We start from the raw sequence: 57,671 nt of genomic DNA on the forward strand, positions 1-57,671 counted from the left end.
CCGACGCCAACCGCACCCGCAACGCCGTCGCACCCACCGCATCCAACGCAAACCCACGCCACGAGAACGGCAGCAGACTCCCCGAACCACCCGCCAGCCCCTCACTCACACCCAACGCATGCAACGCGGCGTCAAACAACGCCGGATGCAGACCAAACTGCCCCGCCCGCTCCCGCTCCTCCTCCGGAAGCACCACCTCAGCGAAAACCTCACCCCCACGCCGCCACGCACGCTGCAACCCCTGGAAAACAGGCCCATACTCCAACCCATTCTCCGCAGCCCGCACATACTCACCCGACACATCAACAACCTCAGCCCCCACCGGAGGCCACACACCAAAGTCGAACTGAACCTCGGAGACGGACGTGGCCGAACCGAGCACACCATGGGCGTGCCGCACCCATGCCGCACCCTCACCGTCCGCTTCCTCCCGCGAGAACACACTCACCTCGCGGAAGCCGGAGCCATCCGCCTCCCCCACCTCGACCTGAAGGTGCACCCCACCCTGCTCGGGCAGGATCAGCGGCGCCTCCAGGATCAGTTCCTCCACCCGGCCACAGCCGACCTGGTCCCCCGCCCGTACCACCAACTCGACGAACGCCGTCCCCGGCAGCAGCATCACACCGTGTACGGCGTGATCCGCCAGCCAGCCATGCGTGGCCAACGACAGCCGTCCGCTCAGCAGCACCCCGCCACCGCTGGCCAACGACACCACCGCGCCCAGCAACGGGTGCCCCAGCGAGCCCAGCCCGACCGAACCCACATCGCCCACACCGGCGGGCGCGTCCAGCCAGAAGCGCTCGTGCTGGAAGGCATACGTCGGCAACTCGACGCGGCGGGCGCCATGGCCGGCGAACACCTTCCGCCAGTCGACGCTGGCCCCGCTGACATGAAGCTCGGCGGCGGAGGTCAGGAACCGCTCCGGACCGCCCTCGTCACGCCGCAGCGTCCCCACGATCACGGCTCGCTGCTCGGCCGCCTCAACCGTCTGCTGCACCGGCAGGGTGAGCACCGGATGCGGGCTCACCTCGATAAACACGGTGTGGCCCTCGTCGAGCAGGGTGCGCGTGGTGGACTCCAGCTCAACCGTCTGCCGAAGGTTCCGGTACCAGTACTCCGCGTCCAGCCCAGCGGTGTCCACCAGCTCACCGGACACCGTCGAGTAGAACGGCACCTCCGACGAACGCGGCGCGATATCCGCCAGAACCCTCAGCAGTTCCTCACGGATCCCCTCCACATGCGAAGAGTGCGAGGCGTAGTCCACCGGCACTCGACGAACCCGCACCTCCTCGCCCTCAAGCTCCGCCACCATCTCGTCCAACGCACCCGGATCGCCCGCCACCACAACAGAACCCGGACCATTCACCGCCGCCACCGAAATCGCCCCACCCCACCGGGCGATACGCTCCTCCACCCGCCCCACCGGCAGCCCCACCGACACCATGCCACCACGACCAGCCAACCCGACCGCGATCGCCTGCGACCGCAAGGTGACCACCTTCGCGGCGTCCTGGAGCGAGAGCGCACCCGCCACACACGCCGCCGCGATCTCACCCTGACTGTGGCCCATCACCGCATCCGGCTCCACACCCACCGAACGCCACAACTTCGCCAGCGACACCATCACCGCGAACAACACCGGCTGAACAACATCCACCCGGTCAAACCCGGGAGCACCCTCAACCCCACGCAACACATCCGTCAACGACCAGTCCACATACGCCGACAGAGCCGACTCACACTCACCAATCGCCTCGGCGAACACCGGCGAGGACTCCAACAACCCCACCGCCATACCCACCCACTGCGCCCCCTGCCCCGGGAACACAAACACCGAACGACCAGGTGTTTCGGCGTCCTTCCCCCACACCACACCGGGGAGCTTGTCGCCCTCGGCCACCGCCGCCAGGCGCTCCAGGAGTTCCTCACGGCTCGCCCCGGTGACCACGGCTCGCTGCTCGAACGCGTACCTGGTCGTGGCCAGCGAGAGCGCCACATCGGCCGCGCCCAGCTCGGCGCGCTCGGCCACGAACTCCCGCAGCCGCCCGGCCTGCTCCCGCAGCGCCGCGTCGGTCTTGCCCGACACCACCCACGCCACCGGGCCCGCGATACCCGCGACACCACCGTCAGCGGGCTCCTCGGCCTCAGCCTCGGCCGCCTCGGCCTCCGGGGCCTGCTCCAGGATCACATGCGCGTTCGTCCCGCTCACACCGAACGACGACACACCGGCCCTGCGCGGCTCACCCGTCTCCGGCCACGGGGTCGACTCGGTCAGCAGCTCGATCTCGCCCTCGGACCAGTCCACGTGGCTCGACGGGGCGTCGACATGCAGGGTCTTCGGCAGCACGCCGTGACGCATCGCCATGACCATCTTGATGACGCCGGCGACACCGGCGGCGGCCTGTGTGTGGCCGAGGTTCGACTTCAGCGAGCCCAGCCACAGCGGCCGCCCCTCGGGCCGGTCCTGCCCGTACGTGGCCAGCAGCGCCTGCGCCTCGATCGGGTCGCCCAGCGTGGTGCCCGTACCGTGCGCCTCGACCGCGTCGATCTGGCTCGGGGTCAGCTCGCAGTTCTCCAGGGCCTGCCGGATGACGCGGCGCTGTGACGGGCCGTTGGGGGCCGTCAGACCGTTGGACGCGCCGTCCTGGTTCACGGCGGAGCCGCGTACCACCGCCAGGATCTGGTGACCGTTGCGCCGGGCGTCGGACAGCCGCTCCACCAGCAGCACACCGACGCCCTCGGACCAGGTGGTGCCGTCGGCCCCGTCGGCGAACGCCTTGCAGCGGCCGTCGCCGGCCAGTCCGCGCTGGCGGCTGAAGGTGACGAAGCCCTTGGGGCTCACCATGACCGTCGCACCGCCGACCAGCGCCATGGAGCACTCGCCCTGGCGCAGCGCCTGCGCGGCCAGGTGCAGGGCGACCAGCGCCGAGGAGCAGGCGGTGTCCACGGTCAGCGCGGGGCCTTCGAAGCCGAAGGTGTACGAGACCCGGCCCGAGGCGATGCTGGTGGTGGCGCCGTTGTGGAGGTACGGCTCGATCTCGTCCGGGATCTGCGCGGCCTCGGACGCGTAGGTGGTGTGCATGGCGCCGGTGAAGACGCCCGTCTGGCTGCCGCGCAGCGACGCGGGGTCGATGCCCGCCCGCTCCATGACCTCCCATGACGTCTCCAGCAGCAGCCGCTGCTGCGGGTCCATGGCCAGGGCCTCGCGGGGCGAGATGCCGAAGAACGCGGAGTCGAATTGGTCCGCGTCGTGGAGGAAGCCGCCTTCGCGAACGTAACTGGTACCCGGATGCTCCGGATCCGGATTGTAGATGCCCTCCACGTCCCAGCCGCGGTTTGTCGGGAAGGGCGAGATGGCGTCCGCTCCATCGGCGACCAGGCGCCACAGGTCCTCCGGGGAATTCACTCCACCCGGAAATCGGCAGGCCATACCGATGATGGCAATGGGTTCGGTCGCCGAGCTGATCAGCTGGCGGTTCTGACGCCGGAGCCGCTCGATTTCCTTGAACGACTTGCGCAGCGCTTCAACGGCCTTGTTCTGGTTGGATGCATCAGGCATCAGAAACTCCACACTTAACGCGTCGTTCGCTGGAAGAGCGCAACGGCCCTGAAAGTTATGAAAACACGCATTGCCAGACGGACACCGGCCACACTAGCCCCGGTCCCATAAGGGAAACCCTAGAAGCCCATCCATGCAGACAACCCCGGACGGTGTTCCGGGGGATTTGGTTTCAGTAGCGTTTCACCAGCCGTGTGATCCTTGCCACGGTTGCGTTCTCCGCCGCTATTCGCGCCCCCGAAATTTCACGCGCTGTTTTCACGCGCCAGGTTCTTCTTCGAGGCGGATCGCACCGGTCGGGCAGCGGGATACGACCTCACGCAGAACGTCCAGCCGTCCGGTGTCGGGCTGTGCGTCGAGCAGCACGACGGAGCCGTCCTCGTCGCTCTGGTCGAACAGGTCAGGTGCGATCAGCGCGCACTGGCCCGCCGCACAGCACACCTCACGGTCGGCGGTGATCCTCATCGGGTCTCAGTCCTACCTCGTTGTTCGGGATGGCCGGCAGGCAAATGCCTTGTGGGCCCTGTTGCGTGACGGTGACGGACGGTGGGGGAGATCCCCACCGCCCGTCGTATTCACCGCTTGTACATCTCGATCAGTCGTCCCAGGTGACGGGGAGCGACCTGGGGCCGTAGTGCACGAAGTCGTCGCGCATCTGGATCTCATCGCTCGGCACGGCAAGCCGCAGCGTGGGGAACCTGTCGAACAGGGCCTCGTAGCCGACGCGCAGGATCGTGCGGGCGAGGTGCTGGCCGAGACACTGGTGGACGCCGTGGCCGAGCCCCAGGTGCCCGTGGTCCGTACGGCCGATGTCCAGCTGGTCGGGGTTCTCGTAGCGCTCGGGGTCGCGGTTGACGGCGGGCAGGGCGACGGTGACCACCTCGCCCTTCTTGATGGTCTGACCGGCGAACTCGACATCTTCGAGCGCCCACCGGCTGGCCCCGAGGTGGGAGATGGTGAGGAAGCGCAGGAGCTCCTCGACGGCGGCCCCCATGAGCTCCGGGTCCTCCTGGAGCCTGGCCAGCTGATCGGGGTGTTCGAGCAGGGTGTAGACGCCCATGGCGAGCATGTTGCCCGTGGTGTCGAAGGCCCCGGTGATCAACGTGGCGGTGATGCCCATGAGCTCTTGCTCGGTGAGCTGCCCGCCGCGGATCAGGTCCCCGAGGATGTCGTCCCGGGGGTCGTCCATCCGGGTGGGGACGAAGCGGGCCAGGAACCCGCTCATCCCGGACACGGCGGCGAGCGCCTCGGGAACGGTGGAGGAGAGCCGGCCGAGGGTCTCCACATGACGCTGGAGGCTCTTCCGCTCCGATTCGGGGACGCCGATCATCTCGCACATCACCCGGGAGGGCACGGATTCGGTGAAGACCTCCACCAGATCGGCGCCCGGACCGGCCTTTTCCAGATCGTCGAGTTGCTCGTGCACGATTCGCTCGATCATGGGGGCGAGCTGCCGCGTGCGCCGGACCGTGAAAAAGCCGGTGACCAGCTTGCGATACTTGCTGTGGACCGGGTCGTCCGTCTTCGCAAAGGCGCCCGGATCGGCCGGACCGTCGTACGCCAGCTCCGTGGGGACGGGAGAGATTATCCCTTCCTGGCGCGCGCTGAAGCTCTTATGGGTGAGCAGTTCCTTCGCTTCGGCATGGCGGGTGATGAGCCACCCGGGCGTGCCGCCCGGATAACTCATGCGCGTTATCCGCTCCTGCTCGCGCAGGGGGGTGTAGCCATCCGGAGGATCGAAGGGGCAGCTCCGCTTGGTAGGCAGTGACACAGGGGGGTGCGGGGCGTCGACCAAGACTCCTCCATCGATTCATAATCCATGCATCGAGGTCGTCGGCGGCTACACCGGCTGGCTCGATCTCGATGCTAGCTTCGCCGTCGTCCCGATAGCGCACCAAAAGGCCCCCGCAGGCAAGTTCTGCAAATTTCCTTAGACAAAGGCGGGAGCGGTTGACCTCAAGCGCGCGGGTACACTCACCGCGCCGGCCGCGACGTCTGAACGCGTGACGGCCTCACCGCTCCTCCTACCCCGGGTACGCCGTCTCCAACCACATCTGTTGTCACCGGGTCTGACCCGGCGTCGGCTTCTGCCACCCCGCCCCGTGGAGACGCTGGGAGAACACGGGGGTGACGGGCCCGTCACGCCCGTGCTGCCACCCTTCGTCGGGGAGTGCCGGCGGGACGCCACGTTCCTGTCGGCACCGACATGCGTGGGAGGGGTTCGGTCCGATGCCACCGCCGAAGGCTCTCGCCCTGCGGCCCAGGGTGTCGAAGACGCTACCGGCCCCCGCACAGGATCGGCCAGAGGTGCGCGACCCCGGGCGACCCCAGGTGCCGCTGTCCAACGCGGCGGTGACGGCCGCCCTGTCCGGCGGACACGGACCGGCGGCGCCCCCGCCCTCCGCCACCCGGTTGCGGCCCGCCGGGCAGGACACGGTCGGCAATGGCGCGGTCGCGGCGGCCCGCCGTACCGAGACCGCCCCCCGACAGCAGCCGCCCACGGCCGAGGCGGCGAGGGCGGACACGGCGGAGCCGGCGCGGGGCGACACGGCCGAGGCGGCGCGGGGGGACACGGCGGAGTCGGCGCCCGCCGCCGCGGCCTCCCCCACCGCCCCCGAGGTCAAGGCGCGTCCCGGCCCGGGAGCGGACCCGAAGTTCGCGACGCTCAAAAACGACGTACGGAGTAAGAAGCGCTCGGTGGCGGCCTCGCACCCGCCCCCGAAGGCGGAGGCCGGCGCCGCGCAGGACGCCGCCCGGCCGCCCAAGGACGACGAAGAGGCGCAGGGCAAGACCGCCAACGCCGAGAAGATGAACGAGGCCAAGCCGAAGGACTTCGACAAGGACGCGTTCATCAGGGCGGTCGAGAAGGCGATCGCCGAGAAGGCGCCGAAGAACCTCGACGAGGCGGACAAGTTCGCCGACTCCGGCAAGGCCGATGAGGTGCGCGCGGAGGTGCACGGCAAGGTCGGCGAAGGAAAGGCGGACTCGGCCGAGCAGATCGCCACGACGACCGCCGCCCCGCCGGACACCTCGGCGGCCGTCCCCAAGAAGGTCGTACCGCTGACCCCGGACCGGCCCCCGGGGACCCCGGGCACGCCGAATCCGGCCAACGCCGTACCGGACAAGCTGCCGCCGTCGGCCACCGACCTTTCCGCCGGCCCCGCGCAGGTCGACCGGCAGATGGCGGACGCGCAGGTCACCGAGGTACAGCTGAAGAAGTCCAACGAGCCGGCGTTCAAGAGCGCCCTGGGCGAGAAGAAGGCCGCCGAACGGCACTCCGAGGTGGCCCCCGGCCGGATGCGCGGGCATGAGAAGAAGGAGCTGAACGCGGCCACCGCGCAGGCGAGGCGGCTCGGCGCCGCTGCCATGGGCGCGATGGGCGCCCAGCGGGTGCGCACCGGTCAGCAGGTCGGGACGGGCAAGTCCGGCGCCAAGGGGCGGGACGAGGAGAAGCGGGCCCAGGTCACGGCCGTCCTGCAAGGGGTCTTCGACACGATGAAGAAGGATGTCGAGGCCATTCTCAACGGCCTCGACAAGCTGGTCGACGACCAGTTCGGCCGGGGTGAGAAGGCGGCGCGGGACGCGTTCACCGCCGAGCACCAGCGGAAGATGGACGAGTACAAGGACCGCCGGTACTCGGGTGTGACGGGCAAACTCCGCTGGGTGCGGGACAAGTTCGCCGGGCTGCCCGCCGAAGCGGACAAGATCTTCGAGGAGGCCCGCGACAACTACGTCCGCCGGATGCGGCAGGTGATCTCGGATGTCGCCGACACCATCGGCACGGAGCTGAACCGGGCCAAGCGCCGTATCGCGCAGGGCCGGGGCGAGTTGCAGGACGCGGTGCGCAAGCTCCCGCCCGAGCTGCGGTCCATCGGCCAGCAGGCGGCCGCCGAGTTCGCCGACAAGTTCGATGAACTCACCCAGTCCGTGGACGACAAGGGCACGCAACTCGTCGACACGCTGGCCACCAAGTACACCGACGCGCTCAAGTCCGTGGACGACGAGATCGCGGCGGAGAAGGAGAAGAACAAGGGGCTGGTGGCCAAGGCCGTGGACGCGGTCAAGTCCGTGATCAACACCATCCTGGAGCTGAAGCGGCTGCTGCTGTCGGTCCTCGCCAAGGCCGCGTCGGCGGTCATGCTGATCCTCAAGGACCCGATCGGCTTCCTGCGCAACCTGGTCTCGGCCGTCGGCGCGGGCTTGCGGCAGTTCCTGCGGAACATCGGCCACCATCTTCAGCAGGGCATCCTGTCCTGGCTGCTCGGCAAGACGGCCGAGGCGGGCATCGAACTGCCGTCGAAGTTCGACGTCCAGGGCGTGCTGAAGATGCTCGCCTCCCTGCTCGGGCTGACCTGGCAGTCGATCCGCGCCCGCATCGTCCGCAAGGTACCGAAGATGGAACCGGCCATCGCGGCGGCCGAGACCGCGGTGCCGCTGGTCGCGGAGGTCCGCAAGCGGGGCGTCGCCGGGATGTGGGAGGACCTCAAGACCCGCGTGGGCGACCTGAAGAAGGATCTGCTGGACAAGGTCATCGCCTACGTCACCCCGACGATCGTCGTCGCCGGGATCATGTGGGTGATCTCGCTGCTCAACCCCGCGTCGGCGTTCGTCCGGGCGGTGAAGCTGATCATCGACATCGTGCGCTTCATCGTCACCCAGGCGCGCCAGATCATCGAGTTCGTGAACACCGTGCTCGACGCGGTCATCGCGATCGCGAGGGGCGGCAGCGGAGGTGTGCCGGGGCTGATCGAGCAGGCCCTGGCCCGCTCCATCCCCGTGCTGCTGGGCGTCCTGGCCGCGATCCTGGGCGTGGGCGGGATCGCCTCCCGGGTCAAGCAGATCGTCCAGGCGATGTCCAAGCCGGTGGGCCGGGCGGTGGACTGGGTGATCGACAAGATCGTGGGGCTGGTGAAGAAGCTCTGGTCCAAGCTCAGGCTGACGTTCGAGAAGAAGAAGCCCAAGCCGAAGCCGAAGCGCCGCCCGGACCGGAAGCGCCCGGGCAGGCCGCGCCGCCGCAGGCGCCCCGACCAGAGGCGACGTCCGGACCGGCGCAGGCCCAAGCGCAGACGCGACCCGAAGAAGAAGCGGCCCGAGAAGCGGCCGGACAAGCGGACCGAGGCGGACAAGAAGCGCGCGCTCGACGCCGCCGTGCGCGATGCGACGCAGTTGCTCAACGAGGAGTCGGCGACGGTCAAGTCCGTGCGGCGCGGACTGCCGGCCATCAAGCGGCGGCACCGCCTCACCAGGATCCGGCTCAAGAAGGTGGCCAAGGAGAACTACCGCATCGAGGTCGCCATCAATCCGGAGGCAGAGACCCAGCCGGAGAATCTCGGCTTCCGCTACAAGATCGCCGGGGCGACCTCAGCAGCGGCCATCGAAATCATCCCCGTGGGCAACCCGGTCGACCGGCTGCTCCCCATCCCTCACCCCATGAAGGAACCGCACCCCGCGGGCTTCGTCATCACCATGGCCGCGATCCCGAGCGAGGTGGCCGGCAACCCGCAGATCGCCGCCCGGTATCTCACCGACGCGTGGGCGGGATCGACGGAGCAGCGGGTGGCCGCAGCGAGGACGGCCGTCATCATCGGCGTCAACGCCGCTGAACCACTCGACCCGGCGGCCACCCCCAAGCGCGGCGCCGAGCCGGTCCGGAAAGCGGTGGGCGGCATCACGGCCCCGGACGAGCTGCGCTGGCTCGCATTCGGCTTCCTGTGGACCCCTACCTGGGTCGACACCGAGACCGGCAAGAAGGTCGCCTTCAGCAAGGTACGCAAGGCCTACTTGGAACTCGCTGCTTCCCCCGACCAGCAGAAGGCCGCGCGGACCGCCGAGGACGAGGGCCTGCGGGACAGGGCGACCAAGGCCATTCCCTACGGGCTCGTCCGTGGACATATCTTCGTCTCCCACGTCAATCGGGCGAAGAGCCTCCTCGCGCAGGTGAACCGGCAGGTCTACGGTCTGAGCCAGGACGCCGACGGCGGTCTGCGGACCCTCGGGGGGAAGGGTTTGCTCGCCGAGTACGACGTGATCCTCCGGGACATCGCGGGCGATGTGACGATGATCACTGGCGGCTATCACTTCGAGGGTTTCGACTGGGGCTCGAACGCCAGTCCCCGTACGGTCCAGTTGACCCAACTGGCCAACGAGATCGACCGGGCGATCCGGGCCGCCTTCGGCCTGCACGTACCACAGGCGCTGTACCCCGCCGAGCCGAACACGCTCATCAAGCTCTGGGACGCGCGTGACGAGAAGCGCGTGTACGACATCTTCCAGCGGCTCCAGCAGGCCAAAGCCAGAGACCGCCGACCGTATGGAGTCGGCGGAGGTGAGGGCCGCCGATTCAGGAACTGGGCGCGGCGGCTTCTCGGCGGCGCCTTCTCGATGGTGTATGCACCGAGCGCGGCGATCCCGTCGGATCCGCGGCTGGGCACCGACCGCGGGTTCGAGGTGTCCGAGAAGAGCATCGAGGACAGTCAGCACCCGGCGAACCCGGTCATCAAGCAGGCCCAGTCGATGGCGAACGCCTACACCATCACGCTGGAACTCACCGGTGGAATGGTCCCCGGGCTGGGCCGACCCGAGCAGACGACGGTCTCCCGAGTCTTCCGGCACGTCGAGGCCGTCATCAGATTGCTGACCGACGCGCCGGAACTGACCATGGAGGATCCAGGCATCCAAGAGCACGTGGACGCGGTGAAGACCCTGCTCAAGGACGCACGGGAAAGGCTTCCCCAGGCGGGAGGTCGCACCCCTGGCGAGCAGCGTACCCACGACGCCATGGGTCTGGTGGAAAGCGTCGCGCATGAGATCATCGGCGCGCTGACGGCGTCCGACCTCAAGCGCACCTGGAGAAAACTGAACAAGCTGACGCAGCAGATCCGGGCGGAGAAGGCCGAGCGGAAAAACCAAGCGAAGGGGACGGGGTAAGTGGACGATACGCTCCCACGGCTACGGGCCGAGGCGTCGCGCGATGACTACGCCTCGATGGCGCGGCTGGCGCGCGCCCTGTTCGAGACCGGCCTGAGCGCCCGCCAGGTCCTGCGCGAGTGCTACGCCGTCGACCTGCCCCGGGAGTTTTTCGCCCTCGCCGAGGACGGCCCCTGGCATTTGGGGCTGATGACCACCAACCAACCGTGGCGCCTGGCCTTCCCCTTGGAGCGAGGGGGACCGCACCCCGAGCCGACCTCACTGGATCCGGTCGAGCGCCGCCTCTTCGCCCTCGATCCCGATCTGCTGCCCCTCCTGCATCTGCCCGTGGACGACGAGGCGCCGATGGAGGAGCTGCCCGTGCTCTGTTACCGGCTCTCCGAGCTCCAGGAGCGGCGGACAACTGTTTTAAGTGTTCCGGGGACGGCCACCCACCGCGATGAGGTGGCGCGGCGGGGTGACTCGCTGCTGGCGGTCCTTCGGGACTTCCAGGCCGAGGACCTGCGCGAGCTGGAGCGGCAGTACGACGATCAGGACGACTGGGGCATCGGCGCCGTACAGGAGGAGCATCTGGACGGCGCTCGCGCGATGCTCGAACGGATCGACAGGCTCCGGAACGAGGTCACGTCGTACGAGTGAGCGCCGTCGAGCGGGGCTCCAGCAGGTGTGCGGCGCAAGGTGCGAAGCGCCGTGGAGCCGGTTGCGGTCTCACCGAGTCGGGGCGTCCTCCCAAGGCGACTTCACCGGCACGAAGAACAGCCGTACAGCCGGGGCCGCCTGCGCGGCCGCTTTGGTTGTGGCCGCGTTGCCGAGCTGGTCCTGGGCAGCGGGCGGTGACAGCTTGGCCGGCGCGTGCATGCTGTGGGCCATCGTCGCGTTGCTCACCGGCACCGGCACCGGAGCCGGCGCCTGGCGGGTGGCCGTCGCCGTCTCCTGGGTGCGGGCCGACGGGACCGGCGCCAGCAGGCGGTGGAGGGAGAGCGGGGGTTCGGTGGGCAGCATCGGCTTCACCCCTGGGATGCGTCGTCGAGCAGATGGGCGTGCGGGCCCAGTTCGGTCGGGCGGAGCAGGCGGGCCTCGCGTTGGAACTGGCGTGCCACACCACGTACGACATGGCGCATGGCAATCGTATCGCCGCCCCCGTCCGCCGCCGCCAGCGCGGCCGTGCGGGCCGCCGCGGTGATGGCGGCGCCGGTCATGTCCAGGCGGGCCAGGGCGTCCAGATCCACGTCGGGGGCGAGGGGGGCCTCCTCGGGGAAGGCGAGGCGCCACAGCCGGCGGCGCTCGGCGGCGGCCGGGCGGGGGAAGTGGACGACGAAGTGGAAGCGCCGGGTGAAGGCCGGGTCGATGTTGTCCTTCAGATTGCTGGTCAGGATGACGAGTCCGTCGCTGGCCTCCAGGCGCTGGAGCAGATAGCCGACTTCCAGGTTGGCGTAGCGGTCGGTGCCGTGCTTCACCTCACCCCGCTTGCCGAACAGCGCGTCGGCCTCGTCGAAGAGCAGCACCGCGTGGCTCTCCTCGGCCTGCCGGAACGCGGTCTCCATGTTCTTCTCCGTCTCCCCCACCCATTTGGAGACGACCTGGGCGAGGTCCACCTTGAGCAGTTCCAGGCCGAGCATGCCGGTGACGATCTCGGCGGACATGGTCTTGCCGGTTCCGGGCTCACCGGTGAAGAGCGCCTTGACCCCGCCGTGCCCGGAGCGGCGGGCGAAGCCCCAGCCCTCGGCGATCCGGGGCCAGGCGCGGAAGGCCGAGGCGATCTCCAGGATCTGACGGAACTGGACATCGGGCAGGACCAGGTCGTCCACGGTGCGGCGGGGCGTGATCGAGTGGACGGCGCTGCCGCTGCGGCCGCGGGTGACGGTGGCGATCGCGGGCTCGACATGGGCGGCGACCGGCTCCGGGCGTCCGTTTCCGGCCAGCCGCGCCCCGGCGTCCGCGACCGAGGCGACGGCGCGCAGTTCGCCGCCGCTCATCCGGTAGCGGACGGCGAGGTCTTCGAGGAGGGTTCCGGTCAGCTCCGGCAGTGCGGCCGACCACATCGCCCGGCGGTCGGTGAACCCGGGAACGGGCACGGTGAGTTCGGCGTAGGCGCGGGCGGCGAGCAGGCCCGCCGGGCGCCAGGGCCTGAGGCCGGTCAGGCACACCGGTACGCGCGAGCGGAGCAGCGCGGCGCACACCGGGTCGGCGGTGGCCCGCCGCTGCTCGCCGTGCAACTCGTCGGTGGGGATCCAGAGCACCGCGCCCAGCACGGCGGCCGTCCGCAGATCGTCCTCGGGGTCGTCGGTGAGGGTGCGCAGCGGTGCCCCGGCGGCCCGGGCCAGCGCCTGTACGGCGTCGAGCTGGCCGTCGGGCGGACAGCCCCACAGCCCGGCCAGGTCGATGTCGCCGGAGCCCAGCGCCCGGCCCAGCCGGGTGAGCCGCTCGGAGGAGAGGTACGGGGACAGCACGCGCGGCTCCGGCGGGGCGACCTCGCCGGGGTCGTGGCCGAGCAGTCCGACATCGCCGCCCCAGCCCAGCAGGAAGTCCAGCACCCCGGGTGCGGGGAGGAGTTCCTGGGCGAGTTCGACCGCGGCCGTGCCGTGTGCGCGCAGCAGTCCGTAGCGGCGCAGCGGTCCGGCCGGGCCGAGGGAGCGGCGCAGCGCGAGGCGCGCCGCCGCGCTGTCCGCGCCCACGGCCATCAGCAGTTCCACGCTGGGCAGCCGCCGGTTGAGGTTGTCCACGATGTAGGCGTAGATCCGCTCGTAGCCGCGGTCCAGCTCGGGCGCGGCGGCCAGCAGCAGGGCGTCCTGCTCCGCGCGGGTCAGGCCGAAGCGGGTGGCGAGCGCGTCCAGCGGCAGGGCCCGGCCCTCGGCGGACGCGCGCCGCCTCAGGTCGCGTTCAGCTTCCGGTTCCGGCGGCGGGGGCGGGTAGGGCTCGGCCATGGTGTCGGTGAAGGTGTGCACCTCGCCGAGCAGTACGTCGACCTGTTCGTCGGTCACGCAGTACGGGGTCAGATCGGGCCTGGTGAGCCGGGCGGCGAGCCGGGCCTGCCGCTCGACGGCGGCCCTGAGCGCCCCGTGCAGCCCGGCCAGCCGGATCCGCAGGTGCTCCACCGCGATGACGCCCATGGGTCTCACCCGGCCGAGAAGGTCAGGGTCCGGCCGCCGAGCCAGGCCACATCGGGCACGTCGGCGAGCAGGCCGCCGTTGTGGAGGTCCATGTGGCGCCGTCCCATCGGGACGCGCACCCGGACGGCCGTGGCCTCGAACCGCACGGTGGCCTCCAGGTCGGCGAAGCGGCGCAGGGACAGCACGGGATCCGGTGTCTCGCGGTCGCGCCAGAGCGTCCAGGCGATCGTGGCCAGGCCGAGCGCGGCGGCCAGGGTGACGGTGCGCTCCAGGCCGCCGTCCCGGGCGAGCGGCACCGCCCGGCGCCCGGTGACCAGGGTGGTGACCAGGTCCGCGCACCGCTCGGCGTGGGCGGGCAGTCCGGCGGCGAGGCGCAGGTCCGGTGCTGCGCCCTCGGCGGTCCACAGCGGGGTGCGCCAGGGCAGCCGCGTCACCGGGTCGCCGCGCAGCGGCCGTACGGAGGTGAGGAACGGCACGCCCGCCGAGGCCAGGTCGCGCAGGGTGCCGGGCGGCAGGGGCCCGTCGCAGAGCAGCACGGGCGGCCGCCCGCAGGTCTCCCAGTGCGGCAGCAGTCCGGCGGCCTCCGCGGTCCAGGCGATCGGGAACATGCCGTGGGCGTCGACGAGGAGCAGCCCGTCGACGGCCCCCGTGAGCAGCAGTGGGTCGGCGGGGTCGTGGCCCCGGCACACCGACAGCGCCAGGACGCCATCGAGGACCTGGAGCGCGGGGCCCGCCTGGCGGGCGAAGTCGGTCAGCCGCTCCTCGGCGACGGGTGGCGGGAGGCCCGCGAAGGCGGCCGCGGCCTCGGTGTCCCGTTCGGCGCGGCGCCAGCCCCGGGTGGTCTCGCCGAGCACCTTGTACGCCAGGGCGGCGGCGAACAGCGGTGCCTCCTCGGCGAGTTCGACACCGGCCAGGGCGGGCCCGATCGCGTCGAGGTACCCGATGCGTGCCAGTGGCCCGGCGAGCAGGAAGGGCAGGGCGGACCACACCCGCACCTCGCCACTGGTCCGCGCCCTGGCGCTCGTGCTCGTTCCTGAGGCGGTGCTCGCGGCGGTGGCGCCCGCCGCCGCGCCGGGCGGCTCCTCGGTGCACGGGTCGTACGGCCCGGCCAGGGACCGGACCAGCCGTATCGCCTCCTCGCGGTCGGCCGACGCCAGGAAGTCGGCGAGCAGTTGGGGCAGCTCCGCCGTGTCGGCGTTCGTGACGGCGGCGCGCAGACGTTCGGGCAGCGCCCCGGCGGGCCCGGGGCGGGCGGCCTCGCCGAGGGCCTCGCCGAGGGGCGAGTGCGCGGGCGGAGGGTCGGTCGCGAGGGCGCGCCCGACGAGTTCGGCGAGCAGCCGTGCGGCCGCCGTGTCGTCCACGCCGAGCAGGGCGAGGAAGTACGCCCGCACCGACGCGTCCGGCAACAGCGCGAGCAGCGCGTCCAGTTCGCCGCGCTCGGCGAGCTCGGTGAAGAGCGCGGCGGCACCCGGGGCGGTCCACGGGTCCGGGGCCGCCGCGAACGACTCCTCGAACGACCGGGCGGACGACCCGTCGTCGGCGCCGGATTCGCCGACGGGGTGTGCCACGACCGGCACCGGCGCGAAGTGAACCTCGACCGGCGGGCCGCCCGCCGTCGAACGGCCGGAGCGGCCCGGCCGGACGGTGACGGTCAGCGGCTCGGTGATCTCCACATCAGGACCGTCGGCCGCCAGCCGCTCGGCGAAGTGGTCCGCCAGCAGCTCCGGCAGCGCCTCCACCACATGGCGGATCAGCCCGCATGGCTCGGGCCCCCAGCTCCACCCACCGCGCCGGACCACCGTGACGGTGCACCGGCGCACCGTGATCTCGCCGGGCGCACCGCCATCGCCGATGCCGCCGGTCTCGCCGGGCCCCTCGGTGGGTGGCGCGGTGGGCACGTTCACGTCACTCCCAGCCTCTCCAGGCGGCCCGCCCAGCCGACCGCGAGCACCAGCACTCCGTGCGCACTGCCCGCCACGAGGGTCACCGGCAGTTTCACCTGGGTCTGCTGGGCGGGGATCTCCCCGGTGAGCACATGGGTGTCCTGCTCGTCGGAGACCAGGGCGACCACGGGGGTGGCGCGGGCCGAGGGGACCTTCACGGTGACCGTGACCCCGTCCGTGGCCAGCGCGATGCCGTCGGTCCACGACGCCAGGCGCACCAGCCCGGGTTTGGGTTTGCCCTCGGGGGTCAGCTCGACCCCGTGGGCCAACGGCTGGTCGAGGGCGCCCGGTTCGTCGTCGACGGCCGCCACGTCGAGGTCCCTGGCGTTCAGCGGAAGGGTCGCGACGCGGCCCTCGCCCAGGGAGACGCGCAGCGGCAGCGCCCGCCCGACGAGCGACGCCACATCGGCCGGGGCATCGGCGCCGGTCAGGGCGAGCGCGCCCACCACATGGCCGGTGTCGTGGGCGTACACCACGGAAAGAGCCATCGTCAGCCACCGCCGTTCGTCGCCGCGACCGTCGCCAGGACGAGGAAGTCGACCGCCCCGGGCTGTTCGACCGGCTGCTTCCAGTTCACCGACGGGTTGTACACGCGGACCCGGCAGCGGACCCGGCGGTCGGCGTCCACCGTGGCCTCCACCGGGCTGAACAGCGCCGAATCCGCCAGGGGCGGGATGCGCGGGGTCAGCTGGACATGGATCACGACCCGGCCGTCGGCGACCTGTTCCGGGGTGACGCCGGACGGCAGCGGCAGCAGCATCCCGTCGGTGGCGGTGCCGGAGGCCACCAGCGTGCTGCCGGCCGACATCCGGCCGCCGAAGCTGCCCTCGATCGTGAGGTTGCCGTTGGCCGCCACGGTCATCAGCGGAGCGACCGCGCCACCGCCCTGGTACAGGCCGAAGACCAGGTTCGGCGTCTCGCCGCCGGTCAGGACCAGCGCCGGCCCGCCCTCCTGGATCTCCGTGCCCGTCCGCAGGGTCAGCGCGCCCGACCGGGCCGAGACGGTGTCCGCGCGCACTCCGGCGAACCGCGCCGCGACGCCGCGCGCCGCCGTCTCGACGCCGCTGAAGTGGCCGTCCGCCCAGTGGACATAGCCCAGCAGGACCAGCCAGCGGACGGGCGGATCGGCCGGTGGGTCGCCGATCGCGGGCGGCTGCTGCTCGGCGGCCAGCCGCTCGTCGCCGAGCCGCCCGAAGAGGATCTGGTACGACTCCTCCACCCGGGTCTTCGTGGCGCTCCCGGAGCAGGAGACGGGAGCGGCGGGCTCAGCCGGTTCCCGGTCGGCCGCGGTGAGGAAGACCGGGTAGGGCTCGTCCGTCGTCTGGTCCGCGCCGTTGACCTCCTCGAAGTCGCTCTCGCGCAGCACGACCGGCTCGGTGACGACCACCTCGCGGCCCGTACCGTCGACGGCGATCCCCGCCGAGACGCTCACCTCGACATGGCGGACGCCCGTCAGCGGGTCGGTACGGGGCTGGGTGACGAGGCCGAGCCCTTCGACGATGCCCCACTCGTGCAGATGCCGGGCGTGCCGGGCGGCCCCGCCGCGCGCGTACTCCACCGTGGCCGACAGATCCGCGGCGGCCAGCACCTGCCCCTCGTGGAAGGCGGGGCGCAGCGGGCCCGTCATGGCGTCTCACCGGGCTTCCGGGTCCGGGACGACCGGGTGCGCTTGGCCGGGGGCTTGGCGGGCTCGGCGGCCTGCTCGGCCCCCGGCCCGGGCGGCGGGTCCGGGGTCGGATCCGGCTCCGGCGCGGACTCGCCGGACGGCTCCGCGGCCCGGCTCGACACCCGTTCCTCCAGATGGCTCACCTGCGTCTGGGCGCTGCCCAGTTGGGCGCGCAGCCCCTCCACGGCGGCGGTGAGATCGGCGACCCGCGTCCTGAGCCGGGCGAGCTCCTGCATGCTGTCGGTGACTTCGCTGGGGGTCGTGTAGACCTGTTCGTGCAGCGCCTTGGGCGGTGTCTCGCCGGGCGCGGGGGTCAGCAGCAGGGACAGCATCTCCTCCAGGTCCCCGGTACGCGGCCAGTCGCCGAGCAGTCCGTCCGCGTACGGGCGCGCCACCGGGCCCTCGGACGGCAGGGTCGGCTTCTGGTAGCGCGGCACCGGCCGGCAGCACACCCGCTCGGCGAGTTCGCGCAAGCGGTAGAGCTTGGGCAGCCACTCGCCGTACGCCGACCCGCCCGGCAGCACCTGCTCCCGGGTGGCCGAGCAGACCCGTACGACATCGCAGCCGTCCAGCTCCAGATGGGCGAGCAGGACATCGGTGTCGGTGCAGTCGCCGCACGGCGGGTTGAGCGTGGCGCACGCCGCGTCGGTCAGGAACCGGCGCAGCGCGGTGCCCAGGGCGGCGGCCGCCTCCGCGATCTGCTGCACCTCGGCGATGGTCGCCTTCTCGGTGCTGTCCGGCGGCGGGGACGGCAGCAGCGGCGGTACGTCGACGGCGGCGGTGTCCTGGCGCAGTGCGCAGTCGGCCAGGTCAGTGGCCTGGTCCAGCCGGCACAGCAGCCACTCCCGGATCAGGCCGAGGTCCGCGCGGAACTCCACCCGCAGCGCATGGCCGAGCGGGGTGCCCTGGGCCAGCATGCGCACCTCCAGCGGCGCGTCCGGGTCGCCTCCCTCGGGGACGACGCGGGCGGCGGTCTCGGTGACGACGGCGCGGGCGATCCCGGCGTGCGGCGGGTCCGGCCACGCCGCTTCCAGGTCGGCGCCGCCGAGCCGCCCGCACGCCGTGCCCAGGGCGCTCCGCGCCTCCCGCACGGTGGCGAGGTCCGGGTAGTCCCGTGCGAGCTGGGCCTGCCCGGCCGCGTCGTAGGTGTCGTACCGGGCGACGGCCGCGGCCAGCGCGCGGACGTGCTCGGTCATCTCGCGGGCCGTCGGCGGGGCGGGCGGGCCCTCCCCGCCCGCGTTCTCGCGCAGCCACGCGAGGGCGGATGCGTACCGCTGGGCGTCGGCGGCGTCGAAGCGGAAGGCCCGGCCGGTGCCGAGCGACGCCACGGTCAGGGCGTCGGTGTAGAACCCGAGCCGCCGGTCGCGGGTGCGGGCCTGGTCGGCGCGGGCGAGGTCGCCGAGTGCCATGAGGAGGCGGGTGCCGGGATTGTGGCGGTGGTCCTCGAAGTCGTCGCACTTGACGACGAATTGGTACCCCTCCTGGATCCTGGAGGGCACGCATCCCGGTGCGGGGCAGGGCTCCTCGGTGGCGTACGGCGCCACGGGTTCGACGGGGAGCTCGCGGTAGCGCGCATAGAGCCCGTAGCGGCGTCCGCCGTCGTCGCCGTCGTTGTCGCAGTTTTCCCCGCAGTCCACGCCGAGCGCGCTGATGCGGCGCTCCCGTACCAGTGCGGTGATGTCGACGCGCTCGGTGCAGGGCACCACGATGTCGTTCCCGGCGCAGTCCAGCGCGTGTCCCGGGTGGACCGCCACGGTTCCGCCGCCGCACGGGTCGCAGGTGACGCCGAGGCCGCAGATGACTCCCGGCCCGTACAGGGACCGGTTGTGCAGTCTGGCCTTCGCCGTCGTGTACTCCACCAGCAGGCTGAGGTCGTCCTCGGTCAGCAGTTGCCCTGCGAAGAAGCGAGGACGTACGAAGGCGGAGGTCCGGGTGGCGTCGCCACCGCAGCCGCATCCGCAGTCTGTTCGCATGATCAGCGCTCCTTCACGAAGAACCAGCTCTCGAAGACGTCCCCGCCCGCGCCGGTGCCGGACGTCCAGGGCCCGATGCCCGAGGGCGGGAGGTCGCAGCAGTCGTCACCGCCGTGCTCGGCCGACAGCGTCGAGCCGGTGCGGATGAGCGGGACGCGCCCGCCCACATGGGTGCCGTCGACCGGGCGGCAGCAGCGGTCGAGGAGGAACGCGGCGCGGACGGTGATCAGTACGCGGTCGCCGTCCTGGAGCGTCTCGCGCGTGGTCTGGCGGTAGCGGAACTCCTGGATGAACTCCTCGCACCCCTCGGACTCCAGGTCCGGATCGGCGAAGGTCCCGCCCATGTACCAGGTGGAGGCGTTACGGCCGCTGCCGCCCTCGATCACCTGGAGCTCCACCACACCGGGCCGCAGCGTGTCGGACCGTACGTCGGCGGAGAACCGCACCACGAGCCCGCCGTCCTCGTCCAGGGTGCCGAGGAGGTTCTTGGCCTCGTCGATGGTGTAGGTGTGGCCGTGGATCCAGTTGATACCGGTGATCACCGTGGGCAGATGGCGGCCGAACGGGCGGCGCACGTTCATATGGATGTGGTTCCGGCGCACCGGCTCGTACCAGTCCACACAGTCGATCCTGGCCAGCCAGAGCACCGTGTGCTCGCACGGCTCGCAGCAGGTGTCACAGCGCTCGTCCACCGGCGGCTCGCAGCCGGTGACCCGCACCCTCCAGCACTCCTCGGTCCAGCCGAACTCGCAGTCGCCAGTGTCGGCGCAGGCGTCGTTGTAGACGGCGCGGGTGGGCTCGACGGGCCGCTCGGCGTACTCGACGCCGATCCAGACGGTGTCGGTGTCCCGTTCGTGCGGGGGCAGCGCCTTCCACAGGTCGATCTCGCAGCCGCCGCGCACCACGACCTCGTTGCCCTCGCAGTCCACGGCGAGACCGGGAGTGATCCTCACCTTGGCCCTGCGCCGGGTGCACTCCGGCTCGGTGCCGCCCTCCTCGCCGCCCGCCTCCGCACTCTGCTCGGGCCGCGCGGACTCCTCGGCGGGGTCGTCCGGCGGGCAGTCGTCCGCGTCCCGTGGCACCGGTTCCACGTGGAGGCCGCACACCACGCCGTAGCCGAGCAGACAGCGCATGCGCAGTCTCAACTTCTCGCGGTAGTACTCCTGTTCGCGCTGGAAGTCGCGCGCGCCCAGCATCTGGCCGTGGAAGTACCGCAGCCGGCGCAGTGGTGGCGCGTAGAACTCCTGGGTCCTCGATGGTCCTGTCTCGGTCATCGCCCCGTCCTCTCACGACACTCGCGTATGCATGCCGACGGCGGAGACGACTCCCACGCCCACCCCTCGGCGCAACCCTCTCGGTCCCGGCCTCAGTACTCCGTCGCGGTTCAGCCGCACCGGGTCCGCTCCGCCCAGTACGGGCGCCGGCAGCGGGACGAACGCGGTGTCCACGCCGACCGTGGACCGCGAACCGACCACGAAGCCCGCGCCGCCGGTGCGTACCGACCCCACCGTGTGCGCGGGCGCCTGCCGCTCCACCAGCCGCCGCAGCGCCGTCGCGTCCGCCGATCCGGCGGGCAGCAGCAGCCGGAACCGGTGCGCGTGCGCGGTGAACGGGTCGCTGTCCGGCGCGCCGAACGCCCGCAGCGGCGCCGCGCCGAGGGCGGTGCCGCCGACGCGGAAGCGGCTCGCCGAGCGGCCGAACAGCCTTATGGCGCCGAGCCCCTGGTCCGTCCCCGTCATGGCGCCGGGCCCCTGGTCCCGCGCCGCGCGCAGATGGGCCCAGCGGCGGTCCGCCGCCAGCTCGTCCACGACCGGGGCCGCCCCGAACACGATGCGCACCGCCTCGCGCAGCGCCCATGGCGTGCCCCGGCGCCGGTAGAGCTCCGGGGCTGCGGCCAGCAGCGCGCGCCGGGTGCGGGCGTCCCAGCCCGCCTCGAACGACAGGCCGAGCAGCCCGGCCAGCCACGGCAGCGCCCGGTCCGGGACGCCCGCCGGGTCGAGGAGCGACGGATACCGCTCGATCACCCGGTCGAGCTGGGCGAGCGTGGCGTCGAACAGCGACAGGAAGCGCTCGGTGAAGTCGTCGGCGGCGGGGTCCTCACGGAAGGCGGGCGGCAGCAGGTCGGCGCTGGTGACCCGGGGGAAGTCCAGCCGGATCCGGCGCAGCACCGGAGTCGAGCCGCCGTCGCCGGACAGCCGCAGCCGTAGCCGCAGGAAGCGGCCGGGCGGCTGGTCGACGAGGAAGTCCGTGATCCCGGGAGCCGACGTCTGCCAGTCGCTCTCGTCGTACCTGCCGTCCTCGCTCACCACGATCTCGACGGCGGCCGCCGTCCCGGCGGGCACCTCGGCGTCCAGCCGCACACGGTGCCAGCGGCACCGCGAAATGCCGCTGTCGATGAGGGTGGTGAGGTACGACCCGCTGGTGACGTACGTGTCGGTGGCGGGCGGCGCGGGGTCCCGGGGCAGGCCCTGCCAGGTGAAGCAGCGGGTCTCGGGGCCCTCCGGGCCCTTCTCGGTCAGGCAGAACCCGTCCTCGTCGGCCGAGGTGAGCGTGGACGCGGGCAGCTCCGCGGCCAGTTCGTCCACGGTGACGGGACGGAACGGGCGGCGGTGACCGCCACGGTGGATGCCGAGCCGTCCGCCGTCGTCGGTGAGCAGCCAGATGGTCCGCCCCGGGCCGGTGCGCAGGCCGATGATCTCGCCGCGCACACCGGTGCGCAGCACGCCGCGGAAGCCGCCGGTCGAGTCGAACCGCCGCAGGTCCGTACTGCCCTGACGGGCCACCAGGACGTCGTCGCCGGGGCCCAGGGCGGCCCAGCGGGGCCGCTCGGCCCGGATCACACCGGCCAGTTGCCCGCCCTCGCGGCGCCACACCAGGACCCGGTCGGACTCGACCACGGCCAGCCGGTGGCCGCGCGCGGCGACGGAGACCGGTTGGCGCAGCGGGTCGGGCTCGCAGCCGGGCGGCCAGACGGGGGCGAAGGCACCGCCGCACCCGTCGCGGCGCAGCAGCCGCCGCTCGCCGGGGACGAGCAGATACCAGCCGCACGGCCCGCATCCGGGCGCGAGGCGGGGGTCGGGGAACCACGGCAGCAGCCGGTCCCTGGTGGGTCCTTCCGGCGCGGCGCCGCGGTGGGCGAGCCGGAGTCCGGCCGGGTCCTCGAAGCCGACGATGCCGTCAGGCTGCTGGAGGTCCCACTGGTCCCAGCCGACGTAGGCGTCGAGGAGGCGGAAGGTCGCGGGGTGCGGGGTGCACGTCATGGCTGGTCTCCTACCGGGATCAGCAGCGGGCGCTCCGGCCAGACGAGGGTGTGGGGCGGGAGGGCGTGGTCGGTGCAGGGCGGGCGGCGCACTCCGTCGACGGTGAGCGACAGCCGGGTGACGGCCAGCACGCCCTCGACCGCCAGGAGCCGCCGGACCAGCGCCGTATGGCGCAGCGCGCCGCCGAAGGGCCAGCCCGCGCCGTCCTCCCCGCCGCGCAGCGGGTCGAGGTAGGTGCGCACCGCGTCCCCGGCCCTGGCCAGGACGGCGGCCCGGTCGAGGTCCGGGTCGAGGGCCACCCAGGACTCCACTCCGACGCGGCGGTACGGCGCGGGGGCGGCGACCACCGTGACCCCGGCGGGGGCGGCTTCGCGGATGAGGAAGTCGGCGACGGCCTTCAGGGTCGCGGCCGTGGCGACCGGCGGTTCGTCCGGGTCGCCGCCCGGAGTCGCGGGCGGTACGACGAGGACGCCCACCACGCCCGGGATCGGCACCCCCGCGAAGTCGGGATGCAGACCGGGCACGCCCCGGGCGCGGGCCACCGAGGCGCCGGGCGCGCGGGTGGCGAGCTGCCCGTAGTCGGCCGGGGCCACGGCCCGGCCGCGGGCGCGCAGTTCACCGGCGCCGCGGCGCATGGCCTCGGCGTCGGGCTCGGCGTCCGTTCCGCCGGAGGCCGGGAAGGGGTTGCTCACGCCGGTGACGAACGGCAGCGCGGTCACCACCCCGTTGACCGCGCCCGCCGCCACGGCCCCGGCGCTGCCGCCGCCCACGCGGTAGCGCACGGCGCGGACGTTGCGGAAGCCGGGCGGGACGGCCGCGCCGCTCACGCCGTCCCCGAAGGTCACCTCGCCGCTCTCGTGGTCCACGGTGAACACCCGGTCGTCGGCGCCGTGCCCGGCCAGGCTCTCCACCTCACGCCACCGGGAGGAGGTTCCGGCCGATGTGCCCGCCGTGGTGCCGAACACATCGCCGCCCGTGTCGTCGTCCACCTCGATGACCACCGATCCGGCGAGGATGGGCACCTGGCTGAGCTTCATGCGCCGCAGCCCGGTCGCCGCCGGGTCCTGGACGGGCTGGAGCGGCTCGTCGCGGATGGTGCGGGCGGCGGTGGCGGCGACCACGTTCAGCCGCAGCCCGGACAGCACGGGCGCGGGTCCGGCGAAGGCGCCGTGCGCGATCCGCAGGCGCAGCCAGCGCAGCCGGGGCCGGCTGCCGGACGGGCTGCCCGGCTCCCATGACCTGGGGACCCGCAGCTCGACGGTTCCACTGGCGCCGAACCCGGCCGTGGAGTCCCGCATCAGCTCGGCGGGGACGAGCCGGTTGCCGTCCAGCACGTCCCAGCGCAGCAGCGGCGCGGGCGGCAGCGGCAGCGGCGCGGTGCCGCCGGAGGCCGCGGGGGCGGGCGGAGCGGCGACGACCACGAAGCCGAGCGACAGCCGCGGGTAGGGGGCGGCCGGTCCGGCGAGTCCGATCCACAGCGCGTTGCCGGGCCGCGGATCGCGGCCGAAGGGCTCGAAGGGACGGCTGGGCCCGGCCGGTCCCAGCGGCAGGGCCTGGACCGTCCCGGCCCCCTGGACGGCGAGATCGGCGAGGGTGGCCGGGGTGGCGTACAGGTCCTGGTCCGTCTCGTAGACGACCTGGCCCGCCGGGGTCGAGGCGGCGCTCTGGAACCCGGTGGGGACGAGCACCGAGGCGCCGTCCGGCGGGTTCACGGTGAACTCCAGCAGCGTCGCCGCCGCACCGGCCGGCCGGCGCCGCACGCCCGCCGTCGCCAGGTGTTCGGCCAGCACCTTCTCCGGCAGCCGGTTGACGCGGCCGAGTACGGGTTCGGTCTGGGTTCCGAAGAGGCGGACGAGGGCGACACCGGCGTCCTGCCGGTCGGGGTCGGTCCAGTCCGGGGTGTAGCCCGCGATCCGGGCGCGGACGTCGGCGCGTACGGCCTCGCGGGTGGCGTCGACCAGTTCGGGCTGGACTCCGGTCGGGCCGGGGCCGGGCACGATCCGCCCGTCCTCGCGCTCCCGTTCCCGCGCGTCCCTCTCCCACCACACCTCGCCGGTCATACCAGCCCCTCCCCCGGTTCGACGGCGGGCACGATCCGGGTGTGGACCGTCCGCAGGACGGGAAGCTCCCCGGCGCCGAGCGGCACCTCGTCGCACTCCTCCACCGCGTCGGCCCCGTCGAGGCCGATCGCCACGGCGGCGATGTCCGCGAGGTCGCCCAGCGCCCGCTGTGCGGCCCGCAGCAGGGCCGAGGGCCGCAGCGGCTGTCCGAACGGCCAGCCGTCCTGGTCCTCACCACCCACGAGCGGGTCGAGGAAGCGGCGCAGCGCGGCGGTGAGCGCGGCGGACACCCGGGTGACGTCCGCCGGGTCGCCGGACAGGGTCACGCGCAGCGTCACCTCGCGGTAGCGGGGCGCGCGGACGAAGACCTCGGAGGTGAGCAGCCGCGCCTGTTCGAGGTGGGCGGCGGCCGCGCGCAGCATCCCGGGGTCGGGGAGCGGCGCGGCCACGAAGTCCTCGCGGGTGAGGTCGTCGCGGGGCGCGGCCGGGACGATGTGGACGGTCACCGCGCCGGGCACCGTGGCGCACGGGAAGCCGGGGTGCGCGCCGACGGCCGGGTAGGCGCGGGCGATGGCGACGCCGGGTGTCGCACACGCCAGGGTGACGTAGTCCTCGGCGGTGACCGCGCGGGTCACCTCCCCCAGGGAGGCGGCGGCGCGGCGGCGCGCCTCGGTGACGGTCTCGGGGTCGGTGCCGCCCTCGGCCCGTACGAGGTTGGCGGCCGAGACCGCTCCCGGAAGGTCCTGGGCCGGCAGCCAGTTGCCGGTCATGCCGCCGTTGCCGATCCGGCCGCCGCCGGTCGCGTAAGTGATGTGCGCGTCCGGGTCCGGGTGGGGGATGCGCCCGGTGAGTCCGTCGCCGAACACCAGCGCGCCCTCGGCCCGGTCGAGCACGAAGATCCGGTCGGCCGGGGAACCGAAGGTGAAGTCCGGTGCCGGCCGCCACTCCTGGCCCGCCAGGCGCAGCGTCGCCTCCAGGAGGCGGTCGGCGGCGTCCGGCAGGACGAGATGCTGACCGGGCAGCCGGAGCCAGGCGCCGATCTGGTCCTGGAGGTCGGCGCCGCTCACGGTGCGGTGCCGGCGGTGGTGTGCGGCGGAGGCGTTGACGGCGAGTTGGAGCAGACGGGGCGGGGCCGCGTAGGTGGCGGCCGGGGTGGACACCAGGAGCCCGGTGTCGCGCGTGGACCAGTCGGCCGGGGGGTGGAGCCGGACCACACCGGACCGTCTGAGCCCGCCCGTGCCGTCCTCGACCTTCTCATACGCACCGGAGATGTCCGTGCCCGGCCGGAACCAGGACCAGGTCAGCTCGGCGGGAGGCGGTACGTCGGCGACCGCGCCCGGCAGCCAGGACGGCGCGGACGCGGTGGGCGCGTCCAGCTCCACGAGCAGCCCGATCGGGCCGGGCGCGGGGTGGTCCCCGGTGAGCGGCAGGGTGAACCGGACCTGTGCCGGGGCGCCGTCGCTCGCCAGCAGCGCGATACCGCGCCGGGCCCGCAGATCCGCCGTGCGGTCGCGGTCGGTCCACACGGTGACCTCACCGTCCTCGGCGAGCGGCAGCACGGCCACGTCGTCGTCGAGGGTGAAGACGACCTGTCCGGTGGGATCCCGGGTGAGCGCCGTCCCGGCCGGGACGACCGGGACCGCGGTGCCCTCCTGCCGGGCGGCGAGGCGCAGCACGGTGGCGGCGGGGCGGGCGGGGCGCGGCGGTTCGAGGCCGAGCAGCCGCAGTATGGCGACCACGAGCGCGTCCGGCACCTGGTCGAGCCAGTACAGCCGCTGTTCGAGGAGGTAGGCGAAGAGTTCCAGGAGGGTGACACCGGGGTCGACGGGCGCGTGCAGCGTCCAGGTGCCGTCGGACTCGGCGGGGATCCGGCGGCGGATGGCCGCCATCATGTCGGCCCAGGTGAGGTCGTCCAGCTTCGGCGGGGGCAGGGTCATGGGGTGCCCCCAGTGGGTCCCGTGGGTCCGGTGAGTCCGGTCAGCCCGGTGTAGAACGGGAACACGAGGTTGGCCTTGGTGTTGCTGCGCCGGATGCGGTAGACGACCGAGACGGTGATCCGCGACTCGTCGGCCGGGTCGGCCTCCGCGCGGACCTCCTCCAGCTCCACCCGAGGCTCATGGTCGCGGACCGCGACGGCGATCGACTGCTCCAGGTCGCGCAGGTTCTGCACACTGCCGGGCGCGAACACCAACTCCTGGGCGCGGGTGCCCAGTTCGGGGCGCATCACCCGCTCGCCGGTGCCGGTGAGGAGCAGCGCCCGCAGACAGTGCTCGATGCTCTCCTCGCCGACGGCGTAGCCGAGCCGCCCGGACGCGTCGGGCAGGATCGGGAACCGCCAGCCGGTTCCGAGGAACTCCTCGCTCATGCCGTCCTCGCCTTCTTGGCCAGCACGGCGGGGGTGAGCGGCGGGGCGGGCGGGCCGGTGGGCCCGGCGGCGGAGGGGTGGGTGTGGGTGTTGAACGCCTGGAGCAGCGCGTTGCCGAGCACAAGCGGTTCGGTGGCACCGCCGCCGAGGTCGATGGAGGGGGAATCGACCGTCAGCTTGGGTGCCTTGAGGGTGATCTCGCCCTGCGCGGTCACGGTGACGCTGCCGCCCTCCGCGGCGGTGATGCGGATGGCCTTGCCCTGGTCGTCCAGTTCCACGACGTGTCCGGCGGCGGAGGTGATCCGTACGGCGGCCTTGGACTGGGTGTCGTCCAGGAGCACCTCATGGCCGTGCCGGGTCCGGATGATCTTCTGGTCGCGGCCCTCGGTGCGGGCGGTCGGCGGCTTGTCCTCGCCGTTGTAGAGGCCGCCGAGCACGATCGGGTACCGCATGTCCCCATGGACGAAGGCCACGAGCACCTCATCGCCCTTCTCGGGGACGAACACCGAGCCGTAGCCGCCTCCCGCGTACAGCTGGCTGACCCGGACCCAGTCGGTGACCGTGGTGTCGTCGAACCACGGGAACTTCAGCTTGACCTGGCCCTCGTCGTCGCCCTCGTTCTCCACGACGAGCGCCTCGACCACGCCGTAGTAGCGCTTGTCGGTGGAGCGGGCGCGTGGCGTGCCCCTCACGGTCACTGGTCCCCCTGATGGATCCGCCGTCCGGTGAACTGGGTGAAGAAACCACTGGTGTTGAGGGTGTGCTCGACCCGCTTGACGAAGTAGGTGCCCGAGAAGCGGTGCCCGAGGCCGTAGATCTCCAGGTTGTCGCCGGGCCGCAGCTCGGGCAGGCCCGCCACCTTGCCGGTCGCGGTGATGAACTCGTAGGCCCGCTCGCGCAGCAGGCTGATCGCCAGTTCGCGGGCCTCCTGGTCGCTGCCTACGGGTGCGTCCACCACGACCTCCTGACGGCCCTGGAGGGTGGACTCGGCGACCTGCGGCCCGCTCTGCCCGTCGGCCGTGTTCTGCCCGGCCGGGAGGTTCTCGGCGGTCGCGGTGAACGCGATCGCCTGTTTGGTACGGGGGTCCCAGCCGCGCACGGTGACCTTGCTGACCTGCTGGGAGACGGTCAGGGTGGGGGTGAATTCCATGAGGTTGGGGACCAGCCCCTCGGGCCGGCCGGTGGGGCCGGTGCTCAGCCCGGGTGCGTACGCCAGCCGGTACAGCCGGATGGGGCGGCCGTCGCGGCCGTCGGTCGGCTTGGTGAAGTACAGCGTGTCCTCGCCGGTCTTCGCGTCGGGCAGGATGTAGCAGTCGAAGTCCAGCCGCTTGGCCCGCTCCAGCAGGAACGTCGCGTCGTCCTGGTTCTTCTGCACCACCACGTCATGGGTGGGCCCTTCCCGGGTGACCTCGATGCGCAGGTGGTTGCGCTGGGCGATCTGCTCGGCGATGCGCCAGTCCGGCAGATTGCGGTAGATCTTGGTCTCGTTCTCGGTGGGCTTGCGGTCCTTGAGCCGCAGCAGCCCGTCCACGCCGCTGACCTGGACGGTGGGCGACGCGCCGTCGGTGAACTTCGGGCTGAGCGTGGAGATGGTACCGGTGGCGACGGTGAGCAGCTTGTCGGCGTAGCCGAGCCGGACCGAGACCCGGCCGCCGAGCCGGAAGCGCGGCGAATCGCTGTGCTTGAACCGCAGATTGACGTCGTCCCAGTTGTTCAGGGTGAGATCGAAGCCGGACAGCTCGTCGATGTCCCGGTTCACCTTGATGTCGATGATGTCGTTCTTGGTGGACGGGTCCATCTCCAGGCCCTCGATGCGCACATCGAACTCGGGCGCGTACCGGTCGGGCGAGGCGACCTCGGGGGTGGGGGTGCTCATCGCGCGCTCCTCACGCCAGCCGGGGCACGGTCAGCACCCGGCCCGGCCGCAGGTCGCGTGGATCGCTGATGCCATTGGCGCGCGCCAGCTCCCGCCAGGCGTCGGGCCGCCGGTACAGCGCGGCGGAGATGGAGCTGAGCGTGTCGCCGCGGCGCACCACATAGCTCTTCTCCACCGTGGGCGACGAGCGGGGCGTCTCGGCGACCTGCGCGGCGGCGGTGCGGAACTCCTTGAGCGAGAGGTCCAGCATGGCCCGCAGCGGCACGCCGTCCGGCCGGAACAGCTGGTAGTTGACGTCCAGCTTCTCCACGACGCCGGTGAAGACCTCCTCGTCCCAGACGAACCGCACGACCGGTGGCGCGTGTTCGCGGCTGTCGGGCCGCAGCAGGTTGCGCACCGCGTCGACGTAGGACTTCCGTACGTTCTCCAGGGTGTCGGAGGTGTCCACCAGCGCCTGCACGGTGAGGGTCTCGGTGCCGCCGCGGACATATTGCAGGGGCGGTGTCTCCAGGCCGGGGATGGTGATCTCGGCGAAGGTGTTGCTCTTGCTCAGCTTGTAGTCGGTGGGGTTGAACCGCAGCGGGATCCGGCGCTGCCGCTCGTCGGCGATCACCGGCCGGACGATCTCCAGCCGGGCCCGGGCGGCACCCTGCCGGGCGAAGGACACGGGCGTCACACTCATGAATGGCCCTCCGCGTCGCCGAAGCGCCGTTCGGTCTCGGTGTGTTCGGCGCGTGCGCACTGGTCCTCGTACAACTTCGCCCACGCCTGGATGTGCTGGTTGAACAGGCGGGTGAACACGGCGCCGTCGTCGCCTTCCACCTGGAACCGGACCTCGAGGTGGTGAATGGTCACCTTCGGCACCTCGGTCACCTCCCTTGGATCTGGCGCGGCAAGGCGCTCGCCGCGGCGTCCTGCACGACCTTCGTCAGCCCCTCGTGCGCGATCTCCAGCGACTCGACGGCGATCGCGTTCTGCTCCCCGTGCAGATCCGGGCCGGTCCACTTGGCGGCGAGCCCGCCGTGGAAGGCCCAGGCCGCACCGGGCACCCCGTCCGGGCCGAGCACGATCACCGCGCCGTCGCGGCGGGCGCCCAGCGAGTCGGCGAGCCCTGCCTGGTACCAGGACCACAGCCCCGGGTCGCGCACCACACCGCGCTTGAGCGTGATCCGGTTCCAGGAGTGGCGCAGCGGCAGCTGGTGGACCGAGTCGTTGCGCCCGCCCTCCGGGTAGCTCGTCACCTCCAGCTGCGCGCCGAGCCCGGTGACCTCCTGGAACGCGCCGGATGCGGCCAGTGGCAGCAGCAGCGCCTGCGCGGCGGGCAGATACGCGTCACCGGGGTCGAGGGTGACCAGGAAGCGGTATTTGGGCAGCGGATCCAGACTCACGCCTCGATCACCTCCAGACCTCGGTCCTGGCCGAGTACGAGACGCAGCCGGATGAACTCCATGGGGACGGCCGGGGCCACCTCGATCTCACAGACCAGTTGCCCCGGGTCCTGCTCGGGCGGGTTGTTGGTGTCGTCGCACACCACCCGGAACGCCTGCTCGGGCCGGGCCCCGGCGAGCGCCCCGGCCCGGAAGGCCGACAGGAGCACGGAGGTCAGCGCCCGTACCAACGTCAGCCGCAGCTCCGCCGAGTTGACGTCGAACACCAGCGGGCTCGCCGCCCGCCGGATCGCGCGCACCAGCAGATGCACCAGCCGGCGGTGGGCGATGTAGCGGGTGCCCGGGTCGGCGGACAGGGTGCGCCCGCCCCACACCATCAGCCCTCGCCCCCGGGTGCACCGGATCAGGTCGATCCCCGCGTCGAACAGCCGGACCTGCTGCGGCTCGGGATATTCGGTGGCGAGGTCGACCGCCTCCAGGAGCACGGCGTTCGCGGGTGTGTGGTGTGCCCCGCGCTCGCCGTCGAGGCGCGCGATGACGCCCAGGACGTGCCCGGACGCCGGGACGGTGCGCAGGTCCTGCCCGTCGGGGGTGCGCAGCGGCGGGTGGTAGACGGCGGCGCAGCCGAGCAACTGGCTGTCGCCGGTGGCCGCCAGGGAGCCCACCCAGTCCACCACCTGGTCCACGGAGGACAGCGCGGGCGGCACGTCCAGAACGGCGAGGCGGTCGTGCGACGGCCGCACGCTCCGCAGCAGTTCGAGCACCATGTCGGTGTGCGTGGCGCCGGACAGGTCCGTGCCCAGGTCCGGCAGCGCCACCAGCGCCGGTTCCGGCAGTTCGGCCTGTGCGGTCACGGCGTCCGAGTACGCCGCGCGGGTGGGCGCGGCGTCGGCGCCGCCCGCGAGCGTCAGGTCCCAGGACATCGAGATCGGGCCGGGCCGCCCCGGCGGCGGTGGCGGCCCGTCCGGGACCAGCCGGAGGTAGCGGGATCCGGTGAGCCGGTCGGCCAGACCGGTGAGCGGCAGCCCGGGAAAGGTCTCGGGCGGCTCGCCGGGCATCATGATCCGTACGCTCGCGGTGGGCGGTCCGGCGACGGTGCTGGCCTGGTAACGGACGGCGACGCGCCCGCCGTTGGCCCAGGCTCCGGGGCTGGTGGCCACCACCTGGTAGCCCGTGGCGTCCCATCCGCTCAGCGGCCCGACCGTCCACGCCGTCCGGGCCGTGGTGGCCGGCCCGGACACGCGGAGCACCCAGGCGGTGCGGCCGCCGTTCTCGAAGAAGCCGCGCAGTGCGTACGGGGTGGCGAAGGCGCCCTCCGGCGGCCCGAAGGTGCCCACGACGTCGTTCCAGCTCTCCACGCGCACGGGAGTGCCGACCGGGCCGCGGCGGAGCCGGCCGAGGAACGCCGCCACATCGGTGCGCAGCGGCTCGGTGTCGGAGCCGCGTGGCGCGAACGTCAGGGATACTCCGGGGAGCGCTTCGCCTGCCATGTCAGGTTTCGATCTCCAGCTTCTCGACCGCCAGGACGAGCGTCTCCATGGCGATCTCGTTCTTGGTGGCGCTCAGCGTCGGGCCGGTGTACTTGGTGGGCCAGCCGCGGTCGAAGTTCCAGCGCATCACGTCGTTGCGGTTCTCGTCGCACAGCACGATCGAGCCGTGGGTGCGCTTCACCGTGCCGTTGAGCGCGTCGGCCACCCACTTCCAGAACGCGGCGTGGCCGGTGATGCCGCGCTTGAAGGTGAGGTTGGTGAACTTCTTCAGCCCCGGGATCTTGCGGACGGTGATGTCCTCGCTGCCGTTGCGGTACTCGATCGGCGGGATCTCCAGCTCCAGGCCGCTGGCCTCGGTGAAGGACCCGCTCACCGCGAGCCCGTCGTCGCTGACGTTGAACACGAAGATCTTGAAGTTATAGGACGCGTATGGATCGTCCCTGGTCACGGGCGGCATGATGGACTCCCTCGGGCACTCAGGCGAGTTGGGTCTCGCGGGTCTTCTGCTGGATCCGGAAGATCACGAACTCCGCCGGGAAGACCGGCGCGACGCCGATGACACAGATGAGCCGGCCATTGGCGAGGTCGTCCTCGGTCATCGTGGTGCGGTCACAGGCGACGAAGAACGCCTCGTCGGCGGTGGTGCCGGCGAGCGCGCCGGTGCGCCACACCGTGGTGAGGAAGTTCGTGACCGTCTGGCGGACCAGGGACCACAGCGCCTCGTCGTTCGGCTCGAACACCACCCACTGGGTGCCCTCCTCGATCGACTCCTCCAGATAGAGGAACAGCCGCCGGACGTTGACGTACTTCCACGAGCTGTCCGAGGAGAGCGTGCGCGCGCCCCAGACCCGGTGGCCGAGCCCGGGGAAGAACCGCAGCGCGTTGATGCCCTTGGGGTTGAGCACGTCCTGATGGCGCTTGGTGATGTCCTGGGCGATGCCGTCGGTGAGCCGGATGCCCCGGATGACCGCGTTGGCCGGTGCCTTGTGCACCCCCCGCTCCACATCGACGCGCGCGTAGATCCCGGCCATATGGCCCGAGGGCGGCACCTCGACGTCGCGGTCCGTCGACAGGTCGCGGGTGACCAGCCACGGGTGGTAGAGCGCGGCGTACTTGGTGTCGAACCGCTCGCGGAACGCCTGGACGTCCTCGATGTCCAGGCCGTCCTGCGGATCGAGGATCGCGAACCGGTCCTTGAGCAGCTCGCAGTGGGTGACCAGGGCCGATTCCACCGTCCCCGACCACATGCCGGGCACGGCGCAGACGGCCACCTCGTCGATGTCCTCGAGCGCCGCGATCCCGGTGCGCTTGCCGCTGCCGCCGTCCTCGCCGACGAAGTCGGCCACGCTCAGGCTCCCGTAGGCGTCGTCCCCGTCTCCCAGCGTCAGCCACGATCCGACGGCGGGCAGGGGGAACTTCGTCGGGTCGGTGGACAGGGCGCCCAGCGCGGTCGCCCGCACCAGCCGGGAGCGGCCGGCCAGGGTGGTCACCAGGTTGGCCGGTGTATCGCCGGTGAGCCGGAGGTTGCGGTGGGTCTCGGTCTCCACGGCCCCGGACGGATCGGTGAACCGGGCGTCGACCTGCGCCTCGATCAGTTGCACCCGATCGGTCTCGAACAGCGTCCCGGGCACGTTCGCGTCGAGGGTGACGACATCCGCGGCCACCGATTCGACGGTGCGGATGGTCAGCTGGGTGCCGTCGTCGAGCTGGACGACGGCGCCCTCGTAGAGCCGGCTCGCCCCGCCGACCCGCAGCGTCGTCCCCGCCGAGGTGTTGCCCCGGCGCACCCGGCGCACCAGCAGTCCACCGCGCCATGCCTCATGGGTGGCGCCGGACGGCAGGGTCAGCGTGACCTTTCCGTCCGCGGGCTGGCTGACCTGGACCTTGAAGCGGCCCGAGCCGATCTGCACCCACACGTCGGGCGGCAGCTCATCGGGGTCGAGTCCGGTCACCGCGGCGACCTCGACCGTCTCGCTGTCGGCGGCGGCGTCCGCGGCCAGCCGGGTGACGAACAGCCCGCCCTCCTGCGGATCCGGCAGCACCGGCAGCGCGGCGGAGGCCATCGGCTGGATCCGCACCTGCACCGCGTCGCCCCAGGAACCGGGGCTGACGGCGGCGAACTCCAGTGTCTGCTCCGCGCTGCGCGCCCCGATCTGGACGTAGTCGCCGCGGCCCGCCCTGACCTCGGCGGGCAGCTGGGCGTCCAGCTCGATCCGGTGGGTGGTGGCGTCGTAGGCGGCGACACCGGCGGTGTGGATCGACTGCTGGTCGTCGCCGCGGAGAATCTGGATCTGCTGTCCGACGCCGGAGAACCCGATGAGATGGCCGAGTTCCAGGCGGGTGCCGCCCTTGGCGGCATCGCCGGTGACGGGGCTCACCAGGCCGTGGCCCAGCACCCCCGAGGACGGGCTCGCCTGCTTGCTGGCCACCCGCTTGATGTACAGCCGCTGGCCGCCGTTGTCGAAGAACCCCTTGACGGCCAGCGGGAACAGCCACCAACGGCCGCCCTCCGCCGAGTCGTTCGCCCAGGTGTCCCGGATCAGCGGATCCGGCTCGCGGAGGAATCCGCCGAAGGTGTTCTGGAACTCCAGGAAGTTGGTGACCAGTTTGGGCTTGCCGGTGTACGGACCGCGCGCGGTGACCCCGGCCATTCCGGCCGTACTGGTGCTCACCCCCGCGATCGGCCGTGGGCCCGCATCGATCTCCTCGATGTAGACCCCGGGGCTCAGATACTCCGCCATGGACGGCTCCTTAACTCTCGCGGATCTCTATGACGTGTCGGCGCTCGATGTCCTGGGGCAGCCGCACGACCAGCGATCCGGACCGGCCCGGCCGCTCGGTGGCCTGGAGGCGGAATGTCTCCTCGACGGCGTGCTCGTCGGCCTTCTCGCCCTCCCACCGCAGGGCCAGCCGGAAGGCGCCCGCGGCGTCGGACAGGGTGCGCTCGTGCCATGGCGTCAGGTCCCGGCTGGTCTGCCCCCTGGCCTCGACCAGCGCATTGGCGATCGGCGCCCTCGTGGCCGCGTCGACCACGGCGCCGTGCACCGTGCGCAGCCCCGGCGGGTACGGGAAGGAGACGCTCGGCAGCAGCCGGACCAGCCGGGGCTCGGTCACCACCGGCGGCGGGTGGCCGTCGTCATACGGGTGCACCAGGAACTCGACGCCCACCAGGGCGGCCGAGAACGGCTGGCCGTCCGCCGGGTACAGCGGCTGGTAGCCGGGGGCCGTGAAGCGGGCCCGGTGGCGCCGCGGCCGGGCCGCCCACGGCTCGGCACACCGGCCGAGACCCGGATAGACGAAGGCGGCGCTGGGGGTGCGCACCGCCGCGTCGTCCAGCGGCAGCCACTCGCCGTCGTCGTAGCGGTCCAGCTGGACGGTGACCCCGGCGGCGCGCACCCGCCGGGCGTGGTCGTCGAAGGGTATGAACCAGGCCGGGCTGTAGAGCGTCGACCGCTCCAGCGGCAGGAAGCGGCTCATGGCAGCCCCGCCCCGCTGATGACCCGGCTGTGCACGGGGTGGACCGGTGTCTCGACGGCGGAGTCCAGGTTGACCACGCGGACCTCGTAGTTGAGCGACAGCCGGTACGGCTTCTGGATCGCGTACCAGACCCAGGACTTCTGGTCCAAGGTGAGCGGGGTCAGGCTGAGGTGGAGCGCGTCGGTGCTCGCCGCCAGGCTGCCGGACAGCTGTGCGCCGTCCAGGATCGCGTCGTCGTAGAACGTCTGGAGGGCCCGTCCGAGCATCCGGTGCTGAGTGGCCTGGTCACCGCCCCAGGGGGTGACCAGGTAGCGCAGCAGCAGGGCCATCGGCGGCTTGCGGGTGGTCAGTGGATCGGGTGGCTGGGAGCGCACCGGCGGCCGGTTGCGCGAGGTGGGGTCCTCGGCGATCTCGTAGAGGAACACCGTGAGTTTGGGCGGTGGTGTCTGGACCGTCTCGGAGAGGTCGTTGAGTTCCGCGATCGGCGGTTCCACCTGGCTGAGCCCGCGCAGGGCCTGAGTCAGGCTGTCCACGATGACCGTGGAGACGTCGGCGATGACGCCGAAGTCGCCCATGCCAATGCTCCCCCTCTCCGCGCTCGAAAGCGTGCTCCGAGAGGATGCCGGGACCGGCGTGGCCGGACCGCGATACGCACATCACACGAACGTCACCGGTCCGTTTTCACGGCCGGCGATGACGAACCCGGACACACATCGACAACGCCGAGGTGACACCGACGGGCATATTGTCCTTTCATGGAAATCCCCTCAGAACGGACCGGTGTCCTGATCCTCCGGGTCTGGGTGGAAGGCGGCAGGCCGGATGGATTCCGTGCGCGCATCGTGCCGACCGGGGACGGGCATCAGGCGGTCCCCACCGCGGTGAGCGCGGTCGACGATGTGCTCACCGCCGTGCGCGCCTGGCTCGACCAGTTGCTCGAGCCGGAGGGGTGACGTTGCCGCGACGTTCCGGTGATGGCCGGCCATATAGCGTCCTTTGGCGGGAAGACCGGACACACGATCATGATCTGCTCGTAACATGGCTTTCGGGCATCCCGAGGGGACGCGCGGGATGGGTCACTGGAGCCAATATCGCCCCGGGGGGCCGATGAGCGCAGAAGGCCACGTCATGACGTTGAGACTGCTCAAGAGTTTCGCGTTGTCGGTCGATCAGGATCGCGTTCCCATATCCTCCAGCGCCCAGCGCCTGCTCGCGTTCCTCGCCCTTCAGAACATGCCACGCAGCCGGACCTATGTGGCCGGGATGCTGTGGCCGGATGTCACGGCCTCCCGCGCCAACGCCAATCTCCGGTCGTCGTTATGGCGCGCCACGCGCACCGGGCATCAGGTCATCGACGCCTCCGCGCAGGAACTGGCGATCTGCAAACACATCGACGTGGATATCCATGTGGCGGCGACGCGCGCGCACCGGCTGCTCGATATGTCGCGACCGTGCGATGACATCCTCACCGCGCAGACCCGGGAGGATCTCTCGGCCGATCTCTTGCCGGAGTGGTCGGAGAACGAGTGGGTGCTGGTCGAGCAGGAGCAATACCATGAACTCCGGCTGTATGCCCTGGAGGCGATGACCGAGCGGCTGACGGCGGCGGGCCGCCATGGCGAGGCCGTCGCCGCCGGACTCGCCGCCGTACGCGCGGAACCCCTGCGGGAGAGCGCTCATCGCGTGCTCATGAACGCGCATCTCGCCGCCGGGAACAGGGGCGCGGCGCTGCGGCAGTACGAGCAATGTCGCCGGGTGCTGCTCGAGGAGCTGGGCCTGGAGCCCTCCCAGACGCTGAGGGACCTGGTGCCGGCTCACTCCGGGGGCGGGGACGCCGCCACACCGGCGCCCTCCGGGAGCGGGGGAGCCGCTCCGGAGCTCCCGACACGTCGGATCGTCTGCCATCCGGCGAGCGAGGTCCGCCATCCGGCGAGCCAGGCACCGGCGCAGGGCACGGACACCTCGGCCCCGGCCGGCACCGTGCCCGCGTGACCCATGGCTCGTTCAGGAGGCTGCACAGAGGGCTAGACGGCGGGGGCCACCGGCGCCAGATGGGCGTCGCGCCGCACCAGTGCCGCGTAGCGTCCGTCCTTGGCCAGCAGCTCCTCATGGGTACCCCGCTCGGCGATCCGGCCTCCGTCGAGGACGACGATCTGGTCGGCGTCGCGCACGGTGGAGAGCCGGTGGGCGATGGTGATCGTGGTGCGGCCTGCGGAGAGGGAGTCGATGGCCTCCTGGACGGCCTGCTCGGTGCGAGTGTCCAGGGCGCTGGTGGCTTCGTCGAGGATGAGGACGGGCGGGTCGCGCAGAATCGTGCGGGCTATGGCCAGACGCTGCTTCTCCCCACCGGAGAAGCGATAGCCGCGCTCTCCTACGAGGGTGTCATAGCCGTCCGGGAGCGAGGCGATGTGGTCATGGATCTGGGCGGCCTCGGCCGCCGCCACGATCTCCTCATCGGTCGCGTCGGGCTTGGCGAAGCGCAGATTCTCGGCGACGGAGGCATGGAAGAGGTAGGTCTCCTGGGAGACGACGCCGACGGCCCGCGCGAGGGAGTCGAAGTCGAGGTCGCGCACGTCCACACCGTCGATCAGCAGCCGGCCGCCGGTCACGTCGTAGAGCCGGGGCACCAGATAGCTGAGGGTCGTCTTGCCGGAGCCGGTCGGCCCGACGACCGCCAGGCTGCCGCCCGCGGGGACGGTGAGATCGATGCCGCGCAGGGTGCCCTTCGACGCGCCCTTCGAGGAGCCGGGGGGCGTGCTGTCGTAGTCGAAGTCGACGCCGTCGAAGCGGACTTCGCCGCGCACCTTCTCCAGGCGCACCGGGTCGGCGGGCTCGGTGATGTCGATCGGCAGGTCGAGGTATTCGAAGATGCGGGCGAAGAGGGCGAGGGAGGTCTGCACCTGCACACCGGTGGACAGCAGGCTCACCGTGGGCCGGAGCAGCCCCTGCTGGAGCGAGACGAAGGCGACCAGCGTGCCGATGGAGACGGCGGGGCCACCGGCCTGGAGGGCGATGCCAGCCGCCCAGTAGATCAGCGCGGGCATGGCGGCCATGACGATGCCGATGGTGGACATCCGCCAGCGGCCGGCCATGTTGGAGCGGACTTCCAGGCCCACGAGGCGCTCGGACTCCTGGGCGAACTGCTGGGTGAGCGACTCGGACCGGCCCATGCTGCGGCCGAGCAGGATGCCGCTCACCGACAGGGACTCGGTGACCATCGCGGACATGGCCGCCATCTGCTTCTGGCGCTGCGAGGTGATCTTCTTGCGCTCGGCGCCGACGCGACGGCTGATCCAGACGAAGACCGGCAGCAGGAGCAACGAGACGACGGTCAGCCGCCAGTCGAGCGCGAGCATCGCGACGACGCTGGCGACCACGCTGGTGAGGTTGGAGACCAGGGAGGTCGCGGTGGAGGTGACGGTGGCCTGCATACCGCCGATGTCATTGGCGATACGGGACTGCACCTCCCCGGTGCGGGTGCGGGTGAAGAAGGCCAGCGGCATGCGCTGGAGCCGGTCGTAGACGGCGGTGCGCAGATCGTGCATGACGCGCTGGCCGACAGTGGTGGAGATCAGGGTCTGGAGAACGCCGAAGACGCTGTTGACGACAGCCGCGGCGATCATGCCGAGGGCGAGCAGGGTGAGCAGCCCGGTGCGGCCGTCGGGGATGGCGGTGTCGAGGATCTCACGGAGGAGGAACGGCGAGGCGACCGAGACCAGCGCGGAGGCGGCGACCAGCAGGCCGACCACGGCGAGGCGGCCGCGATAGGGACGGAAGAGCCGGAGGATGCGGCGCACCTGGGCGGGCCGCTCGGGCTCCTGGGCGGACGGGGTCCATGACGGAGGCGTGTCGGGGCGCATGGGCTCCTTCTGGGCTCAGGGAAGCCGACGCTGATGATGACGGCATGGTCGGGCCGTGGCCACGTCGGCGCGGATTTTGAGAGCATAGCTCATTGTTACCTATACTCACAATGAACCCAGTCCTGATAAACTGCGATCATGCCCACCTCCGAGACATCCGGCCTCCTCGCGGAGCAGCTGCTGCGCCTGACCCGCAGACTGCACCGCGCCCAGAAGCGCTATATGGAGCCGCTGGGCATCACACCCGCCCAGTCCCGCCTGCTGCGCACCGTCGCCCATGACGACCAGCCGCCGCGGATGGCGGACCTGGCCCAGCGCCTGGAGGTGGTCCCGCGCGCCGTGACGACGCTGGTGGACGCCCTGGAGGCGCATGGCTCGGTGCGCCGCGTACCGGATCCGACCAACCGCCGGGTGGTGCGCGTCGAGCTCACCGACACCGGGCGCTCGACGCTGCGCGCGCTGCGCGAGGCGCGCCGGTCCGCCGCGGAGGACATCCTGGCGCCGCTCAGCGATCAGCAGCGCGAGGTGCTGGGCGAGCTGCTGGACACGCTGTCCGGCGCCCCGGACCACCGCTGCTGACCTCTGCGCGACCGCACCGGTCTTGGCGCCGCGCTCAGGCGGCCAGGTGCGCCTTGTCCCCCATGACCACGACCGGGTGCAGCTTGGGATCGAGGTTCTTCAGCAGATACTCCATACCGGACTTGGGGAGGCTGACACAGGCCGAGGTGCCGCTGCCGTGGTCCATGTGCAGCCAGATGCCGCCGCCTTTGCTCTGCCCTTCGGGCCGGGTCTGGTCCAGCGGCGAGGTGCCCTTGACGCGGTTGTAGTCAATGGCGATGACATAGTTGAAGTCCGTCCAGTGGGACTTGGGCCAGTAGTGCGGCGCGGCGAAGGAGCCGGACGCCGTGTACGGCAGCCGGGCGCCGGGGTCGGGCAGCACACCGCCCGCGTCGCTGAGCGTGTAGACCCCGACCGGGCTGCGCTTGTCGCCCTCGTGATGACTCGTCGTCCAGCCGCGCTTGCCGTTGTGCGCGGTCCAACTGCGCGTCCGCTCCCATGTCGTGCCCTGCTTGGTGTAGAGGACCACGGTCGCGTCCCCGGAGTTCACCCCTTTGCCGTAGACCGCCACGACCTGACGGGACTGGTCCGGGATCCGGGACTGGAGCTTGTCCCCCACATCCGGGATACGCGTGGGATCCGGCGTGGGCGCCCCGCTGCGCAGCGCTTGTTTGCCCTGGCCCGCGCCCTTGTCACCGCCGCTGTCACCACCGCCGTCGCCGCAAGCCGTGAGGAGGACGAGGGCCGCGGCGGCCGCGGCCGCCGCACGCATGGACATCGTGCCGGAAATTCGCATGTCCCCATGGTCCCACCCGCATAGGACAGTGCGGTATGCGGGATTGGCGTGTTCCGGCCGGTCGCGGGAAAACCAGTTGAATTCCGCACCGTGAGAACGTCAGCCTTGCACGTCTCCTGCCCTCCCCTCCCTCCGCCGCCCGCCCGACCTTGGGACGTCATGCACATTCGCGATCTTCCGTACCCCGATCCCGGCCGACCCGACGTGCGGTCAGGTCCGAGGTTTCTCTTCTGGCTGGGCAGGAATCAGCTGGGCGGGCAGGTCAAGGCGGCCCTCTGGGGCCTGGTGCACATGGCCGCGCTGGTGTCCTTCCCGCTCGCCATCGGCTTCGGTGTGCAGGCGGTGGTGGACCGCTCCGGCTCCCGGCTGACGATGGCTGGGGCGCTGATGGTGGGACTCACCGTGCTCACCGCGCTGGGAGACGCCATGTTGCACCGGGCGGCGGTCACCAACTGGATCACGGCGGCGGCACGGGTGCAGCAGCTGCTGGCCCGCAAGGCGGTGGAGCTGGGGTCCGCGCTCACCCGGAAGGTGGCGGCCGGCGAGGTGGTCGCCGTCTCCACGGGCGACGTCGAGAAGATCGGCTGGTTTGTGGAGGCTCTTTCCCGCTTCACGGCGGCCGCGATCACCACCGTCGCGCTCTGCGTGGCGCTGGTGCTCTACCAGCCGGCGCTGGGAGTGGTGGTGGCGGTTGGTGTGCCCGCGCTGGCGCTGGCCGTGCTGCCGCTGCTGCCGCGCGCGGCGCGCCGGGCCGACGACCAGCGGGAGAAGGCGGGCCGGGCGACCGAACTGGCCTCGGACACCGTGGCCGGGCTGCGGGTGCTGCGCGGCATCGGCGGCGAGGAGCTGTTCCTGGGCCGCTACCGGAACGCCTCGCAGGAGGTGCGGGTCGCGGCGGTGCGCAGCGCGCGGATGTGGGCGCTGATCGCGGCCGTACAGGTGGCGCTGCCGGGGCTGCTGCTGATCGGTGTGGTCTGGTACGGGACGTCGCTGGCCCGCGAGGGGCGGATCGAGGTGGGCGAGCTGGTCACCGTCTACAGCGCGGTCACCTTTCTGCTCTTCCCGCTGCGCCACTTCGAGGAGATCGCCATGGCGTACTCCTTCTCCCGGCCCTCCGCGCGGCGCGCGGCCCGGGTGCTGGCACTGCGGCGCTCCTCCGCCGACGGCGAGGGTACGGCCACTGTGGCCACCGCAAACACCGCAGCGTCCGTGGACACCGCCGACACCGCAGACACCGTGGCCACTATGGCCACTGCGGACACTGCGGCGTCCGCGGCCACCGCGGCATCCGTGGACGGGGGCGAGCGCGCGGAAGCGCAGGAGGCCACCGGACCGCTCGGCGGGGATCTGTACGACCCGGTGAGCGGGATGCTGGCGCCGAGCGGGGTGCTGACCGCGGTGGTGTGCGGCGACCCGGACGCGGCCGGGCGGCTGGCGGACCGGCTCGGCGGACACCCCGCAGACGGCGGCCCGGGCGACGGGGATAGGGCGCCGTCGGCGCTGCTGGGCGGGGTCGCCCTGGACGAGGTGGCGCTGGCCTCGGCGCGCACGGCGGTGCTGGTGCAGGACAAGGACCCGGTGCTGCTGTCGGGGACGCTCGCCCAACTGCTGGATGTGCCGAGGTCCGGGGAGGTCTCGGCGGAGAAGGCCCTCGAGGCGGCCCAGTGCGGCGATGTGCTGGAGGCGCTGGCGCAGGCGTCGGCGGCCGACGAGGGTGACGCCGACCCCATGCGCGCCCGGATCACCGAGCGCGGCCGCTCGCTGTCGGGCGGCCAGCGGCAGCGGCTGGCGCTGGCCCGCTCGCTGGTGACCGATCCGGAGGTGCTGGTGCTGGACGAGCCGACCTCCGCGGTGGACTCGCACACCGAGGCGCGGATCGCCGACGGGGTGCGGCGGCTGCGGACGGGCCGGACCACCATCGTGTTCACCTCCAGCCCGCTGGTGCTGGACCGGGCCGATCGGGTGGTGTTCGTGGCCGACGGCGAGGCGGCGGGGGTGGGCACCCACCGCGAGCTGCTGGGCACCGACCCGGCGTATCGCGCGGTCGTCACCCGCGAGACGGACGGCGAGTCCGCCGCGCGGAGTGCCGGACGGTCCACCGGGCCGACCGGCCACGGTCTTGCGGATATCACGGGGGAAGACATCGGGCGGATCGAGGAACAGATCGAGGAGTCGGCATGATCGGCGTGGCACCGCCCGCCTATGACCCGGCCGCACCGGAGTCGGCGACGACGCTGCCGGTCGGCACACCCACCACCGTGCGGGCCTATGTGCGTGAGCTGCTGCGGCGGCACCGGACCGCGTTCACCGTGCTGATGGTCGTGAACGCGACCGCGGTGCTCGCCTCCATGGTCGGCCCGCAACTGCTGGGCGGCGTGGTCGAGGATCTCTCCCAGGGCGAGAAGGATCTCCACATCGGGCGCACCGTGGCGCTGTTCGCGGTGGCGCTGGTGGTGCAGACCGTGTTCGTCCGACTGGTGCGGCTGCGCGGGGCGGTGCTGGGCGAGCAGATGCTGGCGGATCTGCGGGAGGACTTTCTCGTACGGTCGGTGGGTCTGCCCCCGGGTGTGCTGGAGCGGGCCGGGACCGGGGATCTGCTGTCCCGGATCACCACCGATATCGACCGGCTGGCGAACGCGATGCGCGAGGCCGTGCCGCAGCTCGCCATCGGTGTGCTGTGGACCGGACTGCTGCTCGGCGCGCTGACCCTGACCGCTCCCCCACTGGGCCTCGCGGTGCTGGTGGCGCTTCCGGTGCTGGTGATCGGCTGCCGGTGGTACTTCCGGCGCGCGCCGAGCGCCTACCGCTCGGAGGCGGCAGGCTACGCGGCGGTGTCCGCGTCCCTCACCGAGAGCGTGGACGCCGGGCGGACCATCGAGGCCCACCGGCTGGGCGACCGGCGGATCGCCCAGTCCGAGCTGCGCATCCGGCAGTGGACCGCATGGGAGCGCTACACCCTCTGGCTGCGCTCGGTGCTCTTCCCGGTGATCAATGTGAGCTACACGCTGATCACCGGTTCGGTGCTGATGATCGGCGGCCTGTGTGTGATGCGGGGCTGGATGTCGATCGGCGAGCTGACCACCGGCGCGCTGCTGTCGCAGATGCTGGTCGAGCCGATCGGGCTGATCCTGCGCTGGTACGACGAGCTTCAGGTCGCGCAGGTGTCGCTGGCCCGGCTGGTGGGGGTGCGGGAGATCGAGGAGGGCCCCGCCGACGAGGGGGTGGTCCCCGGTGGCCGTGAGGTGCGGGCGGACGAGGTGCGGTTCGGCTACCACGAGGGCAGCGATGTGCTGCACGAGGTGTCCATGAAGGTGGCCCCGGGGACGCGGCTGGCGCTGGTGGGCCCGTCCGGGGCGGGGAAGTCCACCCTGGGGCGGCTGCTGGCCGGGATCTACTCCCCCCGCACCGGCCGGGTGACCCTGGGCGGTGCGGAGCTGGCGCGGATGCCGGCCGAGCGGGTCCGGGAGCATGTGGCCCTGGTCAACCAGGAGCACCATGTCTTCGTGGGCTCGCTGCGGGACAATCTGCTGCTGGCGCGTGCCCACGCCGAGGACGCCGAGCTGTGGGCGGCGCTGGGCGCGGTGGACGCCGACGGCTGGGCCCGGGCGCTGGACGAGGGCCTGGACACCGAGGTCGGCTCGGGCGGTCTCGCGCTCACCCCCGCACAGGCGCAGCAGATCGCGCTGGCCCGGCTGGTGCTGGCCGATCCGCATACGCTGGTGCTGGACGAGGCCACCTCGCTGCTGGACCCGAGGGCGGCGCGCCATCTGGAGCGGTCGCTGGGCCGGGTGCTGGAGGGCAGGACCGTGGTGGCGATCGCCCACCGGCTGCACACGGCGCATGACGCGGATGTGATCGCCGTGGTGGAGAGCGGCCGGATCACCGAGCTGGGCAGCCATGACGAACTCGTCGCGGCGGACGGGGCGTACGCCGCGCTGTGGCGCTCCTGGCACCAGTGACAGCAGGGGTGGCCGCACCCCGGCGTGGCCATCCCGAGGCCCTCCGGGACCACCCCGGTCAGGTCCGGGACCGCTCCGGCCCCGGCCGGGGTTCAGATCACGCCGAGGGCGGCCAGTCCGCCCATGCCACCGAGCAGCATGAAGACCGGCATCAGCACCTTCAGCTCGACCCAGCTGCCGGCCCGGAACCGCATCCCCTTCGGCGGACCGATCGGGTACCAGCGCTTGCGGCCGATCGGGATGGGCCACAGGATCGGGCAGCCGGAGACGGTGAGCGCGTCCCCGATGTCGTGGACCAGGGCGCCGAGCACGATCGGCAGGCCCAGCCAGAGGTACTCCTGGCCCGGTGCGCCGAACAGCCAGTCCGAGCCATTGCCGGGCTTGTGCAGCACATCGGCGAGGATCCAGGCGCTGGCCGCCCCGAGCAGCCACACCAGGACATCGCTGGAGACCCGCGCCGCCCGCCACAGCAGACCCTCGACGGCCAGCACCATGTGCACGAAGAGGATGCCCAGCACCGCCCAGCGACCGCCGATCATCGCGAGCGCCGAGGCTCCGGCGCCGATCAGCACCGCCCATACCCAGGTGTGGGTCAGGGTGCGGTGGCCGCCGGAGCGGCGCGGGTCGCCCGCCTTCCTGGTCGACTTGTAGACGGAGTACGAGATCTTGTCGATCACCTCGCACAGAGCCCTCGAGATGGGCCCGAAGGCGCGCGATATGGTCGCCGCCTTGTGGTCGAGGTCGGGGGCGAGCGCCGCTCCCGCGCAGATCAGCGCGCCGGCGACCAGCACCGGCCAGGGCATCGCGTGGTCGGCCGCCGCGGCCGCCGCCCCCACCCCCAGCCAGGCCGCCGCCCCGGACAGCGAATGCGCCGGTCCCATCATGGTCGTACCCCGCCCCTGTTCTTTCCCGCTTCCGAGCGGGAGTTGACTGCTTCGGCCCGGCACAGCCTAGCGGCGGACGATCTTCGCACGTACAGCCGGTTCCCGTCCCGACGGGGAAACCAGGCAGTATAGGTGCGTGACTCTTATCGATCAGCTGCCGAGCGACGCCGACCCCGACGCACTTTTCGAGGCGTTCTCCACCTGGGTCGAGGAGCGGGGCATCTCGCTGTACCCCGCCCAGGAGGAAGCGCTGATCGAGGTGGTGTCCGGGGCGAATGTGATCCTCTCGACCCCCACCGGCTCGGGCAAGAGCCTGGTGGCGGCGGGCGCCCACTTCGCCGCCCTCGCCCGGGACGAGGTCACCTTCTACACCGCGCCGATCAAGGCCCTGGTCTCGGAGAAGTTCTTCGAGCTGTGCAAGCTCTTCGGCACCGAGAACGTCGGGATGCTCACCGGCGACGCGTCGGTCAACGCGGACGCGCCGGTCATCTGCTGTACGGCCGAGGTGCTGGCGTCCATCGCCCTGCGGGACGGCAAGGACGCCGATATCGGCCAGGTGGTGATGGACGAGTTCCACTTCTATGCGGAGCCGGACCGGGGCTGGGCGTGGCAGATCCCGCTGCTGGAGCTGCCGAGGGCGCAGTTCATCCTGATGTCGGCGACGCTCGGTGATGTGAGCCGGTTCGAGGAGGATCTGACCCGGCGCACCGGGCGGCCCACCGCGGTGGTGCGGTCCGCGACCCGGCCGGTGCCGCTGAGCTACGAGTACCGGACGACGCCGCTGACCGAGACGCTGACCGAGCTGCTGGAGACCCGGCAGGCGCCCGTCTACATCGTGCACTTCACCCAGGCGGCGGCGGTCGAGCGGGCCCAGGCGCTGATGAGCATCAATATGTGCTCGCGTGCCGAGAAGGACGAGATCGCCTCGCTGATCGGCAATTTCCGGTTCACCACCAAGTTCGGCCGCAACCTGTCCCGTTACGTCCGGCACGGGATCGGTGTGCACCATGCGGGCATGCTGCCCAAGTACCGGCGGCTGGTGGAGAAGCTGGCGCAGGCCGGGCTGCTCAAGGTCATCTGCGGTACGGACACGCTGGGCGTGGGCGTCAATGTGCCCATCCGCACCGTCCTGTTCACCGCGCTGACCAAGTACGACGGTCAGCGGGTGCGGACGCTGCGGGCCCGGGAGTTCCACCAGATCGCGGGCCGGGCCGGGCGGGCCGGCTTCGACACCGCGGGCTTCGTGGTGGCCCAGGCTCCCGAGCACGTCGTCGAGAACGAGAAGGCGCTCGCGAAGGCCGGGGACGATCCGAAGAAGCGCCGCAAGGTGGTCCGCAAGAAGGCGCCGGAGGGCTTCGTCAACTGGGGCCAGAACACCTTCGAGAAGCTCATCGCCTCCGACCCCGAGCCGCTCACCTCCCGGTTCCGGGTCACCCATGCGATGCTGCTGTCGGTCATCGCCCGTCCAGGCAACGCCTTCGAGGGAATGCGCCGCCTGCTGGAGGACAACCACGAGCCGCGCAAGAACCAGCTGCGGCACATCCGCCGGGCGATCGCGATCTACCGCTCGCTGCTGGACGGCGGGGTGGTCGAGCAGGTGAAGCCCGGGGACACCGGCGGCGAGGACGGGAGCGCCCCGATCGTCCGGCTGACGGTGGACCTCCAGCAGGACTTCGCGCTCAATCAGCCGCTGTCCACCTTCGCGCTGGCCGCCTTCGAGCTGCTGGACCCCGAATCGCCCTCCTACGCCCTGGACATGGTCTCGGTCGTGGAATCGACGCTGGACGACCCCCGGCAGATCCTGGCGGCGCAGCAGAACAAGGCGCGCGGCGAGGCGGTGGCCGCGATGAAGGCGGACGGCGTCGAGTACGAGGAGCGCATGGAGCGGCTCCAGGACATCTCCTACCCCAAGCCGCTGGAGGAGCTGCTCTTCCACGCGTACGGGCTCTACCGCAAGAGCCATCCATGGGTCGGCGACCATCCGCTCTCGCCCAAGTCGGTGATCCGCGACATGTACGAGCGGGCGATGACCTTCACCGAGTTCACCTCGTTCTACGACCTGGCGCGGACCGAGGGCATCGTGCTGCGCTACCTGGCCAGCGCCTTCAAGGCCCTGGACCACACCGTGCCGGACGATCTGAAGTCCGATGACTTCCAGGACATCATCGCCTGGCTCGGCGAGATGGTGCGGCAGGTCGACTCCAGCCTCCTGGACGAGTGGGAGCAGCTGGCCAACCCGGAGGAGGAGTCGGCGGAGGAGGCGCAGGAGCGCGCCGACCAGGTCAGGCCGGTCACCGCCAACGCCCGCGCCTTCCGTGTGCTGGTGCGCAACGCCATGTTCCGCCGGGTGGAGCTGGCCGCGCTGGACAAGGTCGCCGAGCTCGGGGAGATGGACGCCGACTCCGGCTGGGACGAGGACGCCTGGGCCGAGGCGATGGACGAGTACTGGGAGGAGTACGAGGAGCTCGGCACCGGAGCGCAGGCGCGCGGGCCGAAGCTGCTGCGGATCGAGGAGGACCCCGAGCACGGTCTGTGGCGGGTGCGGCAGACCTTCGACGACCCGAACGGCGACCACGACTGGGGCATCTCGGCGGAGGTCGATCTCGCCGCCTCCGACGAGGAGGGCCGGGCGGTGGTCCGGGTCACCGACGTGGGCCAACTGTAGCCTCCTGGACGCGGTCCACGCCGGGGAGCGGCCCGGCCCCCTGAGTGAAGGAGCACCAGCGATGACCAATCCCGCCGAGCGCCTGGTCGATCTGCTCGATCTGGAACGGATCGAGCTGGACATCTTCCGTGGCCGCAGCCCCGATGAGTCGCTACAGCGGGTGTTCGGCGGGCAGGTGGCGGGCCAGGCGCTGGTGGCCGCCGGGCGGACCACCGACGGGCAGCGTCCGGTGCACTCGCTGCACGCGTACTTCCTGCGGCCGGGTCGGCCGGGCGTGCCCATCGTGTACCAGGTGGAGCGGATCCGCGACGGGCGCTCCTTCACCACCCGCCGGGTCGTCGCCATCCAGCAGGGTCGCACGATCTTCAATCTGACGGCCTCCTTTCATTCTCCTGAGCCGGGTATCGAGCAGCAGCTGCCGATGCCGGATGTGCCCGGGCCGGAGGGTCTGCCGACCCTCGCCGACGAGGTCCGCGCCCATCTGGGCACGCTCCCCGAGGCGTTCGCCCGTATGGAGCGCCGGCAGCCCTTCGACATCCGCTATGTGGAGCGGCTGCGCTGGACGGACGAGGAGCTCAAGGGCGCGGAACCGCGCAGCGCCGTATGGATGCGCGCGGTGGGGGCGCTCGGGGACGACCCGCTGGTGCACACCTGTGCGCTCACCTATGCGAGCGACATGATGCTGCTGGACGCGGTGCGGGTGCCGGTCGAGCCGCTCTGGGGCCCACGGGGCTTCGACATGGCCTCGCTGGATCACGCCATGTGGTTCCACCGGCCGTTCCGCACCGATGAGTGGTTTCTCTACGAGCAGGAGTCGCCCGTGGCCACGGGCGGCCGGGGGCTGGCGCGCGGCCGGATCTACGACCGTGCGGGTCGGCTCCTGGTATCCGTGGTGCAAGAGGGGTTGTTCCGCCCGCTGCGGCCCGCCGAAGGCGCCGCGGACGACGGCTGAGCCCCACCGTGGTGGGCCGGGCCGTGGTGTGCCCCGCAGAAATGTGCCGCACGCTGTCTCATCGCCTGCCGATCAGCTTCTGCCACAGGCTCCGCGGGCGGCCTGGAACCGGGGTGCGGTCTCCGAGCGCCGGCTCCGGCCCGGCGCCCGGCCGTGGCGCGGACCGGGCCCGGCGGGCATCGTCCAATGACGAGGCCAGGGCGGCCCGATAGCGCCGGATCTCCCGTGCGTCGTCCGCCGTGACCACCTTGTCGATGACATCCCGGACCGCGCCCGCATCGGGGCGCGTCCGGACGAGTGCGGGGCGGAGTTCCCGCAGATGGGCCCGCTCATAGGGATCGGCCACGGCCGAGGCCAGCTCGACGGAGCCCAGCACCGCGGCCCGCTCCCAGGGGTCCTCGGTCTGGGCGAGCAGCTGGCCGATCCTGCGGCTGCGCCATTTGGCGGCCCGCCAGTCCTCCCCCGCGGCCAATGCGGCGCTCAGACCCGGCGGGGTGCGGCCACTCAGCAACTCCGGCTGCCGGACGGCGAACTCGGTCAGCTCCGACGCCAGATAGAGCCATACGACGGCCCGATAGCGATTGACATAGAACCGGACCGGGGCGAAGAAACCCCCGCGCGCGAGACGGGTCAGCCACCCCTGGGTGATGCCGAGCAGCTCCGCGCTCTCCGCGGTGCCGACCACGCGGAGACGGGCGATGAGCGCTTCCGGGAAGCCCTCGGCGGCGGTCACCCGCCTCAACTCCTCGCACGCCACCCGCCGGCCCAGACCGGTGGTGACGGTGCGCACTTCCCCCAGCTGAACGGCCAGCTCGAACTCCCGCGTGTTGAGCCCCAGCGCCCGGGCCGCCGCGCCGAACCCGACGCTCTCGCCCGATCCGCCCGGCCCCGCAGGCCCGCCAGGGTCTCCCGGCCCGCTCGCCCGTCCCGGTACGCTCGGCTCGCCGAGCCACTCCGGGCTCCACGGCCCCTGGCTCTCCCGCGACTCCTGATCCACCCGCACTGCCATGCGACGTCCTCCCCCGCACTGCCTCAATCACTGACAGTGACGACGATAGCCGCGAAGCAAGAGGTCCGGTCAGGCCTGTGGATAACTTCCGCTCGGCATCAGCTGGGCGCGCCGCTCTCCTGCCTGGCCTCGACTCCCAGGTGCTCCCCCACCCGGTTGACCAGCAGCGCCATCTCGTAGGCGACCTGCCCCACATCCGCGTCCGGCCCGGTGAGCACGCACAGACAGCTGCCGTCCCCCGCCGCCGTGACGAAGAGGACGCCCTCGTCGAACTCGACCATCGTCTGCCGCACCCGGCCGGTCCGGAAGTGATGCCCGGACCCCTTGGCGAGGCTGTGCAGCCCGGACGCCACCGCGGCCAGGTGTTCGGCGTCCTGGCGCACCAGGGTGGAACTCGCCCCCGTCACCAGCCCGTCGTTGGACAGCACCAGCGCGTGCCGTATCTCCGCGATCCGCTCGGTCAGGTCGTCCAGTAACCAGTCGAGCCCCTTGCTCACTGCCATATCGGCTTCCTCCCCGATTCCCCTTCAGCTGCGTGCCAGCCTTTCTCACTGCCGCCGTCTGGGCAACCCGCCCTGCCCGGCACCCCACGCTTGTGCGCTGATTGACGCAGGATGGGGACATGGCACAGAACATGACCAAGGATCAGTGGCAGAAGTTCGTCTCGGAGGGCACCCGCACCGCGAAGCTGGCGACCGTGCGGGCCGACGGAAGTCCGCACCTCGCGCCCGTGTGGTTCCTGCTCGACGGTGACGACCTCGTCTTCAACACAGGTCAGGAGACGGTCAAGGGACGCAACTTGGCCCGGGACGGCCGGCTCACCATCTGCGTGGACGACGACAGGCCGCCGTTCGCCTTCGTCACCCTGCGGGGACGCGCGGAGCTGATCGACGATCTGGGTCAGGTCCGCGACTGGGCCACCCGGATCGCCGCCCGCTACATGGGCGAGGACCGGGCCGAGGAGTACGGCACCCGCAACGGCGTGCCGGGCGAGCTGCTGGTCAGGGTGCGCATCGACAAGGTCCTCGCGCTCTCCGGAGTCGCCGAGTAGCGAGATTCGACCGAAATCCATCCCTTCATGACGCACCCCCGCCCATTCGACGTTTACGGGCGCATGAGGACCTTTATCGCACCGTCCTCCTTGTGCTGGAACATCTCATAGGCGTGGGGTGCCTCCTCCAGCGGCACACGGTGGGTGGCGAACCCGTCGACGCCCAGCGGGTCGTCGTCCGTGAGCAGCGGGAAGATGTCGTCGGCCCAGCGCCGCACGTTCGCCTGGCCCATCCGCAGCTGGATCTGCTTGTCGAACATGGTCATCAGCGGCAGCGGATCGGCCATCCCGCCGTAGACCCCGCTGAGGGAGATCGTTCCGCCGCGCCGCACCAGCGCGATGGCCAGCCGCAGCGCCGCCAGCCGGTCGACCCCGGCCTTCTCCGTGAGCTTGGCGGCCCATTCCCGTGGCAGCAGACCCGTGGCCCGCTGGGCGGTCCGGCCCAGCGGGCTGCCGTGGGCCTCCGTGCCCACCGCGTCGATGACCGCGTCCGGTCCGCGGCCGCCGGTGGTCGAGAGGACGGCCTCGACCAGGTCCTCCTGGCGGGAGAAGTCATTGAGGTCATGGACCTCGACGCCGTCGGCGCGCGCCCGGCGCAGCCGTTCGGGGACGAGGTCCACGCCGATGACCCGGTCGGCCAGCCCCTGGACCTTCGCCACCCGGCAGGCCATGAGCCCGATGGGGCCCAGCCCCAGGACCGCGAGCGTGCCGCCGCGCGGCACCTCCGCGTACTCGACCGCCTGCCATGCCGTGGGCAGGACGTCGGACAGATAGACGAAGCGGTCGTCGTGGACACCTTCGGGCACCTTGATCGGGCCGTACTGGGCCTGCGGCACCCTCAGATACTCCGCCTGGCCGCCGGCCACCGCGCCGTAGAGCTTGGTGTAGCCGAAGAGCTCCGCCCCCATGCCGTGCTCGGCGACCTGAGTGGTCTCGCACTGCGTCGGCAGACCGGAGCGGCACATCCAGCAGTGTCCGCAGGCGATCTGGAACGGGACCACCACGCGGTCGCCGGGCTTGATGTGCGTCACCTCCGGGCCGGTCTCCTCCACGATGCCCATCGGCTCGTGGCCGAGGATGTCGCCGGGGGTCATGAACGGCGTGAGCACCTCGTACAGATGCAGATCGGACCCGCACAGCCCCGTGGTGGTGATCCGGACGATCGCGTCCGTCGGCTCCTTGAGGATGGGATCGGGCACCGTCTCGACCCGCACATCATGTCGGCCCTGCCAGGTCACTGCTCGCATCACCGCATCCCTTCGCCGTAGTCGTCGGAATGATCTTCCGAGGGCCGTTGCGGGTACCCCGGCGCATCCGGCCGAACCGCCGGCGGGACCATGGGCCGCGCCGCCGGTCCACCAGGTCCACGAGCCGGGCCGTCTCCTCGGCGATCGCGGCCGGCTCGGCGCCCGCGGTGCCCAGCACGGCCAGGCACGCGCCGTCGGCCAGCGCCGCGACGAAGAGGGTGCCCGCCGCCATCTCAATCATCGTCCGCCGGGACGGGCCGCCGCGCCCCCGGCGCCCGGCGCTCGCGGCGATGCCGTGGAATCCGGAGGCGACGGCGGCCAGGTGCTCGGCCTCATGGCGGGAGAGCCCACCGGACGCGCTGACGGTCGCCCCGTTCCGGGAGAGCACCACGGCATGGCGTACGCCTGCGGCCCCGGCCACCAGATCGCCCAGGATCCGGTCGAGATCGGCCATGGAGCGTGCGGCGGTGCTGCGCGGCTTGGTCACGGGCGGTCTCCCTCGGTCGGGATGCGCCGCGCCGGGCGGCGCTCCAGCTGTCCCCCCTGGGCCAGGGACGCTAGACCCGGCGGGGGCGCACATTCAGGGCGCGTTTCGGAACCTGTTGAAAATTGACAGAGTCAGATGCCAGAGCGATCGATGAGCGTCCGAATCTGCACTCAAAGCGGGCGTAGGCTGCTTGCTCAGCGCAGCGCAGCGCTTCACCGTCGTATCCAAGGTGTCCCGAGGAGTTTCCGTGCCACATGAGTCCTCCCGTGGAAACAGCGCGGCCGACGTACGGGACTTCTTCACCCCCAGGGCGGCCGACTGGGACCGCCGCTTCCCGGACGACGGCCCCGCGTACGCGGCCGCCGTCGCCGACCTCGGGCTCCGCCCCGGGGACGCGGTACTCGACGCGGGGTGCGGAACGGGGCGTGCGCTGCCCGCGCTGCGCGCCGCGGCCGGCCCCGAGGGGACCGTCCTCGGCGTGGACCTCACGCCCGCCATGCTGGACGCCGCCCTGCGCGAGGGCCGGGACGGCTTCGCGGGCCTCGCCCTCGCCGATGTGGCACGGCTGCCGCTGCGCGACGGCTGCCTCGACGCGGTGTTCGCCGCCGGGCTGATCTCCCATCTCTCCGACCCCCGCGAGAACCTGCGCGAACTGGCCCGGGTGGTGCGCCCCGGCGGGCGACTCGCGCTGTTCCATCCGGTGGGGCGGGCCGCTCTCGCCGCCCGCCACGGCCGCGCTCTCACCCCCGACGACCTGCGGGCGGAGCCTCAGCTGCGGCCGTTGCTTGCGGGCTCCGGATGGCGGCTGGAGTCGTACACCGACGAGGACACACGCTTTCTGGCGCTCGCCGTCCGCGAAGCCGGCTGAGGACCGGTCCGGCCGACCGGCCGCCCCGGTCCGCCCCAGGGTCTCCTCGAAACCACCGCCGCGCGCGAACGGCTCGCCTCGGGCACCGCCGATACATCGATGTCGATGTAGCACGCTCACGAGGTACAGCGGTCATGCGGCACAATGCGGCCATGCTCGAACTCGCCATCCTGGGCTTCCTCCATGACGCCCCGCTGCACGGCTATGAGTTGCGCAAGCGCATCGCCGCGCTGACCGGACATGTGAAACCCGTGGCCGAGTCCACCCTCTACCCGGCGATCAAGCGGCTGGAGAAGGCCGGTCTGCTGGCCCGCCGGACCCAGCCGGGCGCGGGGGCCGCGCCCCGGCACGTGCTCACGCTCACCGCCGACGGGCAGACGGAGCTGCGCCGCCGTCTCGCGCATCCGGCGGACGTCGACATCACCGACGAGAACCGCTGGTTCACCGTGCTGGCGTTCCTGCGCCACCTCGACGACCCGCCGGCTCAGGCGGAGGTGCTGGAGCGCCGGCTGGCCTTTCTGCGGCAGCCGTCGAGCTTCTTCTACGAGGGCGGCCGTCCGTTGCGGGCCGAAGAGGTCGAGGACCCCTTCCGGCGCGGCATTCTCACCATCGCCCGGGCCACCAGCCAGGCCGAACTGTCCTGGCTGCGGCGCACACTGGACACGCTCCGGGCGGCGACCGACGGCTGATGACCGACCGCCTCCCGATGTCTCGACTCCGTGGCTACTGGGTGGTTAAGGTGCGCGACGACGGATCGCTCATCGGATCCGCATGCGCAAGAGGAGGCTGTCGTGCCCGCCACGGAGGAGTCACGCGACGAGGCGCTGTATGTGCTGACCGCGGTACTGCTGACACCCGCTCAATTCCCGAGCGTACTCGGCGACGACTATCCCGAGGCATGTGCCGCGCTCGGGCTGGAGCCGTACGACACCGGCTATGGCCTGGTGCTGGGGCAGGACGGCGGCGGCGCCCGCTGGACGGTGGTCACCGACGATGTGTCGCTCGTGGCCATCGCCATCGCGACCTGGGACTGCGGCATGGAGTACGCCCTGGCCATCGAGGACCGTACGGTGGTCGCCTCGCTTCCCGGCTGGCCGCTCGCGGTGGCCGTGGCCGCCCCGGGCGTACCGGCTCCTCATGATCCCGCGCCCGGCCCCGGGGAAGACGCCTCCCGGGCGCCGCTGTCGCCGCCGGACTCCGAGCGGTGGGGCCCGGCCCAGCGGCGGCTGGGGGCCGATGAGATCGCGCTCCAGTGGGCGATCTGGCGTGAGCAGGTCGACAGCGATGTGACGTTCGTGTCCCCGGGCGAGAAGCCGCACGGGGGTGTGCGGCGGGTGCTCGAAGAGGCGCGCGGCTATCTGGACTCGCCCCCGCCGCTGGGACGGATCCGCTCGGCGTTCGCCTCCGGTGACGCGCGGACGCTCCGGGCCGACGGGCCGGGCTGGAGCATGGTGGCGCGGACCGACGACATCGCGTTCGTGCTGCTGGACGACGCACCGGGCGAGGTGCTGCCGGTCGGCCGCGGCCCCGAGCTGCCGGGGCTGCTGACGGCCCTGGACAAGCTGGCCGTACGGCCGCACTGAGAGCTCGACACCCTGCCCCTCCCGTACAGGATCGCTCAAGGACGCCGTACGGAGTCGGCCAGGAACCCCGACCCGCGTGACCCCGCGCCCTTACGGTCACCGCGGCCCTCTCCGTCCGGGCCCGGACGCCGCACCAGGCCACAGCGCAGCCCCCCGGAGGGCATAGTCGCTCCCCCGGTCGGCCGGGCCCGGAACGGGGTCGCGGGCGGTCCGCGATCGGTACTGCGCGGTCACTCCCGGGTGCGCTCCGCCCGTGGCCCCTGGCCCAGCCGACCGCCTTACGCGGCCGCGCTCGGCGGCCCGGCCGCTTCAGCGGCCCAGCTGCTTACGGGTGACCCTGTTCAGCCTGCGGCGCTGGGAGGGGTCCAGCAGCAGATAGGCCGCCGCCGGCACTCCCACCATCACCAGCAGCGCCGCCCAGAGGGGCAACACCCAGAGCAGGATCACACCTGCCACCACACCACCGGTGGCCACCTTCGCGCGTGTGGACATGTCACCCGCCTCCTTCGCGGCCCATAGCCGCACTCACTCCACACAACGGACACCGACGGCACCCGGTTCCTCCCCGCGCCGTGATCCTGTACCCTCGGGCGGCCCGGGCTCGACTAGTCAAATTTGAGGAACGCTCAGCGCTGTGACACCACCCTCCGCGGCAACACCCTCCGACATCGCCGAACTCTCCCGCTGCACCGCCGTTTTCCTTCCCGGTGACCCGGCACGCACCGGCCGGATGGCCTTCTGGCGGCCGGACGGCGCGCCTGCTTCCGGCCCCGCCACCGACTCCGCCATCGGCTCCGCCGAGGAGCTGACGGTCGTCGTCCCGGTGGACGGCGCCGATGACAGCCCCCATGACGACCCGACCCACCCCGACCCCACCGGCCCCACCGGCCTCGACGTCCGGACGCGCACCGTAAGGGCGCTCGTGCTGCCCCTGGGCGAGGCACTGCCGGTGCTCACCCGGGCCCGGGCGCGGGCCGCGCAGGCCGGTCCGGGGCAGTGCGACCCCGCCACGGCCTTCTGGGGCGCCGCTGCCGTACTCGCCCTCCAACTCGCGGCCCGCGGAAGGCTGCTGCCCGGGCTCAGCGCCACCGACCACGACGCCTGGCGCGTCGGCCCGCTCACCCCCGACGATCTGGCGCGGGTGCGCGAGCTGGCCGCCGCCATGCCGCCCACCGCGCACGCGACGCCGCTGCCCGTCTCCGGCCCGGTGCTGCTGCCCGAGCCCGAGCGGCATCTGCGGGCGTTCCTGGACGCGGTGGCGGACGGGCTGCCGCGCTCGCCCGCGGCGGCGCTGGCCGCGGGCGGCCCCGCCTTCGCCGCCCCGGCACCCCGGCGGCTGCCCGAACAGCGTGCCTGGGCCGCCGACGTGGCCGCCGGGCACGACGCGGGGGTGCGGCTCTCGGTCCGTATCGAGCTGCTGCACGGCGTCGGTGGGAACGGTAAGGCGGACGGGCCGCACTTCCGCGCCGTCCTCCAGCTGCACAGCCTCACCGATCCGGCGCTGGTCGCGGACGCCGCCGAGGTCTGGGCGGGCACCTCGCCCATCACCCCGGCCCTCGGTCCGCGCGCCCGTATGGACGCCCTGCTGACCCTGCGGCGCGCGGCCCGCGCCTGGGCGCCGCTCACCCCGCTGCTGTCGGCGGCCGTGCCCGACGCACTCGACCTCGCCGACGAGGAGGTCACCGAGCTGCTCGGTCCGGCTGCCGGGGCGCTGGACGCCGCCGGGGTCCAGGTGCACTGGCCCAGGGAGCTGGCCCGCGGGCTCACCGCCCGCGCCGTCATCGGCCCGGACGGCGACGACGAGGCTCAGGACGACGCCGGGCCCCGGTTCCCCGCCTTCCTCTCCGCCGACGCGCTGCTGCGGTTCAGCTGGCGGTTCGCCGTGGGCGACCAGGAGCTCACCCGCGCCGAGCTCGACGCCCTCGCCGAGGCCAGCCGGCCGGTGGTACGGCTGCGCGACCAATGGGTCCTCCTCGACCCCGAGGCGGCGCGCCGCGTCCGGGACCGGCAGGACCGCAAGCTCACCCCCGCCGACGCCCTCGGTGCCGTCCTTACCGGTCGCACGGAGGCCGACGGCGCCGATGTGGAGGTGCGGGCCACCGGCTGGTTTGAGGCCCTGCGGGACCACCTCGCCGACCCCGAGGGGACCGCCGGTGCCCGGCGGGCGTCCGTGTCCCAGCCCTCCGCCCTGGCCGCCACACTGCGCGACTACCAGCTGCGCGGCCTTGACTGGCTGGTCCGGATGACCTCGATCGGCCTCGGCGGCTGTCTCGCCGACGACATGGGGCTCGGCAAGACCATCACGCTGATCGCCCTCCATCTGCACCGTATGGACATCCCCGAAGCCTCCGGGCCCACGCTGGTGGTCTGCCCCACCTCGCTGATGGGCAACTGGCGGCGCGAGATCGAGCGGTTCGCGCCGGGCACCCCGGTGCGCCGCTACCACGGCTCCGCGCGCAGCCTGGACGGCCTTGACGCCGGCGAGTTCGTCCTCACCACCTATGGCACGATGCGGCTCGACGCCCAGCGGCTGGCCGAGGCCGGGCCGTGGGGCATGGTGGTCGCGGACGAGGCGCAGCATGTGAAGAACCCGTTCTCGGCGACGGCGCGGCAGCTGCGCACCATCGGCGCGAAGGCCCGCGTGGCGCTCTCCGGGAC

46 protein-coding genes (1 of these 46 running past the window's edge) are annotated in these 57,671 nt (G+C 72.1%); 14 read left to right on the forward strand and 32 right to left on the reverse strand.

Annotated features, from left to right (window positions below; all coding sequences use genetic code 11):
• The 3 genes from ACT2CW_RS35785 to ACT2CW_RS35795 all read right to left on the reverse strand — a co-directional run.
• The coding region (locus tag ACT2CW_RS35785) for a type I polyketide synthase (protein ID WP_445519559.1) at positions 1–3,559 on the reverse strand (3,559 nt) is incomplete at its 3' end.
• A 258-nt stretch (positions 3,560–3,817) separates the two neighbouring features.
• The gene (locus ACT2CW_RS35790; RefSeq protein ID WP_044567505.1) at positions 3,818–4,024 is read right to left on the reverse strand and encodes a ferredoxin; all 207 of its coding nucleotides are present in this window, start codon (positions 4,022–4,024) and stop codon (positions 3,818–3,820) included.
• A 130-nt stretch (positions 4,025–4,154) separates the two neighbouring features.
• The gene (locus ACT2CW_RS35795; RefSeq protein WP_138910524.1) at positions 4,155–5,246 is read right to left on the reverse strand and encodes a cytochrome P450; all 1,092 of its coding nucleotides are present in this window, start codon (positions 5,244–5,246) and stop codon (positions 4,155–4,157) included.
• A gap of 542 nt (positions 5,247–5,788) precedes the next feature.
• Here ACT2CW_RS35795 and ACT2CW_RS35800 point away from each other — a divergent pair.
• Together ACT2CW_RS35800 and ACT2CW_RS35805 are read left to right on the forward strand one after the other, a co-directional pair.
• Positions 5,789–10,486 carry a hypothetical protein gene (locus tag ACT2CW_RS35800; protein ID WP_445519560.1) on the forward strand — a complete coding sequence of 1,566 codons (4,698 nt, stop codon included), beginning with the start codon at positions 5,789–5,791 and terminating at the stop codon, positions 10,484–10,486.
• Entirely contained in the window at positions 10,487–11,125 is a 639-nt protein-coding gene (locus tag ACT2CW_RS35805; protein ID WP_445519561.1) for a hypothetical protein, read from the forward strand. It abuts the gene before it with no gap.
• A gap of 69 nt (positions 11,126–11,194) precedes the next feature.
• Here ACT2CW_RS35805 and ACT2CW_RS35810 read toward each other — a convergent pair whose 3' ends face one another.
• The 21 genes from ACT2CW_RS35810 to ACT2CW_RS35910 are packed head-to-tail and all read right to left on the reverse strand — an operon-like array spanning position 11,195 to position 35,669.
• Complete coding sequence (locus tag ACT2CW_RS35810; protein WP_445519562.1) at positions 11,195–11,488, reverse strand: hypothetical protein; 294 nt, start codon at positions 11,486–11,488, stop codon at positions 11,195–11,197.
• 5 nt (positions 11,489–11,493) lie between these two features.
• Entirely contained in the window at positions 11,494–13,596 is a 2,103-nt protein-coding gene (locus tag ACT2CW_RS35815) for an ATP-binding protein (protein WP_445519563.1), read from the reverse strand.
• Positions 13,597–13,601: 5 nt separating this feature from the next.
• Complete coding sequence (locus ACT2CW_RS35820; protein WP_445519564.1) at positions 13,602–15,500, reverse strand: hypothetical protein; 1,899 nt, start codon at positions 15,498–15,500, stop codon at positions 13,602–13,604.
• Positions 15,497–16,027, reverse strand: a complete 531-nt coding sequence (locus tag ACT2CW_RS35825) for a hypothetical protein (RefSeq protein WP_164424865.1) — start codon at positions 16,025–16,027, stop codon at positions 15,497–15,499. The genes ACT2CW_RS35820 and ACT2CW_RS35825 overlap by 4 nt, the downstream gene beginning before the upstream one ends.
• Before the next feature lie 2 nt (positions 16,028–16,029).
• Complete coding sequence (locus ACT2CW_RS35830) at positions 16,030–17,166, reverse strand: hypothetical protein (protein ID WP_445519565.1); 1,137 nt, start codon at positions 17,164–17,166, stop codon at positions 16,030–16,032.
• Positions 17,163–19,178 carry a hypothetical protein gene (locus ACT2CW_RS35835; protein ID WP_445519566.1) on the reverse strand — a complete coding sequence of 672 codons (2,016 nt, stop codon included), beginning with the start codon at positions 19,176–19,178 and terminating at the stop codon, positions 17,163–17,165. The genes ACT2CW_RS35830 and ACT2CW_RS35835 overlap by 4 nt, the downstream gene beginning before the upstream one ends.
• A 2-nt stretch (positions 19,179–19,180) precedes the next feature.
• Positions 19,181–20,452: a hypothetical protein gene (locus ACT2CW_RS35840; RefSeq protein ID WP_445519567.1), complete on the reverse strand. Its 1,272-nt coding sequence runs from the start codon at positions 20,450–20,452 to the stop codon at positions 19,181–19,183.
• Between the two features lie 12 nt (positions 20,453–20,464).
• Complete coding sequence (locus tag ACT2CW_RS35845) at positions 20,465–22,438, reverse strand: phage tail protein I (RefSeq protein ID WP_445519568.1); 1,974 nt, start codon at positions 22,436–22,438, stop codon at positions 20,465–20,467.
• A complete protein-coding gene (locus ACT2CW_RS35850; protein WP_445519569.1) occupies positions 22,435–24,498 on the reverse strand; it encodes a putative baseplate assembly protein in 2,064 nt (687 codons plus the stop codon). The genes ACT2CW_RS35845 and ACT2CW_RS35850 overlap by 4 nt, the downstream gene beginning before the upstream one ends.
• Entirely contained in the window at positions 24,495–26,435 is a 1,941-nt protein-coding gene (locus ACT2CW_RS35855; RefSeq protein ID WP_445519570.1) for a baseplate J/gp47 family protein, read from the reverse strand. The genes ACT2CW_RS35850 and ACT2CW_RS35855 overlap by 4 nt, the downstream gene beginning before the upstream one ends.
• Positions 26,432–26,863, reverse strand: a complete 432-nt coding sequence (locus tag ACT2CW_RS35860; protein WP_445519571.1) for a GPW/gp25 family protein — start codon at positions 26,861–26,863, stop codon at positions 26,432–26,434. Before ACT2CW_RS35860 ends, ACT2CW_RS35855 begins: the two co-directional genes overlap by 4 nt.
• Positions 26,860–27,555: a phage baseplate assembly protein V gene (locus ACT2CW_RS35865; RefSeq protein ID WP_166483054.1), complete on the reverse strand. Its 696-nt coding sequence runs from the start codon at positions 27,553–27,555 to the stop codon at positions 26,860–26,862. The genes ACT2CW_RS35860 and ACT2CW_RS35865 overlap by 4 nt, the downstream gene beginning before the upstream one ends.
• A 2-nt stretch (positions 27,556–27,557) precedes the next feature.
• Positions 27,558–28,739, reverse strand: a complete 1,182-nt coding sequence (locus tag ACT2CW_RS35870; protein ID WP_138910538.1) for a phage late control D family protein — start codon at positions 28,737–28,739, stop codon at positions 27,558–27,560.
• A 10-nt stretch (positions 28,740–28,749) separates the two neighbouring features.
• Positions 28,750–29,421, reverse strand: coding sequence for a CIS tube protein (locus ACT2CW_RS35875; protein WP_164424880.1), 672 nt, complete (start codon positions 29,419–29,421; stop codon positions 28,750–28,752).
• Positions 29,418–29,612, reverse strand: a complete 195-nt coding sequence (locus ACT2CW_RS35880; protein WP_182473479.1) for a putative phage tail protein — start codon at positions 29,610–29,612, stop codon at positions 29,418–29,420. The genes ACT2CW_RS35875 and ACT2CW_RS35880 overlap by 4 nt, the downstream gene beginning before the upstream one ends.
• Complete coding sequence (locus ACT2CW_RS35885) at positions 29,609–30,127, reverse strand: phage tail protein (protein WP_182473480.1); 519 nt, start codon at positions 30,125–30,127, stop codon at positions 29,609–29,611. The genes ACT2CW_RS35880 and ACT2CW_RS35885 overlap by 4 nt, the downstream gene beginning before the upstream one ends.
• A complete protein-coding gene (locus ACT2CW_RS35890) occupies positions 30,124–31,617 on the reverse strand; it encodes a phage tail sheath family protein (RefSeq protein ID WP_445519572.1) in 1,494 nt (497 codons plus the stop codon). The genes ACT2CW_RS35885 and ACT2CW_RS35890 overlap by 4 nt, the downstream gene beginning before the upstream one ends.
• A gap of 1 nt (position 31,618) precedes the next feature.
• Positions 31,619–32,074, reverse strand: coding sequence for a phage tail protein (locus ACT2CW_RS35895; protein WP_037957264.1), 456 nt, complete (start codon positions 32,072–32,074; stop codon positions 31,619–31,621).
• A 19-nt stretch (positions 32,075–32,093) separates the two neighbouring features.
• Positions 32,094–34,358, reverse strand: a complete 2,265-nt coding sequence (locus tag ACT2CW_RS35900) for a phage tail sheath family protein (protein WP_445519573.1) — start codon at positions 34,356–34,358, stop codon at positions 32,094–32,096.
• Positions 34,359–34,368: 10 nt separating this feature from the next.
• On the reverse strand, positions 34,369–35,094 hold the full coding sequence (locus ACT2CW_RS35905; protein WP_445519574.1) for a carboxypeptidase-like regulatory domain-containing protein: 726 nt from the start codon (positions 35,092–35,094) through the stop codon (positions 34,369–34,371).
• Entirely contained in the window at positions 35,091–35,669 is a 579-nt protein-coding gene (locus ACT2CW_RS35910; RefSeq protein ID WP_037957257.1) for a DUF4255 domain-containing protein, read from the reverse strand. The genes ACT2CW_RS35905 and ACT2CW_RS35910 overlap by 4 nt, the downstream gene beginning before the upstream one ends.
• Positions 35,670–35,849: 180 nt before the next feature.
• Between ACT2CW_RS35910 and ACT2CW_RS35915 the strand changes: the two genes are divergently transcribed.
• Positions 35,850–36,047, forward strand: a complete 198-nt coding sequence (locus tag ACT2CW_RS35915; protein ID WP_182473484.1) for a hypothetical protein — start codon at positions 35,850–35,852, stop codon at positions 36,045–36,047.
• A 175-nt stretch (positions 36,048–36,222) separates the two neighbouring features.
• Complete coding sequence (locus ACT2CW_RS35920) at positions 36,223–37,086, forward strand: AfsR/SARP family transcriptional regulator (RefSeq protein WP_445519575.1); 864 nt, start codon at positions 36,223–36,225, stop codon at positions 37,084–37,086.
• Between the two features lie 32 nt (positions 37,087–37,118).
• Here the strand turns inward: ACT2CW_RS35920 and ACT2CW_RS35925 are convergent, their stop codons facing one another.
• A complete protein-coding gene (locus ACT2CW_RS35925) occupies positions 37,119–38,954 on the reverse strand; it encodes an ABC transporter ATP-binding protein (RefSeq protein WP_445519576.1) in 1,836 nt (611 codons plus the stop codon).
• Positions 38,955–39,092: 138 nt separating this feature from the next.
• Here ACT2CW_RS35925 and ACT2CW_RS35930 point away from each other — a divergent pair, with 138 nt between their 5' ends.
• On the forward strand, positions 39,093–39,533 hold the full coding sequence (locus tag ACT2CW_RS35930; protein WP_138910546.1) for a MarR family winged helix-turn-helix transcriptional regulator: 441 nt from the start codon (positions 39,093–39,095) through the stop codon (positions 39,531–39,533).
• 34 nt (positions 39,534–39,567) lie between these two features.
• On the opposite strand, the gene ACT2CW_RS35935 is transcribed toward ACT2CW_RS35930, so the two are convergent.
• Positions 39,568–40,308 carry a L,D-transpeptidase family protein gene (locus ACT2CW_RS35935; RefSeq protein WP_182473487.1) on the reverse strand — a complete coding sequence of 247 codons (741 nt, stop codon included), beginning with the start codon at positions 40,306–40,308 and terminating at the stop codon, positions 39,568–39,570.
• A 159-nt stretch (positions 40,309–40,467) separates the two neighbouring features.
• Between ACT2CW_RS35935 and ACT2CW_RS35940 the strand changes: the two genes are divergently transcribed.
• Both ACT2CW_RS35940 and ACT2CW_RS35945 read left to right on the forward strand, forming a co-directional pair.
• Positions 40,468–42,489 (forward strand): ABC transporter transmembrane domain-containing protein, encoded by a 2,022-nt coding sequence (locus ACT2CW_RS35940; protein ID WP_445519577.1) that lies wholly within the window; start codon positions 40,468–40,470, stop codon positions 42,487–42,489.
• Positions 42,486–44,267, forward strand: a complete 1,782-nt coding sequence (locus tag ACT2CW_RS35945; RefSeq protein WP_037957243.1) for an ABC transporter ATP-binding protein — start codon at positions 42,486–42,488, stop codon at positions 44,265–44,267. Before ACT2CW_RS35940 ends, ACT2CW_RS35945 begins: the two co-directional genes overlap by 4 nt.
• A 92-nt stretch (positions 44,268–44,359) precedes the next feature.
• Here the strand turns inward: ACT2CW_RS35945 and ACT2CW_RS35950 are convergent, their stop codons facing one another.
• Complete coding sequence (locus ACT2CW_RS35950; protein WP_138910549.1) at positions 44,360–45,151, reverse strand: metal-dependent hydrolase; 792 nt, start codon at positions 45,149–45,151, stop codon at positions 44,360–44,362.
• Between the two features lie 136 nt (positions 45,152–45,287).
• On the opposite strand from ACT2CW_RS35950, the gene ACT2CW_RS35955 reads away from it, so the two are divergent.
• Positions 45,288–47,816 (forward strand): DEAD/DEAH box helicase, encoded by a 2,529-nt coding sequence (locus ACT2CW_RS35955; protein WP_445519578.1) that lies wholly within the window; start codon positions 45,288–45,290, stop codon positions 47,814–47,816.
• Positions 47,817–47,877: 61 nt separating this feature from the next.
• Positions 47,878–48,768 (forward strand): acyl-CoA thioesterase, encoded by an 891-nt coding sequence (locus ACT2CW_RS35960; RefSeq protein WP_086885040.1) that lies wholly within the window; start codon positions 47,878–47,880, stop codon positions 48,766–48,768.
• 58 nt (positions 48,769–48,826) lie between these two features.
• On the opposite strand, the gene ACT2CW_RS35965 is transcribed toward ACT2CW_RS35960, so the two are convergent.
• On the reverse strand, positions 48,827–49,777 hold the full coding sequence (locus tag ACT2CW_RS35965) for a DUF6397 family protein (protein ID WP_445519579.1): 951 nt from the start codon (positions 49,775–49,777) through the stop codon (positions 48,827–48,829).
• A gap of 98 nt (positions 49,778–49,875) precedes the next feature.
• Positions 49,876–50,280, reverse strand: a complete 405-nt coding sequence (locus ACT2CW_RS35970; RefSeq protein WP_413803121.1) for a roadblock/LC7 domain-containing protein — start codon at positions 50,278–50,280, stop codon at positions 49,876–49,878.
• Positions 50,281–50,399: 119 nt separating this feature from the next.
• Here ACT2CW_RS35970 and ACT2CW_RS35975 point away from each other — a divergent pair, with 119 nt between their 5' ends.
• Entirely contained in the window at positions 50,400–50,828 is a 429-nt protein-coding gene (locus tag ACT2CW_RS35975; RefSeq protein WP_445519580.1) for a PPOX class F420-dependent oxidoreductase, read from the forward strand.
• Positions 50,829–50,881: 53 nt separating this feature from the next.
• On the opposite strand, the gene ACT2CW_RS35980 is transcribed toward ACT2CW_RS35975, so the two are convergent.
• Positions 50,882–52,075 (reverse strand): zinc-dependent alcohol dehydrogenase, encoded by a 1,194-nt coding sequence (locus ACT2CW_RS35980; RefSeq protein WP_182473494.1) that lies wholly within the window; start codon positions 52,073–52,075, stop codon positions 50,882–50,884.
• On the reverse strand, positions 52,044–52,562 hold the full coding sequence (locus ACT2CW_RS35985; protein ID WP_445519581.1) for a roadblock/LC7 domain-containing protein: 519 nt from the start codon (positions 52,560–52,562) through the stop codon (positions 52,044–52,046). The genes ACT2CW_RS35980 and ACT2CW_RS35985 overlap by 32 nt, the downstream gene beginning before the upstream one ends.
• Positions 52,563–52,809: 247 nt before the next feature.
• Here ACT2CW_RS35985 and ACT2CW_RS35990 point away from each other — a divergent pair, with 247 nt between their 5' ends.
• From ACT2CW_RS35990 to ACT2CW_RS36000, 3 genes are all read left to right on the forward strand, one after another.
• Entirely contained in the window at positions 52,810–53,430 is a 621-nt protein-coding gene (locus ACT2CW_RS35990) for a class I SAM-dependent methyltransferase (RefSeq protein ID WP_432046116.1), read from the forward strand.
• Positions 53,431–53,582: 152 nt separating this feature from the next.
• The gene (locus ACT2CW_RS35995; RefSeq protein ID WP_445519694.1) at positions 53,583–54,119 is read left to right on the forward strand and encodes a PadR family transcriptional regulator; all 537 of its coding nucleotides are present in this window, start codon (positions 53,583–53,585) and stop codon (positions 54,117–54,119) included.
• A 102-nt stretch (positions 54,120–54,221) separates the two neighbouring features.
• A complete protein-coding gene (locus ACT2CW_RS36000) occupies positions 54,222–55,013 on the forward strand; it encodes a hypothetical protein (protein WP_138910557.1) in 792 nt (263 codons plus the stop codon).
• Positions 55,014–55,322: 309 nt separating this feature from the next.
• Here the strand turns inward: ACT2CW_RS36000 and ACT2CW_RS36005 are convergent, their stop codons facing one another.
• Positions 55,323–55,505, reverse strand: a complete 183-nt coding sequence (locus ACT2CW_RS36005) for a hypothetical protein (RefSeq protein ID WP_164424915.1) — start codon at positions 55,503–55,505, stop codon at positions 55,323–55,325.
• Positions 55,506–55,647: 142 nt separating this feature from the next.
• On the opposite strand from ACT2CW_RS36005, the gene ACT2CW_RS36010 reads away from it, so the two are divergent.
• Positions 55,648–57,671: the 5' portion of a DEAD/DEAH box helicase gene (locus ACT2CW_RS36010; protein WP_445519582.1), read on the forward strand. The gene runs 949 nt beyond the window's last position; 2,024 of the gene's 2,973 nt are visible here — the first part of the coding sequence; it begins with the start codon at positions 55,648–55,650; its stop codon lies beyond the right edge, outside the window.

This window comes from Streptomyces sp. NEAU-174 (assembly GCF_052665095.1).

Excerpts from the sequence above, each read along its gene's own strand:
- ACT2CW_RS35890 (WP_445519572.1), bottom strand. The coding sequence starts at position 31,617 with ATGGCAGGCGAAGCGCTCCCCGGAGTATCCCTGACGTTCGCGCCACGC.
- ACT2CW_RS35910 (WP_037957257.1), bottom strand. The coding sequence starts at position 35,669 with ATGGGCGACTTCGGCGTCATCGCCGACGTCTCCACGGTCATCGTGGAC.
- ACT2CW_RS35895 (WP_037957264.1), bottom strand. The coding sequence starts at position 32,074 with ATGCCGCCCGTGACCAGGGACGATCCATACGCGTCCTATAACTTCAAG.
- ACT2CW_RS35995 (WP_445519694.1), top strand. The coding sequence starts at position 53,583 with ATGCTCGAACTCGCCATCCTGGGCTTCCTCCATGACGCCCCGCTGCAC.
- ACT2CW_RS35915 (WP_182473484.1), top strand. The coding sequence starts at position 35,850 with ATGGAAATCCCCTCAGAACGGACCGGTGTCCTGATCCTCCGGGTCTGG.
- ACT2CW_RS35810 (WP_445519562.1), bottom strand. The coding sequence starts at position 11,488 with ATGCTGCCCACCGAACCCCCGCTCTCCCTCCACCGCCTGCTGGCGCCG.
- ACT2CW_RS35970 (WP_413803121.1), bottom strand. The coding sequence starts at position 50,280 with ATGGCAGTGAGCAAGGGGCTCGACTGGTTACTGGACGACCTGACCGAG.
- ACT2CW_RS35980 (WP_182473494.1), bottom strand. The coding sequence starts at position 52,075 with ATGCGAGCAGTGACCTGGCAGGGCCGACATGATGTGCGGGTCGAGACG.
- ACT2CW_RS35965 (WP_445519579.1), bottom strand. The coding sequence starts at position 49,777 with ATGGCAGTGCGGGTGGATCAGGAGTCGCGGGAGAGCCAGGGGCCGTGG.
- ACT2CW_RS35855 (WP_445519570.1), bottom strand. The coding sequence starts at position 26,435 with ATGACCCTGCCCCCGCCGAAGCTGGACGACCTCACCTGGGCCGACATG.
- ACT2CW_RS35920 (WP_445519575.1), top strand. The coding sequence starts at position 36,223 with ATGACGTTGAGACTGCTCAAGAGTTTCGCGTTGTCGGTCGATCAGGAT.
- ACT2CW_RS35945 (WP_037957243.1), top strand. The coding sequence starts at position 42,486 with ATGATCGGCGTGGCACCGCCCGCCTATGACCCGGCCGCACCGGAGTCG.
- ACT2CW_RS35930 (WP_138910546.1), top strand. The coding sequence starts at position 39,093 with ATGCCCACCTCCGAGACATCCGGCCTCCTCGCGGAGCAGCTGCTGCGC.
- ACT2CW_RS36005 (WP_164424915.1), bottom strand. The coding sequence starts at position 55,505 with ATGTCCACACGCGCGAAGGTGGCCACCGGTGGTGTGGTGGCAGGTGTG.
- ACT2CW_RS35840 (WP_445519567.1), bottom strand. The coding sequence starts at position 20,452 with ATGACCGAGACAGGACCATCGAGGACCCAGGAGTTCTACGCGCCACCA.
- ACT2CW_RS35925 (WP_445519576.1), bottom strand. The coding sequence starts at position 38,954 with ATGCGCCCCGACACGCCTCCGTCATGGACCCCGTCCGCCCAGGAGCCC.
- ACT2CW_RS35960 (WP_086885040.1), top strand. The coding sequence starts at position 47,878 with ATGACCAATCCCGCCGAGCGCCTGGTCGATCTGCTCGATCTGGAACGG.
- ACT2CW_RS35870 (WP_138910538.1), bottom strand. The coding sequence starts at position 28,739 with ATGAGCACCCCCACCCCCGAGGTCGCCTCGCCCGACCGGTACGCGCCC.
- ACT2CW_RS35800 (WP_445519560.1), top strand. The coding sequence starts at position 5,789 with ATGCCACCGCCGAAGGCTCTCGCCCTGCGGCCCAGGGTGTCGAAGACG.
- ACT2CW_RS35860 (WP_445519571.1), bottom strand. The coding sequence starts at position 26,863 with ATGAGCGAGGAGTTCCTCGGAACCGGCTGGCGGTTCCCGATCCTGCCC.
- ACT2CW_RS35845 (WP_445519568.1), bottom strand. The coding sequence starts at position 22,438 with ATGACGTGCACCCCGCACCCCGCGACCTTCCGCCTCCTCGACGCCTAC.
- ACT2CW_RS35795 (WP_138910524.1), bottom strand. The coding sequence starts at position 5,246 with ATGAGTTATCCGGGCGGCACGCCCGGGTGGCTCATCACCCGCCATGCC.
- ACT2CW_RS35790 (WP_044567505.1), bottom strand. The coding sequence starts at position 4,024 with ATGAGGATCACCGCCGACCGTGAGGTGTGCTGTGCGGCGGGCCAGTGC.
- ACT2CW_RS35875 (WP_164424880.1), bottom strand. The coding sequence starts at position 29,421 with ATGAGTGTGACGCCCGTGTCCTTCGCCCGGCAGGGTGCCGCCCGGGCC.
- ACT2CW_RS35830 (WP_445519565.1), bottom strand. The coding sequence starts at position 17,166 with ATGACGGGCCCGCTGCGCCCCGCCTTCCACGAGGGGCAGGTGCTGGCC.
- ACT2CW_RS35935 (WP_182473487.1), bottom strand. The coding sequence starts at position 40,308 with ATGCGAATTTCCGGCACGATGTCCATGCGTGCGGCGGCCGCGGCCGCC.
- ACT2CW_RS35950 (WP_138910549.1), bottom strand. The coding sequence starts at position 45,151 with ATGATGGGACCGGCGCATTCGCTGTCCGGGGCGGCGGCCTGGCTGGGG.
- ACT2CW_RS35825 (WP_164424865.1), bottom strand. The coding sequence starts at position 16,027 with ATGGCTCTTTCCGTGGTGTACGCCCACGACACCGGCCATGTGGTGGGC.
- ACT2CW_RS35940 (WP_445519577.1), top strand. The coding sequence starts at position 40,468 with ATGCACATTCGCGATCTTCCGTACCCCGATCCCGGCCGACCCGACGTG.
- ACT2CW_RS35850 (WP_445519569.1), bottom strand. The coding sequence starts at position 24,498 with ATGACCGGCGAGGTGTGGTGGGAGAGGGACGCGCGGGAACGGGAGCGC.
- ACT2CW_RS35835 (WP_445519566.1), bottom strand. The coding sequence starts at position 19,178 with ATGCGAACAGACTGCGGATGCGGCTGCGGTGGCGACGCCACCCGGACC.
- ACT2CW_RS35900 (WP_445519573.1), bottom strand. The coding sequence starts at position 34,358 with ATGGCGGAGTATCTGAGCCCCGGGGTCTACATCGAGGAGATCGATGCG.
- ACT2CW_RS35905 (WP_445519574.1), bottom strand. The coding sequence starts at position 35,094 with ATGAGCCGCTTCCTGCCGCTGGAGCGGTCGACGCTCTACAGCCCGGCC.
- ACT2CW_RS35815 (WP_445519563.1), bottom strand. The coding sequence starts at position 13,596 with ATGGGCGTCATCGCGGTGGAGCACCTGCGGATCCGGCTGGCCGGGCTG.
- ACT2CW_RS35975 (WP_445519580.1), top strand. The coding sequence starts at position 50,400 with ATGGCACAGAACATGACCAAGGATCAGTGGCAGAAGTTCGTCTCGGAG.